This is a genomic window from Streptomyces sp. NPDC029296 (assembly GCF_055569255.1).
On sequence record NZ_JBVHXT010000004.1, the window covers coordinates 95,943 to 153,613 of the forward strand.

Annotated in this window: 47 protein-coding genes (1 of these 47 only partly in view); 25 read left to right on the forward strand and 22 right to left on the reverse strand. The window is 71.9% G+C overall.

Translation table 11 applies throughout. From position 1 onward, the window contains the following. Window positions 1-538: 538 nt before the first annotated feature. The 5 genes from ACZ4W9_RS04895 to ACZ4W9_RS04915 all read left to right on the forward strand — a co-directional run bounded on the left by ACZ4W9_RS04895 (window position 539) and on the right by ACZ4W9_RS04915 (window position 7,252). Window positions 539-1,324 (forward strand): class I SAM-dependent methyltransferase, encoded by a 786-nt coding sequence (locus tag ACZ4W9_RS04895; protein WP_467933225.1) that lies wholly within the window; start codon window positions 539-541, stop codon window positions 1,322-1,324. 714 nt (window positions 1,325-2,038) lie between these two features. Beyond that, window positions 2,039-2,812 carry an isoprenyl transferase gene (locus ACZ4W9_RS04900; protein WP_467933226.1) on the forward strand — a complete coding sequence of 258 codons (774 nt, stop codon included), beginning with the start codon at window positions 2,039-2,041 and terminating at the stop codon, window positions 2,810-2,812. A 349-nt stretch (window positions 2,813-3,161) separates the two neighbouring features. After that, the gene (locus ACZ4W9_RS04905) at window positions 3,162-4,487 is read left to right on the forward strand and encodes a PhoH family protein (RefSeq protein WP_467933227.1); all 1,326 of its coding nucleotides are present in this window, start codon (window positions 3,162-3,164) and stop codon (window positions 4,485-4,487) included. 399 nt (window positions 4,488-4,886) lie between these two features. Then, window positions 4,887-5,612: an aggregation-promoting factor C-terminal-like domain-containing protein gene (locus ACZ4W9_RS04910; protein WP_467933229.1), complete on the forward strand. Its 726-nt coding sequence runs from the start codon at window positions 4,887-4,889 to the stop codon at window positions 5,610-5,612. Window positions 5,613-5,764: 152 nt separating this feature from the next. After that, window positions 5,765-7,252, forward strand: coding sequence for an AI-2E family transporter (locus ACZ4W9_RS04915; RefSeq protein WP_467933230.1), 1,488 nt, complete (start codon window positions 5,765-5,767; stop codon window positions 7,250-7,252). A gap of 21 nt (window positions 7,253-7,273) precedes the next feature. Here the strand turns inward: ACZ4W9_RS04915 and ACZ4W9_RS04920 are convergent, their stop codons facing one another. Next, window positions 7,274-7,807, reverse strand: coding sequence for an alkyl hydroperoxide reductase (locus tag ACZ4W9_RS04920; protein ID WP_030616493.1), 534 nt, complete (start codon window positions 7,805-7,807; stop codon window positions 7,274-7,276). Window positions 7,808-7,810: 3 nt separating this feature from the next. Then, on the reverse strand, window positions 7,811-8,365 hold the full coding sequence (locus ACZ4W9_RS04925; protein ID WP_467933232.1) for a peroxiredoxin: 555 nt from the start codon (window positions 8,363-8,365) through the stop codon (window positions 7,811-7,813). Window positions 8,366-8,497: 132 nt separating this feature from the next. On the opposite strand from ACZ4W9_RS04925, the gene ACZ4W9_RS04930 reads away from it, so the two are divergent. Next, window positions 8,498-9,451, forward strand: a complete 954-nt coding sequence (locus ACZ4W9_RS04930) for a LysR substrate-binding domain-containing protein (protein ID WP_467933233.1) — start codon at window positions 8,498-8,500, stop codon at window positions 9,449-9,451. Window positions 9,452-9,519: 68 nt separating this feature from the next. Here ACZ4W9_RS04930 and ACZ4W9_RS04935 read toward each other — a convergent pair whose 3' ends face one another. From ACZ4W9_RS04935 to ACZ4W9_RS04955, 5 genes are all read right to left on the reverse strand, one after another. After that, complete coding sequence (locus ACZ4W9_RS04935; RefSeq protein WP_467933234.1) at window positions 9,520-11,853, reverse strand: ABC transporter permease; 2,334 nt, start codon at window positions 11,851-11,853, stop codon at window positions 9,520-9,522. Then, the gene (locus ACZ4W9_RS04940) at window positions 11,850-12,539 is read right to left on the reverse strand and encodes an ABC transporter ATP-binding protein (RefSeq protein WP_467933236.1); all 690 of its coding nucleotides are present in this window, start codon (window positions 12,537-12,539) and stop codon (window positions 11,850-11,852) included. The genes ACZ4W9_RS04935 and ACZ4W9_RS04940 overlap by 4 nt, the downstream gene beginning before the upstream one ends. After that, a complete protein-coding gene (locus tag ACZ4W9_RS04945; RefSeq protein WP_362197401.1) occupies window positions 12,536-13,060 on the reverse strand; it encodes a PadR family transcriptional regulator in 525 nt (174 codons plus the stop codon). The genes ACZ4W9_RS04940 and ACZ4W9_RS04945 overlap by 4 nt, the downstream gene beginning before the upstream one ends. Window positions 13,061-13,219: 159 nt before the next feature. Next, window positions 13,220-13,483 (reverse strand): type II toxin-antitoxin system antitoxin, encoded by a 264-nt coding sequence (locus ACZ4W9_RS04950; protein ID WP_467933237.1) that lies wholly within the window; start codon window positions 13,481-13,483, stop codon window positions 13,220-13,222. Then, complete coding sequence (locus tag ACZ4W9_RS04955; protein WP_467933238.1) at window positions 13,480-14,391, reverse strand: SPFH domain-containing protein; 912 nt, start codon at window positions 14,389-14,391, stop codon at window positions 13,480-13,482. The genes ACZ4W9_RS04950 and ACZ4W9_RS04955 overlap by 4 nt, the downstream gene beginning before the upstream one ends. Window positions 14,392-14,607: 216 nt before the next feature. Between ACZ4W9_RS04955 and ACZ4W9_RS04960 the strand changes: the two genes are divergently transcribed. After that, on the forward strand, window positions 14,608-16,938 hold the full coding sequence (locus tag ACZ4W9_RS04960) for a transglycosylase domain-containing protein (protein ID WP_467933240.1): 2,331 nt from the start codon (window positions 14,608-14,610) through the stop codon (window positions 16,936-16,938). 75 nt (window positions 16,939-17,013) lie between these two features. On the opposite strand, the gene ACZ4W9_RS04965 is transcribed toward ACZ4W9_RS04960, so the two are convergent. The 3 genes from ACZ4W9_RS04965 to ACZ4W9_RS04975 all read right to left on the reverse strand — a co-directional run bounded on the left by ACZ4W9_RS04965 (window position 17,014) and on the right by ACZ4W9_RS04975 (window position 21,556). Continuing rightward, on the reverse strand, window positions 17,014-19,116 hold the full coding sequence (locus ACZ4W9_RS04965) for a SpoIIE family protein phosphatase (RefSeq protein WP_467933241.1): 2,103 nt from the start codon (window positions 19,114-19,116) through the stop codon (window positions 17,014-17,016). A gap of 268 nt (window positions 19,117-19,384) precedes the next feature. Further along, complete coding sequence (gene fomD, locus ACZ4W9_RS04970; protein ID WP_467933242.1) at window positions 19,385-20,074, reverse strand: cytidylyl-2-hydroxypropylphosphonate hydrolase; 690 nt, start codon at window positions 20,072-20,074, stop codon at window positions 19,385-19,387. An 84-nt stretch (window positions 20,075-20,158) separates the two neighbouring features. Then, the gene (locus ACZ4W9_RS04975) at window positions 20,159-21,556 is read right to left on the reverse strand and encodes a class II fumarate hydratase (RefSeq protein WP_467933244.1); all 1,398 of its coding nucleotides are present in this window, start codon (window positions 21,554-21,556) and stop codon (window positions 20,159-20,161) included. An 89-nt stretch (window positions 21,557-21,645) separates the two neighbouring features. Between ACZ4W9_RS04975 and ACZ4W9_RS04980 the strand changes: the two genes are divergently transcribed. After that, window positions 21,646-22,149 carry an RICIN domain-containing protein gene (locus ACZ4W9_RS04980; RefSeq protein WP_467933245.1) on the forward strand — a complete coding sequence of 168 codons (504 nt, stop codon included), beginning with the start codon at window positions 21,646-21,648 and terminating at the stop codon, window positions 22,147-22,149. Here ACZ4W9_RS04980 and ACZ4W9_RS04985 read toward each other — a convergent pair. Further along, window positions 22,112-23,782: a fumarate hydratase gene (locus ACZ4W9_RS04985; RefSeq protein ID WP_467933247.1), complete on the reverse strand. Its 1,671-nt coding sequence runs from the start codon at window positions 23,780-23,782 to the stop codon at window positions 22,112-22,114. The genes ACZ4W9_RS04980 and ACZ4W9_RS04985 overlap by 38 nt on opposite strands. A 212-nt stretch (window positions 23,783-23,994) precedes the next feature. On the opposite strand from ACZ4W9_RS04985, the gene ACZ4W9_RS04990 reads away from it, so the two are divergent. Continuing rightward, on the forward strand, window positions 23,995-24,684 hold the full coding sequence (locus ACZ4W9_RS04990; protein WP_467933248.1) for a DUF1707 SHOCT-like domain-containing protein: 690 nt from the start codon (window positions 23,995-23,997) through the stop codon (window positions 24,682-24,684). 174 nt (window positions 24,685-24,858) lie between these two features. Beyond that, on the forward strand, window positions 24,859-25,233 hold the full coding sequence (locus ACZ4W9_RS04995; protein ID WP_189751127.1) for a WhiB family transcriptional regulator: 375 nt from the start codon (window positions 24,859-24,861) through the stop codon (window positions 25,231-25,233). 84 nt (window positions 25,234-25,317) lie between these two features. On the opposite strand, the gene glpX is transcribed toward ACZ4W9_RS04995, so the two are convergent. After that, entirely contained in the window at window positions 25,318-26,352 is a 1,035-nt protein-coding gene (gene glpX / locus ACZ4W9_RS05000; protein ID WP_467933250.1) for a class II fructose-bisphosphatase, read from the reverse strand. A 127-nt stretch (window positions 26,353-26,479) separates the two neighbouring features. Between glpX and ACZ4W9_RS05005 the strand changes: the two genes are divergently transcribed. Next, window positions 26,480-27,010 (forward strand): DUF4245 domain-containing protein, encoded by a 531-nt coding sequence (locus ACZ4W9_RS05005; protein ID WP_467933251.1) that lies wholly within the window; start codon window positions 26,480-26,482, stop codon window positions 27,008-27,010. A 73-nt stretch (window positions 27,011-27,083) separates the two neighbouring features. Here the strand turns inward: ACZ4W9_RS05005 and ACZ4W9_RS05010 are convergent, their stop codons facing one another. The 4 genes from ACZ4W9_RS05010 to ACZ4W9_RS05025 all read right to left on the reverse strand — a co-directional run bounded on the left by ACZ4W9_RS05010 (window position 27,084) and on the right by ACZ4W9_RS05025 (window position 30,796). Beyond that, complete coding sequence (locus ACZ4W9_RS05010) at window positions 27,084-27,674, reverse strand: malonic semialdehyde reductase (protein ID WP_318201644.1); 591 nt, start codon at window positions 27,672-27,674, stop codon at window positions 27,084-27,086. A 141-nt stretch (window positions 27,675-27,815) separates the two neighbouring features. Further along, window positions 27,816-28,043 (reverse strand): exodeoxyribonuclease VII small subunit, encoded by a 228-nt coding sequence (locus ACZ4W9_RS05015; protein WP_467933252.1) that lies wholly within the window; start codon window positions 28,041-28,043, stop codon window positions 27,816-27,818. Then, window positions 28,040-29,248, reverse strand: coding sequence for an exodeoxyribonuclease VII large subunit (gene xseA / locus ACZ4W9_RS05020; protein WP_467933254.1), 1,209 nt, complete (start codon window positions 29,246-29,248; stop codon window positions 28,040-28,042). The genes ACZ4W9_RS05015 and xseA overlap by 4 nt, the downstream gene beginning before the upstream one ends. A 189-nt stretch (window positions 29,249-29,437) precedes the next feature. Then, the gene (locus tag ACZ4W9_RS05025) at window positions 29,438-30,796 is read right to left on the reverse strand and encodes an APC family permease (RefSeq protein ID WP_467933255.1); all 1,359 of its coding nucleotides are present in this window, start codon (window positions 30,794-30,796) and stop codon (window positions 29,438-29,440) included. Window positions 30,797-30,860: 64 nt separating this feature from the next. Here ACZ4W9_RS05025 and ACZ4W9_RS05030 point away from each other — a divergent pair, with 64 nt between their 5' ends. Together ACZ4W9_RS05030 and ppgK are read left to right on the forward strand one after the other, a co-directional pair. Further along, a complete protein-coding gene (locus ACZ4W9_RS05030; protein WP_467933256.1) occupies window positions 30,861-31,877 on the forward strand; it encodes a 4-hydroxy-3-methylbut-2-enyl diphosphate reductase in 1,017 nt (338 codons plus the stop codon). A 29-nt stretch (window positions 31,878-31,906) separates the two neighbouring features. Next, window positions 31,907-32,653 (forward strand): polyphosphate--glucose phosphotransferase, encoded by a 747-nt coding sequence (ppgK, locus tag ACZ4W9_RS05035; RefSeq protein ID WP_467933258.1) that lies wholly within the window; start codon window positions 31,907-31,909, stop codon window positions 32,651-32,653. Window positions 32,654-33,060: 407 nt separating this feature from the next. Here the strand turns inward: ppgK and ACZ4W9_RS05040 are convergent, their stop codons facing one another. Then, entirely contained in the window at window positions 33,061-33,477 is a 417-nt protein-coding gene (locus ACZ4W9_RS05040) for a DUF6542 domain-containing protein (protein WP_467933259.1), read from the reverse strand. A gap of 494 nt (window positions 33,478-33,971) precedes the next feature. On the opposite strand from ACZ4W9_RS05040, the gene ychF reads away from it, so the two are divergent. Further along, window positions 33,972-35,060, forward strand: a complete 1,089-nt coding sequence (gene ychF, locus ACZ4W9_RS05045; RefSeq protein WP_467933260.1) for a redox-regulated ATPase YchF — start codon at window positions 33,972-33,974, stop codon at window positions 35,058-35,060. Window positions 35,061-35,362: 302 nt separating this feature from the next. On the opposite strand, the gene ACZ4W9_RS05050 is transcribed toward ychF, so the two are convergent. The 4 genes from ACZ4W9_RS05050 to ACZ4W9_RS05065 all read right to left on the reverse strand — a co-directional run bounded on the left by ACZ4W9_RS05050 (window position 35,363) and on the right by ACZ4W9_RS05065 (window position 37,975). Continuing rightward, complete coding sequence (locus ACZ4W9_RS05050; RefSeq protein ID WP_467933262.1) at window positions 35,363-35,809, reverse strand: hypothetical protein; 447 nt, start codon at window positions 35,807-35,809, stop codon at window positions 35,363-35,365. A 74-nt stretch (window positions 35,810-35,883) separates the two neighbouring features. Next, on the reverse strand, window positions 35,884-36,291 hold the full coding sequence (locus tag ACZ4W9_RS05055) for a PIN domain-containing protein (protein ID WP_467933263.1): 408 nt from the start codon (window positions 36,289-36,291) through the stop codon (window positions 35,884-35,886). Beyond that, a complete protein-coding gene (locus ACZ4W9_RS05060; RefSeq protein ID WP_467933264.1) occupies window positions 36,288-36,563 on the reverse strand; it encodes a hypothetical protein in 276 nt (91 codons plus the stop codon). The genes ACZ4W9_RS05055 and ACZ4W9_RS05060 overlap by 4 nt, the downstream gene beginning before the upstream one ends. Before the next feature lie 368 nt (window positions 36,564-36,931). Next, the gene (locus ACZ4W9_RS05065) at window positions 36,932-37,975 is read right to left on the reverse strand and encodes a LuxR C-terminal-related transcriptional regulator (protein ID WP_467933266.1); all 1,044 of its coding nucleotides are present in this window, start codon (window positions 37,973-37,975) and stop codon (window positions 36,932-36,934) included. A gap of 149 nt (window positions 37,976-38,124) precedes the next feature. Between ACZ4W9_RS05065 and ACZ4W9_RS05070 the strand changes: the two genes are divergently transcribed. The 10 genes from ACZ4W9_RS05070 to ACZ4W9_RS05115 all read left to right on the forward strand — a co-directional run bounded on the left by ACZ4W9_RS05070 (window position 38,125) and on the right by ACZ4W9_RS05115 (window position 55,847). After that, window positions 38,125-38,874, forward strand: coding sequence for a thioesterase II family protein (locus ACZ4W9_RS05070; protein ID WP_467933267.1), 750 nt, complete (start codon window positions 38,125-38,127; stop codon window positions 38,872-38,874). 103 nt (window positions 38,875-38,977) lie between these two features. Then, complete coding sequence (locus ACZ4W9_RS05075; protein ID WP_467933268.1) at window positions 38,978-39,691, forward strand: thioesterase II family protein; 714 nt, start codon at window positions 38,978-38,980, stop codon at window positions 39,689-39,691. After that, on the forward strand, window positions 39,688-40,518 hold the full coding sequence (locus tag ACZ4W9_RS05080) for a mycofactocin-coupled SDR family oxidoreductase (RefSeq protein WP_467933270.1): 831 nt from the start codon (window positions 39,688-39,690) through the stop codon (window positions 40,516-40,518). Before ACZ4W9_RS05075 ends, ACZ4W9_RS05080 begins: the two co-directional genes overlap by 4 nt. 362 nt (window positions 40,519-40,880) lie before the next feature. Further along, the gene (locus tag ACZ4W9_RS05085) at window positions 40,881-43,796 is read left to right on the forward strand and encodes an amino acid adenylation domain-containing protein (protein ID WP_467933272.1); all 2,916 of its coding nucleotides are present in this window, start codon (window positions 40,881-40,883) and stop codon (window positions 43,794-43,796) included. 34 nt (window positions 43,797-43,830) lie between these two features. After that, window positions 43,831-47,610, forward strand: coding sequence for an amino acid adenylation domain-containing protein (locus ACZ4W9_RS05090; protein WP_467933273.1), 3,780 nt, complete (start codon window positions 43,831-43,833; stop codon window positions 47,608-47,610). 28 nt (window positions 47,611-47,638) lie between these two features. Next, a complete protein-coding gene (locus ACZ4W9_RS05095) occupies window positions 47,639-52,930 on the forward strand; it encodes an amino acid adenylation domain-containing protein (protein ID WP_467933274.1) in 5,292 nt (1,763 codons plus the stop codon). A gap of 90 nt (window positions 52,931-53,020) precedes the next feature. Beyond that, complete coding sequence (locus ACZ4W9_RS05100; RefSeq protein ID WP_467933275.1) at window positions 53,021-53,911, forward strand: AzlC family ABC transporter permease; 891 nt, start codon at window positions 53,021-53,023, stop codon at window positions 53,909-53,911. Beyond that, complete coding sequence (locus tag ACZ4W9_RS05105; RefSeq protein ID WP_467933277.1) at window positions 53,908-54,228, forward strand: AzlD domain-containing protein; 321 nt, start codon at window positions 53,908-53,910, stop codon at window positions 54,226-54,228. The genes ACZ4W9_RS05100 and ACZ4W9_RS05105 overlap by 4 nt, the downstream gene beginning before the upstream one ends. 42 nt (window positions 54,229-54,270) lie before the next feature. Next, window positions 54,271-55,116: a carbon-nitrogen hydrolase family protein gene (locus tag ACZ4W9_RS05110; protein ID WP_467933278.1), complete on the forward strand. Its 846-nt coding sequence runs from the start codon at window positions 54,271-54,273 to the stop codon at window positions 55,114-55,116. Window positions 55,117-55,304: 188 nt separating this feature from the next. Beyond that, complete coding sequence (locus ACZ4W9_RS05115; RefSeq protein WP_467933279.1) at window positions 55,305-55,847, forward strand: 4'-phosphopantetheinyl transferase family protein; 543 nt, start codon at window positions 55,305-55,307, stop codon at window positions 55,845-55,847. A 67-nt stretch (window positions 55,848-55,914) separates the two neighbouring features. On the opposite strand, the gene ACZ4W9_RS05120 is transcribed toward ACZ4W9_RS05115, so the two are convergent. Further along, window positions 55,915-56,484 (reverse strand): hypothetical protein, encoded by a 570-nt coding sequence (locus ACZ4W9_RS05120; protein ID WP_467933281.1) that lies wholly within the window; start codon window positions 56,482-56,484, stop codon window positions 55,915-55,917. Between the two features lie 480 nt (window positions 56,485-56,964). On the opposite strand from ACZ4W9_RS05120, the gene ACZ4W9_RS05125 reads away from it, so the two are divergent. Continuing rightward, window positions 56,965-57,671 carry the 5' portion of an NADH oxidase gene (locus tag ACZ4W9_RS05125; RefSeq protein ID WP_467933282.1) on the forward strand. 154 nt of this gene lie beyond the right edge of the window, so the window shows 707 of its 861 coding nt (coding positions 1-707); it begins with the start codon at window positions 56,965-56,967; its stop codon lies beyond the right edge, outside the window.

A 57,671-nucleotide genomic window follows, 5' to 3' on the forward strand; every position in this document is an offset into this window, starting at 1 on the left:
GCCGTCGCCCGGTCGCGGGGGCAGCCGGTCGGAGCGGCACTCTTCGCCCCGGAGGGGCCTGTCGTCCGGTCGCGGGGGCAGCCGGCCCGTCGGAGCTGCTTCCTCCACCCCGGAGGGACCCGTCGCCCGGTCGCGGGGGCAGCCGGTCGGAGCGGCACTCTTCGCCCCGGAGGGGCCCGTCGTCCGGTCGCGGGGGCAGCCGGCCCGTCGGCGCCGCTTCCTCCACCCCGGAGGGACCCGTCGCCCGGTCGCGCGGGCAGCCGGCCCGTCCGAGCCGCTTCCCCTACCCCGGAGGGCCCGTCGCTCGGTCGCGCGGGCAGTCGGCCCGTCGGAGTGGCACTCCTCGTCCCGGCAGGACCCGTCGCCCGGGAGGCTCGGTGCCGGTCGGCCGCCGGCTTCCCCGGCGCCCCGGCCGCCCGGGCGGCCCGCAGCCCGTTCGCCGTGTCCCCGTGATCACGGGCGGCCCGGTCCCCGGCCGAGGCAGCCCGTCACGGGAAAACCGCGGGCCCCCGTGTCGCTCCGCTGGGAGCATGGCCGTATGAGTGCCGAGCGTTCCTTCGAAGATCTCGTGGCCGAGGGCGTCGCCGTGCCCACCGAGGGGTGGGACTTCTCGTGGTTCGAGGGGCGGGCCAGCGAGGCGCGGCCGTCGTGGGGGTACGCCCGGTCGGCCGGGGAGCGGCTGACCCGGGCCGGGGCCGCGCTCGACGTCCAGACCGGCGGCGGGGAGGTGCTGGACTTCGCGCTGGGGCGGGCGGAGCCGGCCCGGCCGCCGCTCGTGGCGGCGACCGAGGGCTGGCCGCCGAACGCGGCCAAGGCCACCGCCCTGCTGCGGCCACGCGGCGTCGTCGTGGTCGCCGCCCCGGACGACGCGCCGCTGCCCTTCGCGGACGAGGCGTTCGACCTGGTGCTCAGCCGGCATCCGGTCCGCCCCCACTGGACGGAGATCGCCCGGGTGCTGCGGCCCGGCGGGACGTACTTCGCCCAGCACGTGGGGCCCGCCAGCGCCTTCGAGCTGGTCGAGTACTTCCTCGGGCCCCAGCCGGAGGAGGCGCGCCGCGCCCGCGACCCCGAGCGGGAGCGCGCCGACGCCGAGGCGGCGGGGCTGGAGGTGGCCGGCCTGCGTGCCCAGCGGCTGCGGATGGAGTTCCACGACATCGCCGCCGTCGTCCATTTCCTGCGCAAGGTCGTCTGGATGGTCCCGGGCTTCACGGTCGAGGCGTACGAGCCACGGCTCCGCGCGCTGCACGAGCGCATCGGGAAGGAGGGGCCGTTCGTCGCGCACAGCGCCCGGCACCTCTTCGACGTACGCAAGCCGGAACGCTGACGACACCGGGTTTCCGCATTGTTATCGACCCTGGGTTCACAGGGGCCCCACCGGTCACATAGGTTCAGACCAAGGTAAATCGCGTCGGCAAAGCCGCGCGGTCGGTGGCGCGCGGTGGAGGGGGCCGCGCGGTGCCGTGGAACCGTCCGGGGCTTTCGCCGGGACGCGGCCGGACCCCGGCCGGGACGCCGTAGCGGAGCGGTCAAGTCCACCGTTCGCCGGCGGGGTCGCCCATCGGGGGGATCCGGGACACCCGCCGGATGATTCCCCCAAGACGGCGTAATCCTTGCGAATCCCTTCGCATTCGACACGATTCTCCTGGGATTCCACTGTGAATCGCCCCGGCAACACCCCTGAATCCCGCATTCCGTCGTCCCCACGGCGTCGCCGGGTGATTCCGGAGAGTAGTTGTGGCACGCCGATGCACCCACCATCCCTTACGAAGGGTTATGGTGGAAACCCCCCCTCGGGCCGGTCCGTCTCCCCCCCACGGACCGGCCCGTTTTTTTCGTGCGGGAGGACGGCGGGGTTCCGGAACCGCCCGGCCCCGGCCCGGCGTCTCCCCGAAGGGGCGTGGCCCCCGGCGGCGCGCACCGCCGCCGCGTGGCCAAACCCCGGGCCGGACCGAGCCCCCGGCAGCGGTAGGCTCGACGGCTCCGGCACCCCCAAGGCTCCGGCACCCCCCTACCCCGCGCCCAACCCCCGGAGGGTCACGTGAACCTGCGCGACAAGCTGCGCGGTCTGCTCGTCAGGCTCTACGCACGCCGGGTGGAAGGTCACCTGGATCACGCTCAGGTGCCCAAGCACATCGGCGTCATCATGGACGGCAACCGCCGCTGGGCGAAGGCGTCCGGCTCCAGCACCGTCCACGGGCACCGGGCCGGTGCCGAGAAGATCGAGGAGTTCCTCGGCTGGTGCTCCGAGACCGACGTCGAGGTAGTCACGCTGTGGCTGCTGTCCACCGACAACTTCGACCGCCCGCAGGAGGAACTGGTCCCCCTGCTCGGCATCATCGAGGACGTCGTGCGCACCCTCGCCGCCGACGGCCGCTGGCGGGTGCACCACGTCGGCACGATGGACCTGCTGCCCGCGGGCATGCAGCGCACCCTGAAGGAAGCCGAGGAGAGCACCGCCCACACCGACGGCATACTCGTCAACGTGGCCATCGGCTACGGCGGCCGGCAGGAGATCGCCGACGCCGTGCGCTCCATGCTGCACGAGGCGCACGACCGGGGCCTGTCGATGGAGGACCTCGCCGAGTCCGTCGACGTCGACATGATCGGCCGTCACCTCTACACAGGCGCCCAGCCCGACCCGGACCTGGTGATCCGCACCAGCGGCGAACAGCGGCTGTCCGGATTCATGCTCTGGCAGACCGCTCACTCCGAGTACTACTTCTGCGAAGTCTTCTGGCCGGCCTTCCGGAAGGTCGACTTCCTGCGCGCCCTGCGCGACTATGCCGCACGTCACCGTCGCTACGGCGGCTGACCGCCCCCGTCCCGCCCCGCCGCCGCCCGGTGACGGGGCGTCGTCGTGCCCCCCGATTGGCACGGACGTCACAAGGAGTTCACCAGCGCGCCGGTGGCCGCATTCGCATGGCGCCGCCCGTTCGAGGGCATAAACCCAACAGGTCGACACCCGAACCACGGGCGTCGTATCTCAGCGGGCGGCTCGGGGCCGTCCGCCCGGGAGGCCCTTTGCACCAGCCCGACCGTGCGGTCACGGCACGGCATCAGCCGCGGAGGGCCGGTTCACGGCCCGCCGCGCGCGGGGGCCAGACACCGGTCCAGCAACTCCTCGTCGCTCCCCGACCACATCCGAGGGGGTACGTCCTTCCGTGGTGACCAGCACACAGCGCCACAAGCCCGACCGGCGCACGTATGTTCTCGACACCAGCGTCCTGCTGGCCGACCCGAACGCCCTGACCCGCTTCGACGAGCACGAGGTCGTGCTCCCCATCGTGGTGGTCACGGAGTTGGAGGCCAAGCGGCACCATCCCGAACTCGGCTACTTCGCCCGGCAGGCCCTGCGCCTGCTCGACGACTACCGGGTCCGGCACGGCCGCCTCGACGCCCCGATTCCGACCGGGGACCTCGGCGGAACGCTCCGGGTCGAGCTCAACCACTCGGACCCCAGCGTGCTGCCCACGGGCTACCGACTGGGCGACAACGACTCCCGCATCCTCGCGGTGGCCCGCAACCTCCAGGCGGAGGGATACGACGTCACCGTCGTGTCGAAGGACCTCCCGCTGAGGATCAAGGCGTCCTCCGTCGGTCTCCTCGCCGAGGAGTACCGGGCCGAACTCGCCATCACGGAGAACTCCGGCTGGACCGGGATGTCGGAACTCACCCTGCCCGGCGAACAGGTGGACATCCTCTTCGAGGAAGGACACGTGTACGTCCCGGAGGCGTCCGGCCTGCCCGTGCACACCGGTCTGACCATCCAGTCCGAACGCGGCAGGGCCCTCGGCCGGGTCACCGCCGAGGGCAACGTCCGCCTGGTGCGCGGCGACCGGGAGGCGTTCGGCATCAAGGGCCGCAGCGCCGAACAGCGCATCGCGCTCGACCTGCTCCTCGACCCGGACATCGGGATCGTCTCGATGGGCGGCCGGGCCGGCACCGGCAAGTCGGCGCTGGCGCTGTGCGCGGGCCTGGAAGCCGTCCTGGAACGCCGCCAGCACCAGAAGGTGATGGTCTTCCGGCCGCTGTACGCGGTCGGCGGGCAGGAGCTCGGCTATCTGCCGGGCACCGAGGCGGAGAAGATGAGCCCCTGGGCGCAAGCCGTCTTCGACACCCTCTCGGCGGTCACCAGCCGCGAGGTCATCGAGGAGGTCACCGCGCGCGGGATGCTGGAGGTCCTCCCGCTGACCCACATCCGCGGCCGCTCGCTGCACGACGCCTTCGTGATCGTGGACGAGGCCCAGTCGCTGGAGAAGAACGTCCTGCTGACGGTGTTGTCCCGGATCGGGGCGGGCTCCCGGGTGGTCCTCACCCATGACGTGGCCCAGCGGGACAACCTGCGGGTGGGGCGGTACGACGGAGTGGTCGCCGTGGTGGAGAAGCTGAAGGGGCATCCGCTCTTCGCCCACGTCACGCTGACCCGGTCCGAGAGATCCCAGATTGCCGCACTTGTGACCGAGATGCTGGAGGACGGTCACATCTGACACACCCCGCCCAGCGGCTGGCGCCGCCCGGCAAAGGCAAAGAGCCTAGCCGGGCGGCGCCGTCGTGCGTGGAGCTTTCCTGAAATCCCCAGGGCCAAACGGGATGTGAGCTTTCACACGCAACACAGAATTGCCACGCGGCGTCCGGTTACGGCAGAGTCTCGTTCCTGTCAGGCCCCGCATACGACACAGTCGTACCCCCAGCGGTACGGCGCCCCGCAGGCCCCGCCAACTCCATACAGATCGTCGTATGCCGCCCGCGCACCACGCGGCGCTCCCCTTCGGGGAGTTGCCCACCGGGCCCGTGCCTCCCGTGACCCCGCAGTTGGGAGGCCTGTGCCAGGGGCACGATCGCGTCCGCCAGGGTCACCGAAGCGGGCGATGCTGGAAGGAAACCGTGTGAGCCGGATTTCGGTCCGGGGACTCGCAGTGGCCTCGGCCACCGCGGTCACCGCTGTCGGAAGCGTCGTCGGCGTTGCCTCGGGCAGCACCGCGCAGGCCAACGACGCCGCCGAGGCGACGGCAGCCGACACCACGCTCCTCGCGGACATACCCGCGGGTCAGCAGGCGCAGGTGCAGACCGCGTCCCTCACGCAGCAGGCCGACGCCCAGGCCATCGCGGCGGACGCGACCGCCAAGAAGGACGCCGAGGAGGCGGCCCGCATGGCGGCCGCCGAGACCGCGATCGCGAAGAAGGCGGCCGCCGAGAAGAAGGCGGCCGAGGCCGCCAAGGCGGCCAAGGAGGCCAAGGAGCGGCTGGAGGCCAAGGCCGAGGCCAGCCGCGGTGGCACCGACGTCCGCGACTCCTCCAGCTTCCCGGCCCAGGGCAGCTACAGCGTGGGGCAGATCCAGGCGATGGCGCGCCAGATGGTGGCCGGCAACCAGTTCCAGTGCTTCAGCAACATCGTGGACCACGAGTCCAGCTGGAACTACCAGGCGGTCAACGCCTCCTCCGGTGCCTACGGTCTCTTCCAGGCCCTGCCCGCCGGCAAGTACGCCTCGGCCGGCGCCGACTGGCGGACCAACCCGGCGACCCAGATCAAGTGGGGCCTCAACTACATGAACGAGCGGTACGGCAGCCCCTGCGAGGCCTGGACGTTCTGGCAGGGCAACCACTGGTACTAGGCCGCCCGCCGGCCCGTCCGGCCGCAGCTCACCCTCGCGCAGCCCTTCCCCCGTCCTCAGGGGAGGGGCTTTCGCCCTGTACGGTCTTACGCGGACGACTCCTCGGGGGAGTGGTGGCGAGGACGCGGAGACGCGGGGGAAGAGGACGGAGCATGGCGCGAGTGCCACGGTGGCTGGGCCGGCTCGGACGCGGTCTGGCCGAGATGAGCGAGCGGCTCGACGAGCGCCGCGCGGAGGTGGAGAAGGAGCAGGACGAACCCGTCGGCCCCGGGTCCGGGGCCGGGACGTCCGGCGCCGAGGCGGCCCCGGCCGCCCGCGCGAGCGCGCCGGGACCCGCCCGCCGCGCCGCCGCGCCGTCCGGGCGCCGGCCCGACCCCGCCGAGGCCGTGCCCTGGGGTGTCCGGGTCGCCGCCGAGGCGGGCTGGCGGCTGCTGGTGCTGGCCGGCACCCTGTGGGTGCTGATGCGGGTCATCAGCGCGGTGCAGCTGGTGGTGTTCGCCTTCGTCATCGCCCTGCTGGTCACCGCCCTGCTCCAGCCGACGGTCGCCCGGCTCACCCGCCGGGGGGTGCCGCGCGGCCCGGCCACCGCGCTCACCGCCATCAGCGGCTTCGTCGTCATCGGCCTCATGGGCTGGTTCGTGACCTGGCAGGTCATGGAGAACATCGACACGCTCTCCAACCAGATCCAGTCCGGCATCGACGACCTGCGCAACTGGCTGCTGAAGAGCCCCTTCCACGTCACCGACAAGCAGATCAACCAGATCGCCAAGAACCTGCGCGAGGCGATCGGCGCCAACGCCGACCAGATAACGTCCGCGGGCCTGGAGGGCGTCCAGGTCATCGTGGAGGCGCTGACCGGCATCCTGCTGGTGTTCTTCTCGACGCTCTTCCTGCTCTACGACGGCAAGCGGATCTGGGAGTGGTTCCTGAAGCTGGTGCCCGCCGCCGCCCGCCCGGGCGTGGCCGGCGCCGGTCCGCGGGCCTGGCGCACCCTGACCGCGTACGTGCGCGGCACGGTGCTGGTCGCCCTCATCGACGCGATCTTCATCGGCATCGGCATCTACTTCCTGGACGTGCCGATGGCCGTCCCGCTGGCCGTGTTCATCTTCCTGTTCTCGTTCATCCCGCTGGTCGGCGCCGTCGCCTCCGGCGCGCTCGCGGTGATCGTCGCGCTGGTCACCCAGGGCGTGTTCACGGCGGTGATGACCCTGGTGGTGGTGCTCGCGGTCCAGCAGATCGAGGGCCATGTGCTCCAGCCGTTCATCCTCGGCCGCGCGGTCCGGGTGCACCCGCTGGCGGTGGTCCTGACCGTGGCCGCCGGCGGCATGGTGGCCGGCATCGGCGGCGCGGTGGTGGCCGTACCGCTGGTCGCCGTGACGAACACGGTGGTGGGGTACCTGCGGACGTACGCGCGGCAGCAGGCCGGGGAGGGCGAGGACGACGAACCCGCCGGGGGCGAGGCGGGCGCCGCGGCCCCCGGCGAGGGCGGCGAGGAGGCTTCCGGCGAGGGCGGCGAGAAAGCCCCCGAGAGCACGGAGGCCGCCGGTGCCGGCACCGGGGAGAAGGCCCCCGCCGGGAACGCGGGGAACGCTCCCCGCGAGGGGGCGAAGGACGACGAAAACCCCGCTCACACGGAGTGAGCGGGGCCTTCGGGACGAGTCCTACTCGGCCAGGACGGCCTCGGCGTCCACGGTGACGGCGATCGCCTGCACCACGGAGGCGATCTTGAACGCCTCCTGGACGGTCTCGCGCTCCACGCCGGCCTTGCGCAGCACCTGCTCGTGCGAGTCCAGGCACATGCCACAGCCGTTGATCGCGGAGACCGCGAACGACCACAGCTCGAAGTCGACCTTCTCCACGCCCGGGTTGCCGATGACGTTCATCCGCAGGCCCGCGCGCAGGGTGCCGTACTCGTGGTCGGACAGCAGGTGCCGGGTGCGGTAGAAGACGTTGTTCATCGCCATGATGGCGGCGGCCGACTTGGCGGCCTGGTACGCCTCCGGCGACAGGTTCGCCTTCGCTTCCGGCTCCAGCTCACGCAGCACGATCGGGGAGCGGGAGGCGATCGCGGTCGCCAGCACCGTGCCCCACAGCTGCTGCGCCGGCAGCTCCGAGTTGCCGATGACCGAGCCCAGGTTGAGCTTCAGGTCCTTGGCGTAGTCCGGGATCCGGGACTTCAGGGAGTCGAGGGACACGGGTCACTCACCAGCCAGCAGCGCGACCGGGTCGAGGGTCTCCTCGCCCTTGGACCAGTTGCAGGGGCACAGCTCGTCGGTCTGCAGGGCGTCCAGCACCCGCAGGACCTCCTTGGGGTTGCGGCCCACGGAACCGGCGGTGACCATCGTGAACTGGATCTCGTGGTTCGGGTCGACGACGAAGACGGCGCGCTGGGCGTAGCCGTCCTCACCCTCGATGCCGAGGTCGCGCATCAGCTCGTGCTTGGGGTCCGCCATCATCGGGAACGGCAGGTCGGTCAGGTCCGGGTGGTCCTTGCGCCAGGCGTGGTGCACGAACTCGGAGTCACCGGAGAAGCCGAGGATCTGGGCGTCGCGGTCGGCGAACTCGTCGTTCAGCTTCCCGAACGCGGCGATCTCGGTCGGGCACACGAACGTGAAGTCCTTGGGCCAGGCGAAGACCACGAGCCACTTGCCCTCGTAGGACTTGTGGTTGATCTGCTGGAACTCCTTGCCCTTCTCCAGTGAGACGCAGGCGGTCAGATCGAACTCGGGGAACTTGTCACCGACAGTGAGCACGGACTCTCCTTGCAGCGAAGAAACTTCCCTTTTGGGGTGTTTCCCAGGGGTTGGACTCTGACGATGGTGGCACAGGGTGCATTGATTAGGGAAATAGCTACACTCGGTCGTGTTGATTGGAGGCGGTTATCAGTGACGACCGGCAACGGGAAGCGACGGCAGCCCACGCTGTCGCAGCTGCGGGCATTCGTCGCCGTGGCCGAGCACCTGCACTTCCGGGACGCGGCGGCGGCCATCGGGATGAGCCAGCCCGCCCTGTCCGGTGCCGTCTCCGCGCTGGAGGAGACCCTCGGGGTGACCCTCCTCGAGCGTACGACGCGCAAGGTACTGCTCTCGTCGGCGGGGGAGCGGCTGGCCGTGCGGGCCAGGGCGGTGCTGGACGAGGTCGGCGCGCTGCTGGAGGAGGCCGAGGCGGTCCGGGCGCCGTTCACGGGCGCGCTGCGCCTCGGGGTGATCCCGACCGTCGCGCCCTATCTGCTGCCGGCCGTGCTCCGGCTGGTCCACGAGCGCTATCCGCAGCTCGACCTCCAGGTGCACGAGGAGCAGACCGCCAGCCTGCTGGACGGCCTGCTCTCCGGCCGGCTCGACCTGCTGTTGCTGGCGGTGCCGCTCGGTGTGCCCGGCGTGGTCGAACTCCCGCTGTTCGACGAGGACTTCGTGCTGGTCACCCCGCTCGACCACTGGCTCGGCGGCCGGGAGGGCATACCCCGCGAGGCGCTGAAGGAGCTGCATCTGCTGCTCCTGGACGAGGGCCACTGCCTGCGTGACCAGGCCCTCGACATCTGCCGGGAGGCGGGCCGCGAGGACGCGCCGGTCACCACCACGGCCGCCGGACTGTCCACGCTGGTCCAGCTGGTGGCGGGCGGCCTCGGCTGCACGCTGCTGCCGCGCACCGCGCTGAAGCTGGAGACCTCCCGCAGCAGCCAGTTGCTCACCGGCGCCTTCGCCGACCCCGCCCCGAGCCGCCGCGTCGCCTTCGCCATGCGCGCGGGCGCGGCCCGCGCGGCGGAGTACGAGGAACTGGCGGCGGCGCTGCGAGGCGCGCTGCGGGCGATGCCGGTACGCGTGCTGGACGGCGCCGGCTAGCGCTCCGGGGGAGGGCGGTCGTGCGGTGCGCGGTTCCCCGCGCCCCTTCGGGCACGGGGGTGGTCCGCCTACTCCGTCCGCAGCCCCTCCGGCCGCATCATGCGCAGCAGCGGCGGCAGGCTCAGCAGCGTGACCACCAGGACGACTCCCGCGCCCGCGCCGGCCATCGACAGCACGCTCGCCCACTCCACGGACACCGTCGTGTCCGTCATCTTCAGCAGCACCGCGCCGAGGGCCAGGCCCACCGCCGAGGCCAGCAGCAGGCCGAGCGTGATCGGCACCGCCGTCTGCCACAGCACCGACAGCCCCAGCGTGCGGCGCCGGGTGCCGAAGGCGACCAGCGACGACAGCAGCTTGCGCCGCTCGCGCAACTGCTCCAGCTGGGAGACCAGCAGGCTCGCCCCGATCAGCGCCAGCACACAGACCGCGCCGAGGAACAGGCCGGTGCGCAGGGAGGTGTACTTGCGGGACTGGGTGGTCGCCGCCCAGTGCCAGACGCTCGAGAGCCGGTCCACCCGTGCCGCCGTGTTCCGCACGTACTGGTCCGCTTCCGGCACCGACAGGTCCAGGCGGACGTAGACCTGGTGGTACAGGGTCGGCGCGGCCTCGGCGGGCAGCGCGGACGGGGTGAGCAGCAGTCCGTTGACGTTCGACTGGAGCGCGTCCTCGCGCGCGGTGGCCCGGCGCAGTCCGGCCGGCACCGTCCAGGGGATCTCGCGCCCGCGTACGCCCTCCGAGTAGGTGGCGTCGATGAAGCCCTCACGGCCCGGCCGCAGGGAGGCCCGGGCCGCGGCGCTGTCGTTCGGGTCCGGGACGACGAACACGTCACCGTCCCGGCAGGACGGCAGGTGGGCCAGCTCGCGCAGCGCGGCACAGTCGCCGACGGTGATGCCCGTCGTGATGTCCGGGTCGCTGCGCCGGTCGCCCATCGAGCCGGAGGAGATCGCCACCGCCGCCCGGACGCCCTTGGTGCGCGGGAACTCGCGGGCCGCCGCCGGCAGCGCGGTCCCGTTCGAGAGGTCGATCTGCACCGACGCCCGCTCCGGGTCCTGGCCGGTCTCCTTGGTGTACTGGCTCTCCACCCCCGCGAACAGCATCTGCAGCGCGATCGCCCCGGCCACGGCGACGGCGATGCCGTTGACCATGCGGGCCGCCGTGCCGCTGCTCAGCTGCAGCCGCCGTACGGCCAGCTGCCAGGAGACCGGTCCCGCGCCGAGCCGGGCCACGGCCGCCTCCACCAGCCAGGGCAGCAGCGCGCTGACGCCGACCAGGAGCAGCAGGACGCCGCCGACGACCAGGTACTCGTTGAAGTCGCCGTGGGAGCGGCCGTTGCCGATCATGGGGACCAGCATCGCCAGGCCCGCCACCGGCGGCAGCAGCCGCCACCACAGGCGCCGCCGGGCCTGCTTGGCCGTGCGCACCACACCGAGCGGTTCGACGGCCACCCCGCGCATCGCGAACAGCGTCACTCCCACCGCGGCGGCCGGAACCGCCACCGCGACCAGGACGACCAGCACCGGGGAGGGGTTCAGATAGCTGGGGAAGAAGCTCTCCCCCAGCACCTCGACCGAGCCCGCCGCCTGCCGTCCGATCAGGAAGAACACCGTCCCGACGGCCAGGCCGAGCAGTGCTCCGGCCAGTGCCTCGCCCGCCGCGATCCGGCGGGTCATCCGGCGGTCGGAGCCCACCAGCCGCAGCGCGGCCAGCCGGCGGTCGCGCCGTTCGCCGCCGAACCGCACGGCCGCCGCGATGAACACGGCGACCGGTGTGAGCAGGACGACGAACACCACCAGCGTCATCATGATGAGCACCGGGTCGGCCCGCTCGGTCGTCGGACGCCGGTCGCCGAACGCGGTCAGCCGCACCACGCGCGAGCTGTTCTCCTTCACCGTCAGGTCGTCGGCGCCCGCGTAGAAGGCCAGTTCGTGCGAGCCGATCAGCCCGGGCTCGCCGATCGTGCCGGTGATCCGTTCCGGCAGCCGTTCGCGCAGCAGCCGGCCCCCGTCGGAGGAGAGCAGCTTCTCCAGCTCGGGCGAGACCACCATCTCGCCCGGCGCGGGGAAGCGGTCCACGCCCGGCGGCAGCGGTGCCCGCGCGCCTTCGGGCTCCAGGAAGCGGCCCCGGACGTCCTCGTCGTGCCACTTGGTGTCGCCCATGGCGACCAGCACGGTGTTCTCGCCCTTCGGCGGCACCTTCGCGCTGTAGGTGAGGTCCGTGCGGGCCTCCTCGCGCTGGTGCCGTGCCGTCAGCACGTTCGGCAGCGCGGTCGTCAGCAGCAGCAGCGCCACGCCGAGGCCCACGCCGACCGCCGTCAGCACCATCCGGACCCAGCCCTCGCGCCCGCCGGTGACCGCGAACCGGACGCCCATGCCCAGGTCCCTGGTCCACTGCCGGATGTTCATATGGCGCGCTCCATGTCCCGGGACCTGCCGTCGCGCACGACGATCTCCCGGTCGGAGTAGGCGGCCACCCGGGCCTCGTGGGTGACCAGCACCACGGCCGTGTTGGCGGAGCGGGCCGCGTCGGTCAGCAGCTCCATCACCCGCTCGCCGTTGAGGGAGTCGAGCGCGCCGGTCGGTTCGTCGGCGAAGATCACCCGGGGGCCGGTGACCAGGGCGCGGGCCACCGCGACCCGCTGGCCCTGGCCGCCGGAGACCTCGCCGGGCCGCTTGTCCCGGAGGTCGTCCACCTCCAGGCGTTCCATCCAGGTGAGCGCGGCCCGTTCGGCCTCCTTGCGGGGGCGGCCGTTCAGCCGCAGCGGCAGGGCCACGTTCTCCACACAGGTCAGCTCCGGGACCAGCTGGCCGAACTGGAAGACGAAGCCGAAGTCGCGGCGGCGCAGCGCGCTGCGTTCGGTGTCGCCCAGGCCGGCGAGTTCGCGGCCGTCGTAGGTGATGGAGCCGGAGTCGGGCGGCACGATGCCGGCCAGGCAGTGCAGCAGCGTCGACTTGCCGGAGCCGGAGGGGCCCATCACGGCGACGACCTCGCCGGGGTGGATGGAGAAGCCGGCGCCGTCGAGGGCGACGGTGGGGCCGTAGGACTTGCGCAGGTCCTCGGCGGCGAGCAGGGAGCCGGGGGGAGGGGTCACCGGGTCACCGCCGCACGGAGCTTGTCGAGGCGCGCGGCGGTGAGTTCCAGCCAGCGCAGGTCCGCCTCCAGGTGGAACAGGGCGTGGTCGCAGATCAGCTGGTCGGCGAGGTCGCCCTTGCGCTTGCGGTCGGTGAGGATGCGCATGCTGCGCAGGTGCTCGGACCGCTGGGTGTCGAGGATGTCGGCGGCGTCGCGGTGGGTGAGGAGGGCGAGGACGACCTTGGTGTAGAGGGTCGACTGGAGGTACTCCTCCGGCTTCTCCGGGGTGGCGAGCCAGCGCTCGACGTCGGTGACGCCTGCGTCGGTGATGGCGTACCGCTTGCGCTCGGGGCCGCCGCCGGCCTCGATCCCGTCGACCTCCACGAGACCGTTCTTCAGCAGCCGGGACATCGTGGAGTAGACCTGGCCGTAGTGCAGCGGCCGGTCGTGACCGAACTTCTCGTCGAAGGCCCGCTTGAGGTCGTAGCCGTGGCGCGGGCCGGACTCCAGGAGCCCGAGGAGGGTGTGACCGATGGACATGGAAGCACTCTACACACCGTGTATACGCTCGATGTATACACACCGTGCAGAGGGCCGGTGCGAGGGTCCGTCGGCGCAGGTGGGACGCCTTTGTCAGGGTTCCGTAACAGCCGGACCCCGGTACGGCGAAGGCCGGGCCCCTTGAGGGAGGGGTCCGGCTCAGGGCGGTGGCGGCGGGGTGCCGGGGGCGGGGCCGGGGTCGCCGGGCGGCCGGCCCCGGCGCGGCAGCGGGCCGGCGTCCCGGGGCAGCCGCCCGGCCTCCGCGAGGGCGCGCCGCAGCAGGAACTCGATCTGCGCGTTCGCCGACCGCAGCTCGTCCCCGGCCCAGCGGACCAGTGCCTCGTACACCGACGGGTCCAGCCGCAGCAGCACCTGCTTGCGCTGCCGCGGCCGGACCTTCGGCGGCTCCGACGGATCGGTCACTGGTAGAGGGTTCCGGTGTTCAGGACCGGCTGGGGGGCGCGGTCCCCGCACAGCACCACCATCAGGTTCGACACCATCGCCGCCTTCCTCTCGTCGTCCAGCTCCACGATGTCCGCCTCCGCTATCCGGGCCAGCGCCGCCTCCACCATGCCCACGGCGCCGTCCACGATCTGCCGCCGGGCCGCGACGACCGCGCCCGCCTGCTGCCGCTGGAGCATCGCCGAGGCGATCTCGGGAGCGTACGCGAGATGCGTGAACCGCGACTCGACGATCTCCACTCCGGCCGCCTCCACCCGCGCCTGGAGCTCGCGGGCCAGCTTCTCGGTGATCTCCTCGGCGTTGCCGCGCAGCGAGAGGCCGTCCTCGTCGTGGGCGTCGTAGGGGTACTCGATGGCGATGTGCCGTACGGCCGTCTCGGTCTGCGTGGCGACGAACTCGGCGAAGTCGTCGACCTCGAAGGTGGCCTGCGCGGTGTCCCGGACCTTCCACACCACGACCGCGGCCAGCTCGATCGGGTTGCCGTAGGCGTCGTTGACCTTCAGTACGGCGGTCTCGTGGTTGCGCACCCGGGTGGAGATCCGGGTCCGGGAGGTGAAGGGGTTCACCCAGCGCAGGCCGTCCTGCCGGATCGTGCCCCGGTAGCGTCCGAAGAGCTGGACGACCCGGGCCTCGCCCGGCGCGACCGTGTTCAGGCCGCGCATCGCGATGAGGGCGGCGAGGAGCACGACGACACCGGCGGCGATGAGCCCGCCCCGCCCGCCGGGCGAGGAGACGGCCCCGGCGGTCGCGAACAGCGCGGCGGCGGCGCCGAGCCCGAGCAGGCCGAGCAGCAGGGCGAGCCCGCCGCCGATGCTGTGCGCCTGGAACTCGCGCACACGCGGAGCGGGCATCTCGGGTATGTCGGACATGGGTGACCCCCCGGTTCGGTGTCTTGTAGCGTCGGTCTAGCTAAGTGATAACACTTTCCTCGGAGCAGGCAACCCTGTACCGCTCCCGAACGTCGGTTCCTTGGGGGCGGGTGCTGATTGTCACGTCCGCAAAAGACCGGATCGGACGCCCTTTGTCATATAGGCGGGTGTTAGCTTTCGGAGCTGACCCCGAGACGGAAGCGAGCGTAGGGACCCATGGGACGAGCGGAAGAGAGACGAGCGCGACAGCGTGGCGGTCACCGCGCGGCGCCCCAGCGCCGCCGCTCCGAACCCACGGCGGCCGGAAAGCCCGCCAAGAGCCTCCTGCGCCGCATGTTCACCTGGAAGAAGATCCTCGGCACCGTCTTCGGGGTGTGCCTGCTGGCCATCCTCGGCTTCGTCGGCCTGTACCTGTACGTCGACATCCCCGAGGGCAACGCCGCCGCCCAGCAGCAGAGCAACGTCTACAAATTCAGCGACGGAACGCTGCTGGCCCGCAACGGCAAGGTCAACCGCGAGATCGTGGACCTGTCCAAGGTGCCCCGCAAGGTCCAGCTGACCTTCGTCGCCGCCGAGAACAAGAGCTTCTACAGCGACTCCGGCGTCGACTTCAAGGGCACCGCCCGCGGCCTGCTCAACACCCTGCGCGGCCGGGGCAAGCAGGGCGGCTCCACGATCACCCAGCAGTACGTCAAGAACTACTACCTCAACCAGGACCAGACCGTCACGCGCAAGCTGAAGGAACTGGTCATCTCGTTGAAGGTGGACCGCGAGAAGTCCAAGGACGACATCCTCGCCGGTTACATCAACACCAGCTACTACGGCCGCAACGCCTACGGCATCCAGGCCGCCGCCCAGGCCTACTTCCGCGTCGACGCCGAGGACCTCACGGTCGAGCAGGGCGCCTATCTTGCCGCGCTGCTCCAGGCGCCGAGCCAGTACGACTGGGCCGTGGCGACCGACACCGGCAAGCGGCTGGTCACCGAGCGCTGGAACTACGTCCTGGACAACATGGCCGAGGAGGGCTGGCTCCCCAAGGCCACGCGCTCCGCCATGCGCTTTCCCGTGATCAAGGAGCCCAAGGGCGCCCCCGGCCTCGACGGGCAGAAGGGCTACCTGGTCGAACTCGCCAACCAGCAGCTCGAGCAGCGGCTCATGGAGCAGGAGGGCCTGACCCAGTCGCAGGCGGAGAACGCGGTCATGGAGAAGGGCTGGACCATCACCCTCAACATCGACCGCAAGAAGCAGGCCGCGCTGGAGAAGGCCGTCCGCAACGAGCTGACCGGCAAGCTCAACAAGACCAAGCGCAAGGTCGACGGCGACATCCAGCCCGGCGCGGTCTCCGTGGACCCGGAGACCGGCAAGATCGTCGCGCTCTACGGCGGCCAGAACTACTACGAGCACTACTACAGCAACGCCACTCGCAGGGACTACCAGCCCGCCTCCACCTTCAAGCCGGTCATCCTCGCCGCCGCGCTGGAGCGCGAGGCCACCACGCAGGACGGCAAGCCCATCACCGCCGACACCGTCTACGACGGCAGCAACCGGCGCCCGGTGCTGGACCACGGCCGCCCGGTCGGTTTCGCCCCGCCCAACGAGGACGACGTCGACTACGGCCCGATCACCGTCCAGCAGGCGATGAACAAGTCCGTCAACTCCGTCTTCGCGCAGATGGGCGTGGACGTCGGCATGGACAAGGTCATGAGCACCGCGGGCACCCTCGGCATGAACACCAAGGGCATGCAGGCGGTGCCCGCCCAGACGCTCGGCTCGATGGGCGCGAGCCCCCTGGAGATGGCCGGCATCTACGCCACCTTCGCCAACCACGGCCACAAGGTGACCCCGACCATCATCAAGTCCGCGGAGAACCGGGGCCGCACGGTGGACCTGCCGGACCCGGTCGGCGGCTCGGTGATCAGCCGCACGGCCGCCGACACGGTCACCTCGGTGCTCACCGGCGTGGTGGACGACGGCACGGCCAGCCGGTCCGTGGCCGCCAACCCGCTGCGCGACGGCCAGCAGGTGGCGGGAAAGACCGGCACCTCCGACGAGAACAAGTCCGCCTGGTTCACCGGCTACACCCCCGACCTGGTCACCTCCGTCGGCCTGTTCGGCGAGGACCCGAAGAGCCACAAGCACGTCTCCATGACGGGCGCGACCGGACTGCTGCCGGCGCCCGGCCGGATCAACGGCGGCGGCTACCCGGCGGAGATATGGGCCGCCTACACCTTCGGCGTGACCGACCGGTCCGCGTTCGAACTGGACACCACCCAGGGCGCCGCCGTCGCACCGACGAAGACGCCGACCAGCGAGCCGCCGACCCCCTCCCGGACGCCGACGCACACGCCGACCAGCGAGCCGCCGACCTCCTCCGCGCCGCCGTCGCAGACGCCGTCCGAGACGCCGAGCCACACCCAGTCGCCGTCCCACTCGCCGTCGCAGACGCCGCCGTCCCAGACGCCCACCACCGAGCCGCCGTCCCAGACCCCCACCGGGGACCCGTTCGACCCGGACGAGGACCTCGGGCAGGACTGGCACACCGGCTGACGCGCGCACGGCCCACGCGAAAGGGGCGCCCGGACAATCTCCGGGCGCCCCTTCGCATGAGCCGTGCGCGACGGCTCAGCGGTTCAGCTCGAACCAGACCACCTTGCCGGTGCTCAGCCGGGTCGCGCCCCAGCGCCGGGCCAGTTTGTTGACCAGGTACAGGCCGCGCCCGCCCTCGTCGGTGGCCCGGGCCTGCCTGAGGCGCGGCAGCTGCGGCACGTCGTCGCCGACCTCGCAGCGCAGCACGTCCGTGCGCAGCAGCCGCAGCGTCACCGGCCGCGACGCGTACCGCACCGCGTTCGTCACGACCTCGCTGACCAGCAGCTCCACCGAATCCGACAGGTCCTCCAGGTCCCAGCGGGCGAGCGCCCGGCGGGCCAGCCGGCGGGCCTGGCCGGGGGCCGTGCGTTCCGGCTCCAGCGTCCAGTACGCGACATCGCTCGGCGCGATCCCGTCGAACCGGGCGGCGAGCAGCGCGATGTCGTCGTCCCGGTCGCCCGGGCCGAGCATGTCCAGCACCTCGTCGCACAGCGCTTCCAGCGGCGGCGGATGGTCCGGCCCCGTCAGCCGGGCGGTCGCGGCCAGCCGCTCGCGCAGCTGCTCTATGCCGGTCCACACGTCCCGCAGCCGGGACTCCACCAGCCCGTCGGTGTACAGCAGCAGGGTCGCCCCGGCGGGCGCGTCCAGCTCCACCGCCTCGAAGTCCACCCCGCCGACGCCGATCGGCGCGCCCGGCGGCACCCGCAGCACCTCCGCCCGGCCGCCCAGGTGCAGCAGCACGGGCGGCGGATGGCCGGCGTTGGCGATCGTGATGCGGTGCGTCACCGGGTCGTAGACCGCGTACAGACAGGTCGCCATGCGGTCGGTGCCCAGGCGCTGCGCCTGCTCGTCGAGGTGGTGCAGCACCTCCTGCGGCGGCAGGTCGAGCCCGGCCAGCGTCTGCGCGGTGGTGCGCAGCTGGCCCATGATCGCCGCCGAGGTCATCGAGTGGCCCATCACATCGCCGACGACCAGGGCGACCCGGCTGCCCGGCAGCGGGATCGCGTCGTACCAGTCGCCGCCGACCCGCGCCGTCTCCGCCGCCGGCAGATACCGCGAGGCCAGCCGGACACCGGTGGGCCGGGGCAGGGTCTCGGGCAGCATGGTGCGCTGCAACTCGTCGGCGATGTACGCCTCCCGGCCGTACAGCACCGCCTTGTCGATGCCGAGCGCGCTGTGCGTGGCCAGCTGGGCGGCCACCAGCAGGTCGTCCGCCTCGAACGCCGGCTGGTCCGGGCGGCGCAGGAACAGCGCCGCACCGATCACCCGGCGCCGGCCGCGCAGCGGCGCGAGGATCGCGTGCTGCCCGCCCGGTACGACCTCCTCGCCGCTCTCGCCGAGCAGTTCGGGCAGCGCGGCCCGGGCGGCGGGCGCGTCGGCGAACACCGGACGCACCCCGCGCAGCACCTCGTTCAGCGCGCCGCCCGGCCGCACCTCGCACAGCTCGGTGGTCAGCGCCGACAGGTCCGCCAGCACGGACGGCTCCGGCTCCGGCTCGAACGCCGACGGCAGCAGCACCCCGTCGGTGTCCCGCTCGTCCGGTATCCGGTCGGTGCGGCGCAGCCGCAGCACCACCGGGCCGGTGGGCCGTTCGTCGCCGACCGGCAGCGGGTCGCGCAGATAGACCAGGATCGCGTCCGAGAACGTCGGCACGGTGGCCCGGCACAGACCCATCACGATCTCGTCCAGGTCGAGCCCGCGGGCGATGCGCCGGGTGGCCGCGCCCACGAACCTGAGCCGGTCCCCGTCGCGCCGCATGGGCATCGGCCGCCCCGAGGGCACGACCCGCCCGGCACGGCGCTCCGGACCCTCCGGCGCACGCTCCTGGCCGGCCCCGGGCTGCGCCGGGATGCCGTCCGGCGCGGGGCGCGGGCGCAGCGCGCCGGGTTCGGTGATGGCGGGCTGGGAGTGTTCGGGGCCGCCCACCGGGTGCTCCTTCCCCATGCCGTCCTTTCCCTTGCCACGGGACGCGGCCGTGCCCGGCCCGGCGGGCGTGGTGTCGGTACGGGCCTGTGCGGGTAAGGCCGGGTCGCCGAGCGGCCGCGCGGACTGCTCCGGGGTACGCGGGGGCGCCCCGCGGGCCTCCGCGGGGTCGGCGCCCGGCTGGGGGCGCTCGATGGAGGTGGGCTGCTCCGTCACGCGTGTCGCATCCGTCCGTCCGGGGCTGCGCGCCGGATGCGCCGGGCGCGCAGTTGGTCCCGCCGAAGTCCCGATACCCGCAATACGTGCCCAGGGAACGGAATTCCCGCGGGGCCGGCTTTCGTGGTGGTGCCCTGGTACCCCTCGCTCACGTCCTGCCGTCCCTCGGTGACGATCGGTCAGCCCCGGCGCATGCTCCGGTAGTTGCGTTCACGCGCCCTTGCGGAGGACGATCCTACGTTTCCCGTCCGGGGGCGCATCAAGGGTCTCATGAGGACACATGCGCGGGCGTGCGGTCCCAGTCCTCGGGTAGAGAAGGTACCGCCCAGGAGGGGTCCGGGCGCCAGTCCTGCCAGCCGTCCGGGAACGGCGGGCCCCACGCCCGGATCACCTCCACGGCCTCCCGGCCCGCCGCCCGCACCCGTTCGGCGGTCGCCGGGTCCATCAGGCCGTCCCGCTGGGCCTGGGCGAACTCGTCCTCGTCCCGCCAGTGCCACCTGCGGTCGGGGCCGACGGTGATGTCCAGGAAGTGGTCCTCGGAGTCCACCCCGCCCGCCCAACGCGCGAGCGGCTGCTCCAGGTTGACGTACCAGTTCTTGAAGCGCCAGCCCGGCTCCCAGAACAGCCACACCGACCAGGGCCGGCCGGGCTGGGCCAGCTTCAGCACGCCCGTGCCGAACCAGCGGTCCCGCTGGACCGTGCGCGGCTTGGTGTAGCGGGACTCCAGCGGCTCCAGGTGCACGGGCGTGCCGTCGGCCAGGACCGGTTTCACGCACTCGGTACCGGGGGCCAGCCACACGGCCAGCAGGTCGGCGTCGTCGCGTACGACGGTGACGGGCCGGGCGATGTGGAACTGCTCGCCCCCGTTCTCCCGGTAGCGCCACAGGATGTGCGTTCCCGGGGCCCAGTGCGTCACCGCTCCCGCCGTCACTCGTGCCCTCGCTCCGTCGTCCGTCATGGACAGATTTTAGGTGCCCCCGGCATACGACGCTGCGGTGCGCGTCACGGCCGTCCCGGGTGGCCGGAAACGTTCGTTAGCGGGCTACGGGCGCGTCATCCGCAGGACGTCCAGCGCCTCGTCGAGCTGGGCGAGCGTCAGGTCCCCGCGCTCCACGTACCCGCTGTCCAGGACGACTTCGCGGATCGTCCTGCGTTCGGCGAGGGACTTCTTGGCGACCTTCGCGGCCTCCTCGTAACCGATGTACTTGTTCAGCGGGGTGACCACGGACGGGGACGACTCGGCGTACTCGCGGGCGCGTTCGCGGTCGGCGGTGATGCCGTCGATCGTCCGGTCGGCCAGCAGCCGGGAGGCGTTGGCGAGCAGCCGGATGGACTCCAGGACGTTCTTGGCGAGGACCGGGAGCATCACGTTCAGCTCGAAGTTGCCCGCGGCGCCGGCCGTGGTGATGGTGGCGTCGTTGCCGATGACCTGCGCGGCGACCATCAGCACGGCCTCGGGGACGACCGGGTTGACCTTGCCCGGCATGATCGAGGAGCCGGGCTGGAGGTCGGGCAGCCGAATCTCGGCGAGGCCGGTGCGCGGGCCGGACGACATCCAGCGCAGATCGTTGGCGATCTTCGTCAGGCCGACCGCGATGGTCCGCAGCTGCCCGCTGGTCTCCACGATGCCGTCGCGGGCGCCCTGGGCCTCGAAGTGGTCGCGGGCCTCGGTGAGCGGCAGCCCGGTGACCCGGGCGACCTCCTTGATGACGGCGGCGGAGAACCCGGGCGGGGTGTTGATGCCGGTGCCCACCGCCGTGCCGCCCAGCGGCAGCTCGGCCAGGCGCGGCAGGGATGCCTCCAGCCGCTCGACGCCGTGGCGGACCTGTGCCGCGTACCCGCCGAACTCCTGGCCGAGGGTCACGGGGGTGGCGTCCATCAGGTGGGTGCGCCCGGACTTCACGACGTCGGCGAACTCGGCGGACTTGCGCTCCAGGGCCGCGGCCAGGTGCTCCAGGGCCGGGATCAGGTCGTGGGTGACGGCCGCGGTGGCCGCGATGTGGATCGAGGACGGGAAGACGTCGTTGGACGACTGCGAGGCGTTGACGTGGTCGTTGGGGTGCACGTCACGGCCGAGCCGCTCGGTGGCGAGCGTCGCGATGACCTCGTTGGTGTTCATGTTGGACGAGGTGCCGGAGCCGGTCTGGAACACGTCCACCGGGAAGTGCTCGTCCCAGGTGCCGGCGGCGACCTCCCCGGCCGCCTCCCGGATCGCCCGCGCGATGTCCCCGTCCAGCACTCCCAGTTCGGCGTTCACCTTGGCCGCGGCCGCCTTGATGCGGGCCAGGGCCTCGATGTGGGCGCGTTCGAGGCGCTGTCCGGAGACGGGGAAGTTCTCGACGGCGCGCTGGGTCTGCGCACGCCACTTGGCATGGGCCGGGACCCGGACCTCGCCCATCGAGTCGTGCTCGATCCGGTACTGCGGCTCTTCGGTCGTCATCGTCGTACCTCCGAAAACATGAGCACGTGTCGCGTCACACGTATTCCCCGACTGACTACCCGCCAGTGAATACCGGGGGTGACACCTGCTTGGGGGAGGCGCCATGCAACGCCTGGGACGACGCGTTCCGCCCGCTGACCGGCCAGGCCACCGGCGCCTGCCTCGACGCCTCGGGCGGATCGAGCGCCGACGGCACCGAGGTGGTCGGCTGGGACCGCCGCGGGGGCCGCAACGAGGGCTGGTGGTACGACGCCGGGCGGGGCGCGCTGTACGTGGAGCTGACCCACGACCGGTGCCTGGACGTGCCGGACGGCTCCTGCGCCGCCGGGACGGGCCTGGTCCTGTGGAACTGCCACGGCGGCGCCGACCAGCGGTTCGTCCGCCAGGCGGGCACGATCCGCCCGGCGGCGGCGCCGGGCCTGTGCCCGACCCTGACGGCGGCGAAGGAGCGGGTCGGGCTCCGGACCCGCGACGGCTCGGCGGCCCGGCGCTTCAGCCGACGGGGAACCGGGGCGGGCGCCTTTCGTCCGGTGCCCGCCCCGGCCCGCGTGCTGCCTAGGCCAGCCCGGGGCCCCGCACCGGAATGGTGGTGAACGTCGGCTGGGGAGCGGGGTCCTGGAAGAAGTCGTTGCCCTTGTCGTCCACGACGATGAACGCCGGGAAGTCCTCGACCTCGATCTTCCAGACGGCCTCCATGCCCAGCTCCTCGTACTCCAGGACCTCCACCTTCTTGATGCAGTCCTGGGCCAGGCGGGCGGCCGGGCCGCCGATGGAGCCGAGGTAGAAGCCGCCGTGCGCCGCGCAGGCGTCGGTGACCTGCTTGCTGCGGTTGCCCTTGGCGAGCATCACCTTCGAGCCGCCCGCCGCCTGGAACCGCTCCACGTAGGAGTCCATGCGGCCGGCCGTGGTCGGGCCGAAGGAACCGGAGGCGTAGCCCTCGGGGGTCTTGGCCGGGCCGGCGTAGTACACCGGGTGGTCCTTCAGGTACTGCGGCATCTCCTCGCCCGCGTCCAGCCGCTCCTTGATCTTGGCGTGCGCGATGTCCCGCGCCACGACCAGCGGACCGGTCAGCGACAGCCGCGTCTTGACCGGGTACTTGGTCAGCTCGGCGAGGATCGTGTCCATCGGCTGGTTCAGGTCGATCCGCACCACGTCGGAGGACTCGTCCAGGTGCTCGTCCGTGGTCTCGGGCAGGAACCGCGCCGGGTCGGTCTCCAGCTGCTCCAGGAAGACGCCCTCGGGCGTGATCTTCGCGAGCGCCTGGCGGTCGGCCGAGCAGGAGACGGCGATGGCGACCGGGCAGGACGCGCCGTGCCGGGGCAGCCGGACCACGCGGACGTCGTGGCAGAAGTACTTGCCGCCGAACTGCGCGCCGATGCCGATCCTCTGCGTCAGTTCGAAGACCTTCTCCTCCAGCTCCTTGTCCCGGAAGCCGTGGCCGAGCGGCGAGCCCTCGGCCGGCATGTTGTCCAGGTAGTGCGCGGAGGCGTACTTGGCGGTCTTCAGCGCGAACTCGGCGCTGGTGCCGCCGACGACGATCGCCAGGTGGTACGGCGGGCAGGCGGCCGTACCGAGCGAACGGATCTTCTCCTCCAGGAACTTCATCATGGAGGACTCGTTCAGGACGGCCTTCGTCTCCTGGTACAGGAAGGACTTGTTGGCCGAGCCGCCGCCCTTGGCCATGAAGAGGAACTTGTAGGCGCCGCCGTCGGTCGCGTACAGCTCGATCTGGGCCGGCAGGTTGGAGCCGGTGTTCTTCTCCTCCCACATGGTGAGCGGAGCCATCTGCGAGTAGCGCAGGTTCAGCTTGGTGTAGGCGTCGAAGATGCCGTGCGAGAGGTGCTTCTCGTCCTCGCCCGCCGTCAGCACGTGCTGCCCGCGCTTGCCCATGACGATCGCGGTGCCGGTGTCCTGGCACATGGGCAGCACGCCGGCCGCCGCGATGTTCGCGTTCTTCAGCAGGTCCAGCGCCACGAACTTGTCGTTCGCCGACGCCTCCGGGTCGTCGATGATCCGGCGCAGCTGCGCCAGGTGGGCCGGGCGCAGATAGTGCTGGATGTCGTGGATGGCCTCCTCGGCCAGCTTGCGCAGCGCCTCCGGCTCCACCTTGAGGAACGTCCGGCCGTCCGGTCCCTCGACGGTGGACACGCCCTCGGAGGTCACCAGCCGGTACGGGGTGGTGTCCTCGCCCTGGGGGAGCAGATCGGTGTACGCGAACTCAGGCATCTCAGCCCATTCCTCACTCTGACGGACGACCGCCCGCCGACGCTGGCGAGCCTCCCCAGCGTAGAACCTGCCGCCGGCGGCGAACCTGTGAGGTAAGGCTCAGTCGGCGGTGCCCCGGGTGGGCGGCGCCCCGGGCGGGGATGCTCCGGGGGGCGCGGGGGCGCTCCCGGCCGGGACTGTCGCGATCTATCGTGTTTCGGTACGCTGCGGCCGTGGACCTTCACCAGCAGACCGCACCCACACCCGCGACCGAGCTGCGCGCCTCGGACGCCGACCGCGACCGGGTCGCCGACATCCTCCGCGAGGCCCTGGCCGAGGGCCGGCTGACCGCCGACGAGCACGCCGAGCGCGTGGACGGGGTCCTGAACGCCAAGACGGTGGGCGAGCTGGAAACCTTCATCCGGGACCTGCCCGCCGCCTACGCACGCCCGGCCGCCCCCGCCTACACCCCCGTCCCGCCCCGCCCCGAGCCGGGCGCGATCCCCGCGGAGGCCGACGCGAACGTGGTGGCGGTGTTCAGCAGCGCGATGCGCCGGGGCCGCTGGCGCGCCGGGCGCCGGCTGCACGCGTACGCGGTCTTCGGCAGCGTGGAGATCGACCTCAGCGAGGCGATCTTCGAGTACCAGCAGGTGGTCGTCAAGGCGGTCGCGGTCTTCGGCGAGGTCCAGATCCGGGTCCCGGAGAACATCTCCCTGCGCGGCACCGGGGGCGGGGTGCTCGGCAAGTTCGAGGTGAGCCCGCTGGACTCGGTCGACTCCGGCGCGCCGGTGGTCTACGTCGACGGCTGGGCGGTCCTCGGCAGCGTGGAGGCGCGGCCCCGGCGCGGCCGGACCGTCTCGGACATCCTGGAGCGCGTCCAGGACAAGGTCGACCGGAAACTGCGCCGGCACCTCGGCCGGTGACGGTCGTGAATCCGCCGGTGACCGGAACGCTCCGGTGCGCCGGCGGCGCCGGCCCGGGGGCATGAACGAGCCGCCGCGTGCTCGCCGGTGCCAACGCTGTGCATAGGCGCACGCACAGCGGGTAGGCCTTGCTGCATCGTCTCTCGCTCGCGAAGCCGTCGTCAGGAGTAGACCGTGCTGCAACCGCCGCATTCGTCCCTGCAGGTAGCTGGCGTTCCGGCCCAGCGGGTGCCAGCGCGAGACAGGGACCAAGACGCACCCTGGCACACCGAGGCGGTGTGCCGGCGCGACGAGGCCGGCCTGTTCTTCGCCCCGTCGAAGGAGCCCACCGCCGCCCGGCTCTCCCGCGAGGAGGCGGCCAAGCGGGTCTGTGCCCGCTGCCCGGTCATGGTCGAGTGCCGCGAGCACGCCCTGCTCCAGCCCGAGCCCTACGGCGTCTGGGGCGGCCTGACGGCGGCCGAGCGCCGGGTGGTGCTGGCCCGGCGCCGCCGCCGGGAAGTGGAGCTGAAGAAGGCGGCGCGGGCGGCGGCGAACCGCATGGCGGGCTGAGACGGACACCGCGGAAAGGGGCACCCTCCGCACGGAGGGTGCCCCTTCTCTCGGGTTCTCCCGGGCCGTCCCGGGCGCCGGGTCCTACTTCGCCCGGTCGAAGTCGATCGCGCTGTAGGCCCGCAGCTTCCTCAGCCGGTGCTCGGAGTCGATCCGGCGGACCGTCCCCGACTTCGACCGCATCACGATGGACTCGGTCAGCGCCGTCTCCGAGCGGTACCGGACCCCGCGCAGCAGCTCCCCGTCGGTGATCCCGGTCGCGACGAAGAAGACGTTCTCCCCGGAGACCAGGTCGTCGGTGGTGAGCACCCGGTCCAGGTCGTGGCCGGCGTCGATCGCCCGCTGCCGCTCCTCGTCGTCCTTCGGCCACAGCTTGCCCTGGATGGTCCCGCCCAGGCACTTCACGGCGCAGGCCGAGATGATGCCCTCGGGGGTGCCGCCGATGCCGAGCAGCAGGTCGACACCGGTGCCCTCGCGCAGCGCGTACACCGAGCCGGCGACATCGCCGTCCGAGATCAGCTTGATGCGTGCGCCGGCCTCCCGGACCTCCCGGATCAGCCCTTCGTGGCGCGGCCGGTCGAGGATGACGACGGTGACGTCCTCCGGCGTGGACCGCTTGGCCTTGGCGATCCGGCGGATGTTCACGGCGACGGGCGCGTTGATGTCGACGAAGTCCGCCGCCTCGGGACCGGTGACCAGCTTGTCCATGTAGAACACCGCGGACGGGTCGAACATGGCGCCGCGCTCGGCGGCGGCGAGGACGGCGATCGCGTTCGGCATGCCCTTGGCGGTCAGCGTGGTGCCGTCGATCGGGTCGACGGCGATGTCCACCTCGGGGCCGGTGCCGTCGCCCACGTGCTCCCCGTTGAAGAGCATCGGGGCCTCGTCCTTCTCGCCCTCGCCGATGACGACCACGCCGTTCATCGACACGGTGGAGACGAGGGTCCGCATGGCGCGCACCGCGGCACCGTCGGCGCCGTTCTTGTCGCCGCGCCCCACCCAGCGGCCCGCGGCCATCGCGGCGGCCTCGGTCACCCGGACGAGTTCCAGGGCGAGGTTGCGGTCGGGGGCCTCCGAGGGAACATCGAGCTCGGACGGCAGGTGATGGTGTTCGGTCATCGGAGCGCACCTTTCTGATACGACGACGGCCGGATGAGGGTCTTGGACCCGACTCTATCGTTAGGCATACAAAATGAGCAGGGGACCCCACGGATGAGCGCCCGGGACACCTGCGACGATAGGGGACGTGGCAGGTTCGAACCGCAAGCAGAAGACGGCCCGGGACATGGTGCTCTCCCTGGCCCTGATCGTCGTCGCGTCGCTGGTCGTGTACTTCTTCACCATCCCGCACGACGATCGCGCTCCCGACCTCAAGCGGGTCGACTACCAGGTCGAACTGCTCACGGCCCGCCGGGCGGCGAGCTACCCGGTGGCCGCGCCCGAGGGCCTGCCGAGTACCTGGAAAGCCACCTCCGTACGCTTCAAGGGCGCGGACGGCGACCGCTGGCACCTCGGCTTCGAGACCCCGGACGGCCAGTACGCGCAGGTCGAGCAGTCGACCACGCACAAGCGCGCCGAGTTCCTCGAGGACGCGACCCAGGGCGGCTCGGCCGGCAGGCACACCGAGCGGATCGACGGCCGTACCTGGACCCGCTACACCGGCGGCCGGTACGACGCCCTGGTCCTCGAGGACGCGCCCGGCGCCACGACGGTGGTGGCCGGCACCGCCCCCCTGAAGGACCTGACGACGCTGGCGGCGGCGCTGAAGACGGAGTGAGCGCGCACCCGCTCCCGTACGCGTGAAGAGGCCCCCGGCGATGCCGGGGGCCTCTTCACGCGTACGGGGGCCGTCAGACGGTGGTGACGACGTCCTCGTAGGCCAGGCGCGGGGAGCGCGGGAACCAGGCGTCCGGGCCCGGCTTGCCGATGTTGACGACCATCAGCGGGGTGTGGTCGTCGTCCAGGAACTCCTTGCGGACGCCCTCGAAGTCGAGGCCGGTCATCGGGCCGGCGGCCAGGCCCGCGGCGCGGACGCCGATGATGAAGTACGCGGCCTGGAGGGTGGCGTTCATCGCGGCGGCGCCCTCCCGGACCGGACGCTCGCCGAAGAACACGTCCTTGGCCTGCGGGAAGTGCGGGAAGAGGGCCGGCAGCTCCTCGTGGAACTCGTTGTCCGCGGAGAGGATCGCGACCAGCGGGGCGGCGGCGGTCTTGGCCTGGTTGCCCTCGGCCATGAGCCCGACCAGGCGCTCGCGGGCCTCGGCGGAGCGGACCAGGGTGATGCGCAGCGGGCTCTGGTTGAAGGCGGTGGGGCCGTACTTGACCAGGTCGTAGATCGCCTGCACCTGCTCCTCGGTCACCGGCTCGTCGGTGAAGGTGTTGGCGGTACGGGCCTCGCGGAACAGCAGGTCCTGGGCGGCGGGGTCAAGAACGAGAGACATGCGTGTACTTCCTGGGGTGCGCGTCCGGTCCGACGGGAGGCCGGACCGGCTGACGCGGACGACCCTACGCCAGTGAAGTTCAACGTTCAACTAAGACGGAGGTGCGGTGAGCCGCCTCACAGCCCGGGTGGCCCGTGGCGCCTACTCGCCGTCCCCCTCGGCGCCCTCCTCCTCGGCCAGCGCCGCGTCCAGCCGGGCCCGCGCCCCCTCCAGCCAGCGCCGGCACACCTTGGCCAGCTCCTCGCCGCGCTCCCACAGCGCCAGGGACTCCTCCAGCGAGGTGCCGCCCGCCTCCAGCCGCCGTACGACCTCGATCAGCTCGTCCCGGGCCTGCTCGTAGGAGAGCGCCTCGTCCACCTTGCTCGTCATCCGTCCACCTTCACCGTCAGTTCACCGTCGGCGACGCGGGCCCGCAGTGCCTCGCCCGCCGTCACCTCGGCCGGATCGCGCACCACGTGCCCGTCCGCCCGTTGCAGCACCGCGTAACCGCGCCGCAGCGTCGCCGCGGGGGAGAGGGCCACCACGCGCGCGTGCGTGTGTGTCAGCTCCGAGTCCGCGCGGTCCAGCAGATGCCCGAGGGTCCGCCGGCCGCGCTCCAGCAGGGCGAGCACGTGGTCGGCGCGCTCGTCCAGCATCCGGTGCGGATCCTGTATCACCGGCCGGGCCAGCGCGTGTGCCAGACCGCGTTCCTCCCGCTCCACGAACGCGGACGCGCAGCGCCGCGCCCGGTCCCGCAGCATCCGCACCCGCTCCAGCTCCTCGCCCACGTCGGGCACGACCTTCTTGGCCGCGTCCGTCGGCGTGGAGGCCCGCAGGTCGGCGACGTGGTCCAGCAGCGGATTGTCCGGCTCGTGCCCGATCGCGGACACCACGGGCGTACGGCACCCGGCCACCGCGCGCACCAGCTGCTCGTCGGAGAAGGGCAGCAGATCCTCCACGCTGCCGCCGCCGCGCGCCACGATGATCACGTCGACCTCGTCCATCGCGTCCAGGTCCTCGACCGCCTGGACGACCCGCGGGACGGCGTGCACGCCCTGCACGGGGACGTTGCGCACCTCGAAGCGGACGGCGGGCCAGCGGTGCCGGGCGTTCTCCAGCACGTCCCGCTCCGCGGCGGAGGCCCGGCCGCACACCAGCCCGATCAGCTGCGGCAGGAACGGCAGCGGCTTCTTGCGCTCCGGCGCGAAGAGCCCCTCCGCCGCCAGGGACTTCTTCAGCTGCTCCAGCCGGGCCAGCAGCTCACCGACGCCGACGGGCCTGATCTCGGCGGCGCGCAGGGACAGCTGCCCGCGCGGCGCGTACCACTCCGGCTTCGCCAGGACGACGACCCGCGCGCCCTCGCCGACGACGTCCGCCACCGTGTCGAAGACCTGGCGGTAGCAGGTCACGCTGACGGAGATGTCGTACGACGGGTCGCGCAGCGTGAGGAACACGACCCCCGCGCCGGGGCGGCGCGACAACTGCGTGATCTGCCCTTCCACCCACACCGCGCCGAGCCGGTCGATCCAGCCCCCGATCAGCCGCGACACCTCGCCTACGGGCAGCGGGGACTCCGGGGACGTGTTCACAGCCATGCGGTCGAGGGTAACGGCCGGTACTGACAGGGGATGGCCGTGCGGTTCCGCGTGGCCGGGGGTGGGGGCGGGCGCGGCCGCGGGGGCGCGGGGCGTGCGGCTGGGCGCCGTGGGAGGCGGCGCGCCGGGTGCGGGAGCCTCGTGGCCGCTGGCGCGGTTACCCGCGCCCCTCAGGGACGCCCGGGCCGGTCACCGGGGAACCCGCACCCGCTGCCCCACCAGCACCCCCAGACCGATCACCAGCCACACCGCCCCCACCACCTGGGCCACCCCGGACGCCGCCACGATGACGGCCACCGTGATCCCCGCCCCCGCCACCGGCACCAGCACGTGCCGCCACCGGCTCAGCTCCCCCCGGCGCCGTACGAAATACCCGACCACGCTCGCGTGCAGCAGCGTGAACGCCGACAGCGCGCCGATGTCGACCACCGAGACCAGCCTGTCCAGCCCGTCGTCCCGCCGCGCCGCCCACCCCGCCGCGACCAGCGTGACCACCGCCGCGCACAGCAGCGCGACCCGCGGCACGCCCCCGTCCGTCCGGGACAGCCCGCGCGGCAGCCGCCCGTCGCGGCCCATCGCGAACAGCAGCCGCCCGGCCGCCGCCTGCCCCGCCAGCGCCGCGAACGCCGCCCCGACCGCCTTGCTCGCCGCCACCAGATCCCGCAGCCACGGACCGGCCGCGGAGTCCACCGCGTCGTAGAAGGCCGAACCCTGCGATGCCGGATCGCGCGCCAGCCGCGCCGACGACACCGGCTCCAGCAGCGCCACCAGATACGTCTGCGCCACGAACAGCACCCCCGCCAGCGCCAGGCAGGACAACAGCGCCCGCGCCACCCGCGCCGACCCTCCGGTGACCTCCTCGGCGAAGGTCGCGATCGCGTCGAAACCCAGGTACGACAGGACCGCCACGGACACCGCGCCCAGCACCGCGGCCGGCGCGAACCCGCCCTGCGTGCCGTCCCCCGTCAGCGGCGTCAGCAGCCCCCGCTCCGCCCCGTCCCGCGCCAGCACCACGACCGCCGAGACCGCGAACACCAGCAGCACCGCGACCTCCAGGGCCAGCACGACGAAGCCCACGCGCGCGGCGGCCCGTACCCCCCACAGGTTCAGCAGGGTGGTGAGCACCACGGCCAGCGCCGTCCACACCCACCGGGACACCTCCGGAACCAGCGCGTTCATCGCGATCCCGGAGAAGAGATAGGCCACCGCGGGGATCAGGACGTAGTCCAGCGCCGCCATCCAGCCGGCGACGAACCCGGCGCCCTCGCCGAGCCCCGCACGCGCGTAGGCGAACACCGACCCCGCCCGCGGTACGACCCGCACCATCTGCGCGTAGCTGAACGCGGTGAACCCCATGGCCGCCGTCGCCACCGCGTACACCAGCGCCACCGCGCCGTGCGACCTGGCGTCCAGCGCCCCGAACACCCCGACCGGCGCCATCGGGGCGATGAACAGCAGCCCGTAGACCACGAGGTCCCGCAGGCCCAGACCGCCCCGGAGACGAGGGCCCGCGTCGGTCCCGGAGGACGTCGTTCCGGTGTTGGACATACACACAAGTCTTCCCCGCGGAGTGTGGGGAAGCGATCTCTGCGCTTTCGGACGCGGCCTTACGATGGGTCGCATGACCGCTTCGTCTGGCCGCCGTGTCCTGCTCGCCGCCCCCCGGGGCTACTGCGCCGGTGTGGACCGCGCCGTGATCGCCGTCGAGAAAGCCCTGGAACAGTACGGGGCTCCGATCTACGTCCGGCACGAGATCGTCCACAACAAGTACGTGGTGCAGACCCTGGAGAAGAAGGGCGCCGTCTTCGTGGAGCGCACGGAGGAAGTGCCGCCCGGCAACATCGTCATGTTCTCGGCGCACGGCGTCGCGCCCGTGGTCCACGAGGAGGCCCGCCAGGGCCGGCTCGCCACCATCGACGCCACCTGCCCCCTGGTCACCAAGGTCCACAAGGAGGCCGTCCGGTACGCCGGTGAGGACTACGACATCCTCCTGATCGGGCACGAGGGCCACGAGGAGGTCATCGGCACCTCCGGCGAGGCCCCCGACCACATCCAGCTGGTCGACGGCCCCGAGGACGTCGACAAGGTCGAGGTCCGCGACCCGTCGAAGGTCGTCTGGCTCTCCCAGACCACCCTCTCCGTCGACGAGACCATGGAGACCGTCGACGCCCTGAAGACGAAGTTCCCCGGCCTCGTCTCCCCGCCCAGCGACGACATCTGCTACGCCACCCAGAACCGCCAGCTCGCGGTGAAGCAGATGGGTGCCGAGGCCGACCTGGTCATCGTCGTCGGCTCGCGCAACTCCTCCAACTCCAAGCGGCTGGTCGAGGTCGCCAAGCTGGCCGGCGCCCGCGACGCCCACCTGGTCGACTTCGCCGACGAGATCGACGAGTCCTGGCTGGAGGGCGTGACCACCGTCGGCGTCACCTCCGGCGCCTCCGTGCCCGACGTGCTGGTCGAGCAGGTCCTCGCCTGGCTCGCCGAGCGCGGCTACGGCGACGTGGAACTCGTCAGGGCGGCCGAGGAGACCATCACCTTCTCGCTGCCCAAGGAACTCCGCCGCGACCTGCGCGAGGAGGCGGCGGCGCTGGTGGCCGAGCGCGGCGGAAGCGGCACACCCGCGGCGTGACCGTCAGTGGTCCGTCGTAACGTGGAGCCATGCAGATCTTCGGCGTGGACATCGGCGGATCCGGGATCAAGGGCGCCCCTGTGGATCTCGACCGGGGCGACCTGGCCCAGGAGCGCCACAAGGTGCTCACCCCGCACCCGGCGACACCCGACGCGGTCGCCGACGGGGTCAAGCAGGTGGTGGACCACTTCGGCTGGACCGGGCCGGTCGGCCTGACCTTCCCCGGAGTGGTCACCGGCGGCGCCACGGTCCGTACGGCCGCGAACGTGGACAAGGGCTGGATCGACACGGACGCGCGCGCGTTGTTCGCCGAGCGGCTCGGCGGACTGCCGGTGACGGTGGTCAACGACGCGGACGCGGCGGGCGTCGCCGAGATGGAGTTCGGCGCCGGCCGCGGACGCCGGGGCACGGTCGTCCTGCTCACCTTCGGCACGGGCATCGGCAGCGCCGTCTTCGTGGACGGCGTCCTGCTCCCGAACACGGAACTCGGCCATCTGGAGCTGAACGGCCACGAGGCCGAGAAGCGCGCCTCCAGCAAGGCCAAGGAGGACGGCGACCTCAGCTGGGAGCGCTGGGCGCACCGCGTCCAGCGGTATCTCCAGCACGTGGAGATGCTGTTCTCGCCGGAGCTGTTCATCATCGGCGGCGGGGTCAGCCGCAAGGCCGACAAGTTCCTGCACCTCATCGAGGACGTCAAGGCCGAGATCGTCCCCGCGCAGCTGCAGAACAACGCGGGGATCGTGGGGGCGGCGATGCGGGCGGCACAGTCCGGGTGACGGGTGACGGGGGACGTGTGCGTGTGCGTGTGACGGGCGGCGAATGGCGGGTGGCGGCTCCCTCGCACCGGCCAGCGCACAGCGGCTGACGGGTCCGCCGGCCCGGGAAGCAGGACCCCCGCCCGGTCGAGTGACGCGCCCTGTCAGGAGGCCTGCCGCGTCGCGCTACCCGGTCGGCCCGCCTGCGGGGATGCCTGCGCCCGGCGTCTGTCGGCGTGGGCGCCCGGGTGGTGCCCGTACCGGTGCTTGTCGGGGCGAGGCGCCGGCCGGTGTGGGTGCCGGGGGTTGGCAGCCGGTGTATGCCGGTGTGGGTGCCGGGTGCCGGGTGCCGGGTGCCGGGTGCCGGGTGCCGCGTGCCGGGCCGGGTGCCGTCGGCCGGTGTCTGCCGGCGCGGGCGTTGGGTGCCGTCAGCCGTTGTGGTGCTGTCGGCCCCGTACCCACCGCACCCGGCGGACCAGCACGACGGCCGCGGCGAGCAGCGTCCCCCCGTACAGCCACCCGGCCTGGGTGGCGAGTCCGGTGACCAGACCCATCATCCGGCCGAGCAGCCCCCCGCCGCCCTCCGCGACGGGCAGCAGCCCCACCGCGAACGCGATCGGGACGACCACGGGCGCGCTCAGCACGTCGCCGCCCCGCACCCACAGCGCGGTCAGCGCGCACACCGGCAGGAACAGCACGCCGTAGACCGTCGGGGACGCGCCGAACAGCAGCTGGTCCAGGCAGCCGAGCAGGAACATGGCGACGGCGCAGAACAGACCGCTGCCGAGCCCGGTGAGCCGGGGATTCGGCAGCCGGGGCCCCGCGGACGCGCCCGGCGCCGCCACCCGGGTCCGCCGCCCGGAGCGCAGGGAACCCGACGCACCCCCGCTGCCGCCACCGCTCCCACGGACGCCCCCCGGGCGCCGCCGGCCCTGGGAGGGCATCGGGGCGGGCGAAGCCGGGGGAGCGTCCGAGGCCCGGGGCCCTTGCGACGCCCGGGGACTCTGGGACGCCCTGGGGTCCTGCGACGCCCTGGGGTCGTGCGACGCCCTGGGGTCCTGCGACGGCGGGGGCTGCCGGGCGCCCCTGGGGCGCTGTGGCGGCATGCCGCGTCGCGGTCCGTCGTTCGGGGGTCGCTGCCTGTGTTGCTCCACAGGGACCAACCTAGGTCTGTTTATGTGCTGAATCAGCCCTCAGACACGCCGGGTGCGGGAGCTTGGCCGGACGTCCGGCACTCTCGCGAGGCGGACGCCCGGGACGCCGTAAACTGGTGGATCGGCCAGTGTCGGTCTCTGGCCCCTGGCAGCCCCTGGCCCACTCAACTACGGGAAGTCGCAACGTGTCGCTCACGATCGGAATCGTCGGCCTGCCCAACGTCGGCAAGTCGACCCTGTTCAACGCCCTGACCAAGAACGACGTGCTGGCGGCCAACTACCCGTTCGCCACGATCGAGCCGAACGTCGGCGTGGTCGGCGTGCCCGACGCCCGCCTCGCGCAGCTCGCCTCGATCTTCAAGTCGGAGCGCATCCTTCCGGCCACGGTGGACTTCGTGGACATCGCCGGCATCGTGCGCGGTGCCTCCGAGGGCGAGGGCCTGGGCAACAAGTTCCTGGCGAACATCCGCGAGTCGGACGCGATCTGCCAGGTGATCCGTGCCTTCAAGGACGAGAACGTCGTCCACGTCGACGGCAAGGTCTCGCCGAAGGACGACATCGAGACGATCAACACCGAGCTGATCCTCGCCGACCTCCAGACCATCGAGAAGGTCCTGCCGCGCCTCCAGAAGGAGTCGCGGATCAAGAAGGACGTCGCGCCCAAGGTCAAGGCCGTCGAGGAGGCCAAGGAGATCCTGGAGAAGGGCGAGACGCTCTTCGCCCACGGCATCGTCCAGGGCAGCGAGCGCGCCGAGCTGCTGCACGACCTGCACCTGCTCACCACCAAGCCGTTCCTCTACGTCTTCAACGTCGACGAGGACGAGCTGACGGAGGAGGAATTCAAGAACGAGCAGCGCGCCCTGGTCGCCCCCGCCGAGGCGATCTTCCTCAACGCCAAGCTGGAGGCGGACCTCGCCGAGCTGGACGAGGAGGAGGCCCTGGAACTCCTCCAGTCCGTCGGCCAGGACGAGCCCGGCCTCGCCACTCTGGCCCGCGTCGGCTTCGACACGCTCGGCCTGCAGACGTACCTGACGGCCGGCCCCAAGGAGTCCCGCGCCTGGACGATCAAGAAGGGCGCCACGGCCCCCGAGGCGGCCGGCGTCATCCACACCGACTTCCAGAAGGGCTTCATCAAGGCCGAGGTCATCTCCTTCGCCGACCTCGTCGAAGCCGGCTCGGTCACCGAGGCCCGCTCCAAGGGCAAGGCCCGCATGGAGGGCAAGGACTATGTGATGCAGGACGGGGATGTGGTGGAGTTCCGGTTCAATGTGTAGTGGACTGAATGCCACCACATCGCTGATCTAGCAAACATGCAGTTCAGGAGGGGTTCGACTCTCTGGAGTCGGGCCCCTTGGTTTTCCCCGTGCTGGGATGGTGCTGGGATGTGGATGAGCTGCCGGTGCTGGGTTCCGCTCTGGTGAGTCCCCGCGACCACGATTCGATCGCCGCGGGGAACATCGGCTGCCAAACCCGGTACCCACCCAGGCCAACAGGTATAGAGACAGGTCGGGGGCAGGGCTGAACCATGGGACGGTGGCTGCTGTCTCTGGCAGAGTGATCGGCCCAGATAAGTGCGCTATCCGTCCCCGTGCCACCAGCCCAAGAGCAGCGGGCCATCGCCGACTATCTCGGCCGTGAGACGGCCCGCATCGACACGCTCATCGAGGAGCAGCAGCGCCTGGTCGAGATGCTCCGCGAACGGCGTGCCGCTGCAATCGCGAGCACCCTGGCCAACCTGAGCGGCGCCATGACCAGGCTGAAGCACGTCTCGACGATCCAGACGGGGGTGACATTGAGCGGTGAGGGCGACTCCGCTGACCCAGAGTGGCCCTACCTGCGCGTTGCGAATGTTCAGGTTGGATATGTGGATCTCGGTGAGATCAAGACGGTCCGCGTTCCTTCTGAGCGCGCAGCCCGCTCCATGCTCCAGCCTGGGGATGTCCTGATGACCGAGGGCGGGGACATCGACAAGTTGGGGCGAGGGGCGCTGTGGCGCGGTGACCTGCCCAAAATGCTGCATCAAAACCACATCTTCGCAGTCAGACCGGAAAGCAGCAGTCGATCAACGGGTGGAGTCAAGCTGAGTAGATGCCGAGGTCAGATGTCCTTAATCTGTACGCGGTCGCCGCACAGTTTCGACCAGTCGTCGCGGTCCGAGGTAAGCACGAGGACGGGTGCCGGGGAGCGGAGCGCCATCGCGGCGACGAGGGCGTCGATGGCGTACTTGTAGCCGTGTAGGCCGCCGGCGTCGCTCAGCAGCTGCACCGCGGTGAGACTGTCCGCCTGGGTGACGTCTTGGACCTGAAGGCGGGAGAGCAGCCAGCGCAGCCGGGCGGTATCCGTCTTCGTGTATACGGCCTCCACCACCGTCAAGGCCGACACGAGGACGGGCACGCCTACGCGTCGAGCGGCCTCGATCCGGGTGATCATCTGCCGATCGTTGCGCAGCAACAGCGACAGCGCCTCGGAGTCGAGCACTAGGGACCTGGCCGAGGGCTCCTTCATGCGGCGCTATCGTTCGACGCGTAGGGCGCCGGTGCGTCACCAAACAGTTCGCTCTGCGCGGCCTGGACTTCGGCCTCGCCCAGCGGCTCGTGCTCGGCTTCGTAGGCGGCCACGATCTCGGCGAGGCCGTCCATGGCGAGCTGATGCCGGACCGCCGCCGTCACGTACGCGGACACGCCGCGCTTACCGGTACGGGTGCGCAGAGCACCGAGGAGTTCCGAGGGCATCGAGACGGAGATATTCTCCGTGCCGCCGGGGCGAGGTGACTTCATGGTCGCAAGTCTAGTACAGAAACTATTACAGCGCCGAGGTTCTGTACGGCTGCATCCTTGGCGCATACTCCCGACGTTCTGGATCTTCTTGTACTCTGCCGAGAACCCCGTGCTGGGATGGTGCTGGGATGCGCCCAGATAACCGCAGGTCAGAGTGGTTGTGATGGAGCTCCGGTTCAACGTGTGACCGGAGAGTCGCTGTGCGTTGACGTGATGCGTGGATCCGGGGCCGAGCCCTCTCGGGGGCTCGGCCCCTTCCGTGTCCTTGGGCGAGCGACGCCCTTCGAATCGCGTGCACCGGAGGCGACGGTCGGGGGGCGGGCGACGGTGACCCCCAGGGAGCGAGGCCGAGGGTCGCCGTGGTCGTGTCAGGAGGCGGCGGTGTCCCGAGGAGGGGCGGGAAGCGGTCGGTTGAGCAGGTCGTGCTGGGAGATGAGGTAGCCGGCGTGGAGCCGGTTCCGGGCGCCGATACGCTTCATGATCTGCGCCACGTGGCGCTGGCACGAGCGCAGTGACAGCCCGAGGCGTGCGGCAATGCGCCGGTCCTCTTCGCCGGTGACCAGGAGGCGCATGATGCTGTGCCTGACGTCCTCGGAGGCTTCGCGGACCTCCCGGCGGTCGTAGGCGATGCGAAACGGAGTCGCGGCGACCCAGGCGCGTTCGAACGCGACCGTGGCGAAGTCGACGATGCTGGGGTCGCTGACCAGCGCCGCGCCGTCGGACCGGTCGTGCAGGGGCACGAGCACAGTGCGCCGGTCGAAGATCATCAGCTGTGGGAACCCGTCGGCCAGGGTGCGGAACTGGGTGCCCAGAGCGGTGAAGTGCTCGACGTAGGCGGTCGTGCCGGCGTCGAAGTGGGCGCTGTGCTGGTAGAGGGTGCGGATGGCGACGCCGCGCTCCAGCAGATCACGCGATCGGGCGACCGATTCGTGGAGCACTTCCTGCGGCCTTGGTCCCCCCGGGTGGGACGTGAGCACCTCGGTGGTCGACGAGGCAGCCAGGCCGTTGATGATGCGCCGGACGTCGCCGCGGTTCAGAATCATCTCGATGCCCGCTCGCCGCGACCGTTCGGCCGCGGCTGTCTCGTAGACGTGCACGAAGCCGTCGTACGCGGTGCGCATCGTCTCGGTCCGTGCCTGCAGGCGCTGTAGTTCGCCGAGCAACGGCGCAAGGCGCTGGAGCTTCGCGCTCTCCGGTGACACGGCGACGAACCGGCCGTCCCCATCCTCCGTTTCGCGCACCAGATGCAGGGCACGGAGGTTCTGGACGGCCGCTCGGATCTCGTTCTGCGGCGCTGCGGTCTCCGCCTCGATATCACTCAAGGTGACGAGTCCAGCTTCGCAGGCGCGGGCGTAGATCCGTTTCTCTAGGTCACGCAGGACGGTGGCCGAATCGCTGGGTGCTGCTGTCACGTAGGGTGAGTTTAGTCGCTTCTGTTCTGCCGTCGTATTCGCGCCAACGAGGAAACGACACCTCGACGATCTTGGCGGCCCGTTCCCGTTCCGGATAGCTTGATCACGCCTCACAAAGGCTCAGTTCGTTCAGCGTGGAATGTGGTTCCGTGATTCATGTCACCTGGCTCAGCCCCCTGCGGCGGGCGTCTCCCTGCCCCGAGGCACGGATCGTGGTCATCCCGCATTCCGGTGCCGGCCCCAACGCCCTGCTGCCGCTGGTGAAGCACCTCCCGGCGGCGTTCGAAGTCGTCGGAGTGACGCTTCCCGGGCGCGAGCGGCGGTTCGTCGAAGAGCCCGAGATCTCGCCGGACGACCTCCTGGAAGGCATAGCCCGTGAGCTGGCGGCGTTGCCTGCCCTTCCCACCGTGCTGTTCGGGCACAGTCTCGGCGGATCCATCGCCTTCGCCCTGTCCGTGACGCGTCCGGGCATCTGCTCGGCGCTGGTCATCAGTGCCCAACTGCCGTGCGGATCACAGATCGAGCGGCCGACGCAGTGGGACGACGACGCGCTGACACGCGTACTCCAGCGAGGCGGCGGAACCCCCGCCGAGATGCTTGAAGATCCGGCCTGGCGTGACCACACGCTGCGCCTCCTGCGAGCCGACCTCACCCTGGGGGGACAGCTCGCACTGCGCAACGCGCGGGTGAGAGTGGCCCACCCGCTCACCGTGCTCGGCGGCGAGCAGGATCTCCTGGTCCCCGCGGAACGGCTACGCGCCTGGGCCGAGCGGGCGGACGGCGCGGTGGCGTCCCGCGTACTTCCCGGCGGCCACTTCTATCTCCTCGACGATGCGAACGCCGAGGCTGTGGCCGGGGCCATCGCGGACTCCGCGAGGGCGGCCACGGCCGCCCGCTGACGTCCGATGTGCGGGACGGCGTGACGCGCGCCCGTCCGCACACCCCGGGGCCCGCTCCGCTTTCTGTTCACTTCTCAACCGTCCGTATAGAGGGAATGTGGTCATGCCCATGACTCATCTCATTTGCCTGCCTTTCGCAGGCTCCGGTGCGTCGTTCTTCAAGGAATGGCAATCGGTCGCTCCGGAAGGGCTCCGGATCGTCCCCGTTCAGCTTCCCGGCCGTGAGGAACGCTTCATCGAGGCTCCGCATACCGAGGTCGCCCGGGCGGTGGAGGAGATCCACACCAGCGTGCTCGACCAGCTGGCCGACGCCGAACGCGTGGCCGTCTTCGGGCACAGCCTGGGCGCCGTGCTGGCCTACGAGCTGACGCACAAGCTCTGCGCATCCCGGCCCGCGCCGCCGAGCCGGCTGTTCGTCAGTGGCTCGCCGGGCCCGTGGAACGGCCGCGAGCACCGGGCCACCGGTCTGGACGACGAGGCGTTCCTGACACAGGTCCGCGCGTTCGCCGGCTACGACCACCCCGCGCTCGCGCACCCCGAGATGCGCGCGCTTCTGCTGCCCATGCTGCGGGCCGACGTCCAGATGCACGAGAACTACCGCCCGACCTCCGACAAGCCCCTGGAGGTGGCGGTCACCGCCCTGCGCGGCCGCGAGGACGAACTGGTCGACGCGGAGCAGATCGCCCAGTGGCGTGAGGCGACGACGGCCGGCTTCCGCACGGCGGAGCTGGACGGCGGCCACATGTACCTGGCCGACGAGGCCGAGGCACTGCTGCGGCTCATCGCCGCCGAGCTCGGGCCGGTGGACGCCCGATGACCCCGCGACTGTCCGGCAAGACCGCTGTCATCACCGGCGCCGCCCGCGGTCTGGGACGCGCCACCGCGGTGGCGTTCGCCCGCGAAGGTGCCGATCTGATGCTGCTCGACCTGGCGGAGGACCTGCCGGGCGTCCCCTACCCGCTGGGCTCCGAGAGCCAGCTGGCCCACACCGCCGAGCTGTGCCGCGAGTACGGCGTCGCCGCCTCGACGGCCCGGCTGGACGTGCGTGACCTCGACGCGGTGGAGGCCGCGATGGCCACCACTCGCGAGCGGTTCGGACGGATCGACGTGCTCGTCAACAACGCCGGGATCGCCGCTCCTTCAGGCAAGGCCGCCCATGAGATCGACGAACGTGAGTGGCAGCTGATGATCGACGTCGACCTCTCCGGAGCCTGGCGGGCCATCCGAGCGGTGGGCGGTCACATGGCCGAGCAGCGCTCGGGCAGCATCATCAACATCGCCTCCACCGCGGGCGTCGTGGGTTACCGCCACTTCGCCGGCTACGTGGCCGCCAAGCACGGCCTGGTCGGTCTGACCAAAGCCGTGGCACTCGACTACGCACCGCTCAAGGTGCGGGTGAACGCCCTCTGCCCCGGCTCCGTCCGGGATGACTCGCAGGTCGAGGGCCGGATGCTGTCCGAAATCGCCCGTTGCCTGGACGTGCCGGTGGCCGAGCACGAGGAGACCTTCGTGCAGGCCCAGCCGATGAACGCCCTGATCGAGCCCGAGGACATCGCATCGGCGGCCGTGTGGCTGGCCTCCGACGAGTCCCGCCAGGTCACCGGCAGTGTCCTCACCGTGGACGGCGGCTTCACCGCCCGTTAGACCCTGTCCCCGGACCCCTCACCCAACCGGGCGAGGCCATGCACGCCTCCCACTGCCTCCACGGAGCCGGAGGTGCCTCACCCGTCACACCGGTCCCGGGCCTACGTACATCCGGTACCAGGACCGGGACCCGGCACATCGAGAGCCCGCGCCCGACACCGCGCGGCCCGACCCCGGCGGACAACAGGATTCCGGCGACCGGACCCGGGGCCGTCCGGTCGAATCCGCTGCCGGTCCGAGGTCGCCCGGTCGCCCGACACCGGCCCGACGTCCCGCCGGCCGCTCCCCCCGGGCCGGGCCGTACGCACCGCTGCCCGTGGCGGCTCGCCCATGTCACTGATCATCGTCCCGGAGAGTCACCCATGCCGCCTACGCTCCTCCACACCCACCTGATCCCGGCCGACTGCCCACCGTCGGGCCACACCCATGCCTGGCGGGTCCGGCTGCCCGAAGGCGCCGACACCGACCGCCTCCGCCACCTGCTCGACACCGCGGTCGACCGGTGGTGGCCCGAGGTCACCGCACGGCCGAGGCTTTGGAGCGAACCCGTCCCGGCGGCGGCCCGCTCCACCACCGCGGACCGCCGTCTGCGGGCCGAGTTGAACCGCCCGCTGGGCACCGGTCAGGCGCCGCTGCGCGTGGTGCTCCTCGCCTACGCGGACGGCCAGGCCGACCTCCTTCTGGTCGCCCACCGGGGTTTCCTGGACGCGGCCTCGCTGCGCCGTGTCGCCGACGTACTGCTCGACCGCGCGCCGGCCGCGCGGTACGCCTCGTCGGTGAGCACGCGGCTCGCGCCGGTCGACGCGGAAGCGCGCAAGGCGTGGAGCGTGGCGGAGTTCGCCGGCCGGGTCGAATGGGCGGCGGGCGACAGGCCGGCGGGGGACCGCACCGGAGTGGTGCGGATGCCCCTGCCCGAGGCGGCCGCCGACCCGACGGGGGACGCGCTCGCGGTCGCGACCGCACTGGTCCTCGGGCGGTACGAGAACCAGGACACCCCAGTCGTCGGCGCCCTGACCGGCCAGCCGGGCCGGCCGGCCGACGCCCTCGGGGCGGACGCGGGCACCCTCCTGGCCCCGGACCTGTCCGGCGCGCGCTCGACCGCCGAGCTGCTGCGCGAGGCCGCGCACACGCTGACGGGCACGTGGTGCGACCGGCAGACCTACGCCGACCTGGCGGCCGAGTCGGGCGGCCGCGTACTGGCGGGCGTGCTCGACCCGGCCGCGCACCCGGCGGACGGCGCCACCGAGACCTATCTCCCGTGCCAGACCGCCCCCTTCCCCCTCACCGTGATGATCCGACGAGGCGCGGACGCGCAGCCCGAGCTGGAGATCCACCATCGTCTCGCCGACATCGACGAGGCGGCGGCCCGGCAGTTCGCCCGGCACCTCGCGCGGACCTTGGAACAGGTGGGGGCCGGCACTGAGGAGACGGCCCCCGGGGACATCGACCTCCTGGACGACGAGGAGCGGAACGCGTTGGTGGCCCTCGGCCGTCCGGCGCGACCGCTCGACTGGCAGCCCCGGCGCATCGACGAACTCTTCGCGCACCGCGCCGCCGAGCGCCCCGAGGCGATCGCTCTCCGCTTCGAGAACCACTCGTTGACGTACGCGGAGCTGAACGAACGGGCCGACCGTTTCGCGGGAGCGCTGCACGACCTCGGTGTCCGGCCCGGCGAACGGGTGGGCATCTGCCTGGACCGCTCCCTGGACCTGGTCGTCACGATGTTGGCCGTACTCAAGGCCGACGCCGTCTACGTGCCGATGGATCCGGCCTACCCGGCCGACCGGCTCTCCTACACCACCGAGGACGCGGGACTGCGCTTCGTCGTCACCGCGCTGGAGGACTTCCCCGCCGGACAGGCCCGCACGATCCACCCGGAGGAGCTGGCGGCGGGCGGCGCCACGGCCGCGCCCGCACCCGGCCGCGGCAACGAGCAGGCCGCGTACATCATCTATACGTCGGGCTCGACCGGTCGCCCCAAGGGTGTCGTAGTCCCGCACCGCAACGTGGTCGCCCTGCTTTCGGCCACCCGTGAGGACTTCGGCCTCCGCCCGGACGACACCTGGACGCTGTTCCACTCCGCCGCCTTCGACTTCTCGGTCTGGGAAATCTGGGGCCCGCTCCTCACCGGTGCCCGGCTCGTCGTCGTGCCGTACTGGGTTTCCCGCTCACCGCAGGAGTTCCGTGCGTTGCTGAGGGACGAGCGGGTCACGGTGCTCAACCAGACGCCCTCCGCGTTCGCCCAACTGGTGGAAGCCGACCGGCAGCACGAGCCCGACCTGGCGCTGCGCCTGGTGATCTTCGGCGGCGAGCCGCTGGACGCCCGCGGCCTGCGCGGCTGGTTCGACCGGTACCCGGAGCGCCGCTGCCGCCTGGTGAACATGTTCGGCATCACCGAGACCACCGTCCACGTCACCGCGCAGACGGTCGGCCGCAAGGAGGCCCTGGCCGGTTCCCGGTCCGTCGGCCCGGCGCTGCCGGGCTGGTACCTCTATGTGCTCGACGAGCGGCAGCGGCCCGTCCCCCTCAACGTCCCCGGCGAGATCTACGTCGGTGGCGAGGGCGTGGCCCTGGAGTACCTCGGGCGCCCCGGGCTGACCGCCGAGCGCTTCATCACCGATCCGTTCACCGGCGGCCGGATCTACCGCAGCGGTGACAAGGGCCGGCTGCGGCCTGACGGCCGGCTCGAGCACCTGGGCCGGCTGGACACCCAGGTCAAGCTGCGCGGCTTCCGCATCGAGCTGGACGAGATCCGCAACGTCCTGCTGGACGATCCCACGGTGACCGCGGCCGCCGTGGTTCTCGGCGGTGCCGACGCCGGGGACGCGGCCGCGGCGCGCTTGGACGCCTACGTGGTCCTCGACGGCGGTGACACCGCCGCGGTGCGCCAGCGAGCGGCCAAGGTGCTGCCCGAGTACATGCTGCCGGCCACCGTCACGGCTCTGTCCGCGCTGCCGCTGACCGCGAACGGAAAGCTGGACGCTCGCCGGCTGCCCGCTCCGGCGGCCGCTCCGTCCGCGCAGCCGTCCCCGGACTCCGACGAGATCAAGGGTGGAGGACTGGCCGCCGCGCTGGCCGAGGTCTGGCAGGACGTTCTCGGCGTGCCGGTCGGCCCGGACGACAACTTCTTCGAGCTGGGCGGCAACTCCCTGTACGCGGTGCGCCTCGCCGCCGCGATGAACGAGCGGAACCTGCCCGCGATGCCGATGCGGGAGCTCTACCTGAACCCGACCGTCAACCGCCTCGCCGCGGTCCTCGCACCGGGAGACCAGGCATGAGCGAGCGTTTCCTCCCCCTGCGCGAGGTGACCGCATGAGCGCGCCCGTCGACACCTTCGCGTCCGCGCCCGGCGGCGAGCCGATGGCCTGGCTGCCCACACCGGCCGATCCGGCGGCAAGCGGTGCGTACGCCCCCGAGGAGGCGGCCGGGACGGAGTCGGGTGCCGTGGTGACCACCGCCCGGCCGGCGCCCGCCCGGGTGCTCGCGGCGTGGGCCGCGCTCCTTCACCACCACACCGGCCGGGTCGACCTCGAGTTCGGCTACCGCGCCGCCGCGGCGGCGCCACCGGTGACGGTACGGCTGCGGGTCGAGCCGGCCGCATCGCTCGGGGCGCTGGAGGAAGCCGCCGCGCGGGCGCTGCGCTCGCCGTCGCCCGGCGCGCCGGCCGCCGCCGCACCGTGGCTGGTCCGCCGCGCGGACGCCGGACGGGCCGGGCCCACGGGTGAGCTGGTGGCGGAACTGGACGAGTCCGCCGCCGGTGGCGTCCTGCGGCTGTGGCACGACCCTGCCGCGCACCGCGCCGACGCGGTGGCCCGGCACGCCGTCCACCTGCGCGGCGCGCTGACCGCCCTGGCGGACAACCCGGCGCTGCCGGTGCGCGAACTGGATCCGCTGACCCCCGCCGAACGCACCCGGCTGCTGACGGACTTCAACCGGACAGCGATCGCCTATCCGCGCGACAGCCGGGTCGAGGAACTGTTCGTCGAGCGGGCCCGTACCGCACCCGGACACCCGGCCGTCGTCCACGGCGACACCGTCCTGAGCTACGCCGAACTCGACCGCAGGTCGAAGCTGCTCGCGGCCCGCCTGCGCGCGGAGGGGCTGCCGCCGGGCGAACCGGTCGCCCTGCTCCTGCGGCGCGAGCCCGCCCTGGTGGTCGCCGCGCTCGCCGTCCTGCGGGCCGGCGGCGTCTACCTGCCCATCGACCCCGACTATCCCGCCGAGCGGGTGGCGTACCTCCTGGCGGACAGCGGTGCCCGCCGGGTGCTGAGCACCGGCGACCTGGCCGGGGGACTCGCGGCGGTCCACGACCGGCCGGACGGGGACCTCACGGTCATCACTCTCGACACCTGGGACTGGCGGCAGACCCCCGGCGCCGTCCCACCCGCGCCGGCCGGCCCGCCGCTGGGCGCCGGCGACGCGGCCTACCTGATGTACACCTCCGGTACGACGGGCAAGCCCAAGGGAGTACTGGTCCCGCACCGGGGCATCACCCGTCTGGTCAGCGGGGCCGACTACGTACGGCTGGACCCGACGACCAGGATGGCGCAGATCGGCACTACCGGTTTCGACGCCTCCGTGTGGGAGATGTGGGGGGCGCTGCTCGGCGGCGGCACCCTGTGCATCCTGGACCGCGACACGCTGCTCGACACCGACGCGCTCGGCCGGGCCCTGCGCGACCAGGGCATCACCACCGCCCTGTTCACCTCCGCGCTGTTCAGCCGGCTCGCCGACGAGGACCCGCGACTGTTCCGTCCGCTGCGCGACCTGCTGGTGGGCGGCGACGTCCTCTCCGCCCGGCACGCCCGCGAGGTGATGGCCGCCAACCCCGGCCTGCGGCTGGTCAACGCCTACGGGCCGACCGAGAACGCCGTGATCTCCACCTGCCAGGTCGTGGGCGAAACCGTCGGCGCCCGGGTGCCGATCGGCCGTCCGGTGCCCAACGCGACCGCGTTCGTCCTCAACCAGGACGGACTGCCGCTGCCCACCGGTGTGCCCGGCGAACTCTACGTGGGCGGTGACGGCCTGGCCCTCGGGTACCACGGCCGTCCCGACCTCACCGAACGGGCGTTCGTGCCACACCCCTTCGCGCCCGGACAGAAGCTGTACCGGACGGGCGACCGGGTGCGGCTGCTGCCGGACGGCGCGCTCGACTTCGTCGGCCGGGCCGACCACCAGGTCAAGGTGCGGGGCTTCCGCGTGGAACCGGGCGAGATCGAGGCCACCCTGGCCGCGCTGCCCGGTGTGCGGGCCGCCGTCGTCCTGGCCCGGAAGCTGCCCGGCTCCTCCGACAGCTACCTCTGCGGCTACGTCGCGGGAGACCCGGACCTGGACACCGGCCGGCTGCGTTCGGCCGCCGCCGAGTCCCTGCCCGCGCACATGGTCCCCGCCCACCTGATGGTGCTGCCCGAGCTGCCGCTGACCGTCAACGGCAAGGTGGACCGCGCCGCGCTGCCCGAGCCCGCCGCCGCGACCGGCACCGCACTCGGCGGCCGCCCGCCGCGCGACGAACTGGAGCGGGCGCTCGTCGGACTGTGGGAGGAGGCCCTCGGCATCCGGGGCATCGGCGTCGACGACCTGCTGAGCGCCTACGGCGCCGGCTCGCTGACCGCCACCCGGCTGTCCGCCCGGATCCGTCGCACCCTGCACCTGGCCTGCCCCGTCTCGCTGGTGCTGACCGCCCCGACGGTGGCCGCGCTCGCCGAGCGCCTGCGCGAAGCCGGACCGTCCGGCCACGGCCCGCTGCCGTCGGACGCCCGCGCGGACGGCCCCCGGGAACCGGTCCCGCTGTCACCACAGCAGCACGGGATCTACGTCGAGCAGATCAAGGACCCCACCGGGACCGAGTACAACCTGCCGCTCGTGGTGGACCTGCCCGGGGTCCTGCCGGCCGAGCGCCTGCGTACCGCGCTGGCCGCGCTCGTGGCCCGGCACGAGGTGCTGCGCACCGACATCACCCTGGACACGGACGGCCACCCCCACCAGCGCGTGCACGCGGAACTGCCGGTGTCGATCGAGGAGGTGGACCTACCGGATGACACCGACCTCGACGGATGGACCGGACGGTGGATCAGGGCCTTCGACCCGCACCGGGCGCCCTTGTGGCGCGTGGCGCTGCTGCGTCGGGCGGGCCGGGCCCGGATCGTCATGGACATCCACCACCTGATCACCGATGGCTACTCCCTCACCCTGCTGGCCACCGAGTGGGCGCAGCTGCTCAGCGGAGCCGAACCCGCGCGCCCGGATGTCGGCTATGCCGATTACGCCCGCTGGGCGGCCGGGCCGGCGGGGCGCCAACACGCCCTCGCCCAGGGAGAGTTCTGGCGCCGCACCTACGACACCCCGGTACGGCCGCTGGACCTGCCCACCGATCTGCCCCGCCCCCCGGTGCGCCGGACCGAGGGCGCCTACCTGTCGTTCACGCTCGGTGCGGACCTCAGCCAGGCGATCCGCCGGCTGGCGCGTACGGAGGGGGTGACCCCCTTCCACGTCCTGCTCGCCGGTTACACGGCGCTCCTCGGGCGGATGAGCGGCAGCGACGACGTCACCGTGGGCACACCCGTGTCCGGGCGCCACCTGCCCGGAGTGGAGCGCACCCAGGGCATGTTCGTCAACACCTTGTGCCTTCGGCTCGCCCCGCGACCGGAGCTCTCGTTCCGCGCCTACCTGCGTGCGGTGGCCGAACACGCGATGGCCGCTTCCGACCACCAGGACTTCCCGTTCGGGGAGCTCGTGGCCGCCGCGGGCAAGCGGGACTACAGCCGCCACCCCATGTTCGACACGCTCTTCGCGGTCCAGGACACCGGACTGCACCAAGTCGACTTCCTCGGGGGCCGGCCGCGCTGGTCGCCGGAAGCCACCGGACGCACTCTCTTCGATCTCAACCTGCAGATCGACGACGCGCCGGAGGGCTTCACCGCCCAGTGGGCCTACAGCACGCACCTGTTCCTGCCACAGACCGTCGAGCTGTTCCGCGACGAACTGCTCGCCCTGTTCGACACGGCCGTCACCGCGCCCGACACGCCGCTGCACAGCGTGAACCGGGTGACGACCGCCACGCAGTCCGTGCCGGACTTCGACTTCGACTTCTGATCTCGCACTCTCGTTCCTGGAAGGTACCGTGCAATCCCTGGAAACCCTCGGACAGCTCAAGGTCGCCGCGGCGCAACGTCCTCGTGAGGGAGCGTTTTGGCGCGCGGCCCTCGCCGCCCTGCCCGAGCGCACCGGCTTCCCCGCCGACGCCCCGGGCCGTCCCGCCGGGACGGGCCCGCACGCCACGACCGTGCTGCCCCTCGGCGCCGACCTGACCGCCGGGCTGAACAGCCTGACCCGTGGCCGGCCGATGGCCCTGCACACCGTGCTCGTCGCCGCCGTCGGCACACTGCTGCAGCGCTACACCGGCGGTGAGGAGGCCGTCGTCGCCGTCCCCGCCGACGCCACGGCCCTCGCGGACGGCCTCGTCCTGCGCCTGCCGTTCACGCCCGAATCGACGTTCCGCGCGGTGCTCGCCGATGCCAAGACCCGGCTGCTCGCCGCGCTGGAGCACCAGGACTACCCCGTCGAGATCCTTGCCGGGGAGTTCGGCGCCGTCGCCGGTCCCGGCACGCACCCCTTCGCGGACGTCATGGTCGACGTCGTGCGCGACGAGCACGACGCACCCGCCGACCGGCCGAGGTTTGCGATGGTGTTCGCCTTCCTCCGGGACGGCGAGGGCCTGCGCCTGGAGCTACGCCACCGTGCCGGGCAGCACGGCGCCGACACCGCCGAGCGGCTGCTCGCGCACACGGCGGTGCTGCTGGCCGAGGCGATTGCCGCCCCGGACGGGGCGCTGTCCGCGCTCGACCTGCGAGCGGACGCCGACCGCGCCGTGATCGAGCGGGCCAACGACACCGACGCCGTGTTCGAGGACACCGTCCGCCTCGACGAACTGTTCGCCCGTCAGGTGCGGCTGACCCCGGACGCAACCGCCGTGACCGGCAACGGCTTCCGGCTCACCTACGCCGAGCTCGACACCCGTGCCAACCGGCTGGCGCGGACCCTGCGCGACCGGGGCGTGGGCCGCGACGACCTCGTCGCGGTGCTGGCCGATCGCTCGCCGCAGATGCTCGTCGCCGTCTACGCGGTCCTCAAGGCCGGTGGCGCCTATCTGCCGGTGGACCCCGGCTACCCCGCCGAGCGCATCCGCTACGTCCTGGACGACAGCGCCGCTCGTCTCGTCCTCACCACACCCCGCTACCGCGACCTGGTCCACGAGGGCCGCGAGGTGCTCGACCTGACCGACGAGTCCGCGTACGCCGAGGACGGCACGGCACCCGAGGTCATCGGCGACGCCCGGGACCTGGCGTACGTCATCTACACCTCGGGCTCGACCGGCAATCCCAAGGGCGTCCAGATCGAGCACCGCTCGGTGGTCAACCGCGTCCACTGGATGCAGCGCGCCTACCCCGTCACGTCCGCCGACGTGATCATGCAGAAGACGCCCACCTCCTTCGACGTGTCCGTCTGGGAGCTGTTCTGGTGGATGTTCGAGGGCGCCGCGGTCTGCCTGCCCGATCCCGGCGCGGAGCGGGACCCGGAGGCCCTGGTCGCTGCCATCGAGCAGCACGGCGTGACCACCATGCACTTCGTGCCCTCCATGCTGGGCGCCTTCCTCGACTTCGTCGCGGGAGCGGGCGTACAGGCCAGGCTGGCGTCACTGCGACAGGTCTTCGCCAGCGGTGAGGCGCTCACGCCGCACCATGTCCGGCGCTTCGGCGAGGTCGCCGCCGCCACCACGGGCCCGGCCCCCCGACTGATCAACCTGTACGGCCCCACCGAGGCCACCGTCGACGTGACCCACCACGCCTGCGGACCCGACGACGTCGACCGGGTCCCGATCGGCCGGCCGATCGACAACACCCGCATCCTCGTCCTCGACTCCGCGTTGCGACCCCAGCCGGTCGGTGTGCCCGGCGAGTTGTGCATCGCCGGTGTCGGTCTGGCCCGCGGCTACCTGGGCCGGCCGGAACTGACCGCCGAGCGGTTCGTCGCCGCCCCGGCGGCCGGTGAGGAGCGCGTCTACCGCACGGGCGACCTGGCCCGGTGGCTGCCCGACGGCAGCATCGACTACCTGGGCCGTATCGACCACCAGGTCAAGGTGCGCGGCTACCGCATCGAGCTCGGCGAGATCGAGGAGACGCTGCGCCGCCACCCCCGGGTCAAGGACGCCGTGGTGCTCGCCCGCAAGGCCGGGGACGGCCAGACCCACCTGTGCGGCTACGTCCAGTCGGTGGACGCCCTCACGGAAGAGGACCTCAAGCGGCACCTCGGCCTGACCCTGCCCGACTACATGGTCCCGGCACGTCTCCTCGTCCTGGAGACCTTCCCGCTCTCACCGAACGGCAAGCTGGACCGGCGTGCCCTGCCCGAGCCCGGCCCGGCGGAGCCCGAGACCGCCGCCTACGTGGCCCCCGGCACGCCGCAGGAGGCCGAGCTGGCCCGCATCTGGGGCGAGGTACTCGGCCACGAGCGCATAGGGGTGGACGACAACTTCTTCGCGCTCGGCGGCAACTCGATCCACTTCGTCACCGTCCTGGCGAAAGCCCGGGCGGCGGGGCTGGACTTCACGTTCCAGCAGTTCTTCCAGAACCCCACGGTGGCGCGGCTGGCCCGCAGCCTGGCGGAATCCGGGCCGGACGAGCAGCCGACCACGCCGCGTCCTTTCGAACTGCTGAAGCCCGAGGACCGCGCGCGTATCCCGGCCGGTGTCGAGGACGCGTACCCGATGACGCAGCTGCAGGCCGGGCTGGTCTTCCAGAGCGAGCTGTCACACGGGACCGCCGAGTACCACGACATCCTCAGCTACATGATCCAGAGCTCCTTCGACGCCGCGTGCTTCGAGGAAGCGGCACGCATCCTGGTCCGGCGCAATCCGATCTTCCGCACCAGCTACCACCTGACGGGTTACAGCGAGTACCTCCAGCTGGTGCACGAGGACGCCCCGCTGCCGCTGTACATCGCCGACCTGCGCGGGATGAGCGAGACCGAACAGGACGAGTGGTACCGCGACTGGGCCGCGAAGGAGAAGGCCCACCAGTTCGTCTGGACCGAGCCGGGCCTGGTACGGCTGCATGTGCACGTGCTCTCGGACGACCTGTTCCGTTACAGCCTGAGCCAGCACAACTCCGCGCTGGACGGCTGGAGCATCACCTTGGTGCACACCACGCTGTTCGACCTGTTCCACCGGCTGCGTGACGGCCGGGAACTGCCGGACGCCACCGTGGTCAACCACGCACGCACCTACGTCGCGCTGGAGCGCCGCTCGCTGGCCGACGACGAGCACCGCGCCTTCTGGGCGGACCTGCTGGAGGGCAGCACCTTCACGCGACTGCCGCGGACCCGGCAGGAGGCCGAGGCGGACGTCTTCCCCGTGTTGTTCCACGAGGTGGAGTTCGCCCCGGGCCTGTCCGACCGCATCGTGTCACTCGCCAACCAGTTGTCCGTGCCGGTCAAGAACGTGCTGATGGCCGCCCACGCGAAGGTGCTCTCGCTCGTCTCGGGCGAACGCGACGTGATGACCGGTTACGAGCACAGCGGCCGCCCCGAGGTGGAGGACGCCACCCGTGCCGTCGGCCTCTTCCTCAACACCGTGCCCTTCCGGGTGCACGCCTTCGAGGGGACCTGGGAGGAGCTGATCCGGCAGGTCTACCGCTCCGAGATCGATCTGCTGCCCGCTCGCCGCTACCCCATGGCGCAGATGAAGCGAGACCTCGGCACGCAGAAGGAGCTGTTCGAAACCGCCTTCAACTTCACGCACTTCTACCTGCTCAAGCAGCTGGAGGCCCAGGACGGCTTCTCCCTGCTGGACGTGCGGGCCAACTCCGAGACGGAGTTCGTGCTGCGCGCGGAGTTCTCCCGGCACTTCGTCACCGACGAGGTCCGCCTGAGCCTGCACTACCACGCCCATCTCTTCGAGCCCTGGCAGATCGACCGGATGGGTGCCTACTACGCCGCCGCCTTCGAGCAGATGACGGGCGATCCGCGTGCCGCGCACCACCTGGCGAACCTGCTGGCCGGGGACGAGCTGGCCGAGCTGGAGCAGGCGGAGCGGGCCGACGCCCTCCCCACGGAGCTGGCGGCCTTCGTCCCGTCGTCCGGTGCCGAGGTCCGGGCCCGCGTGGTCGACGAGCACGGTCTCGCGGTGCCCTTCGCCACCGTCGGCCGGGTCGTGCTGGTCTCCGACGGCCGGGAGCCGGTCGAGACCGGTCTGTACGGGCGCCGGGACCGCGACGGTCTGAGTCTGCTCGGCGAGGAGCGGGAGCGGCACACCTTCCACGCCTCCCAGGCCGAGACAGCCGAGACCGCCTCGGAGCCGGAGCAGCCCGCCGACCGGCGTCCCGTCGACGCGGTGGACCGGCGCATCGCGCAGGTGTGGGCCACGGTGCTGGACACCCCGCTGGAGGAGATCTCCCTCGACGACAACTTCTTCCTGCTCGGCGGTGCCTCGCTCGCCGCGATGCGGGTGGTCATGGAGCTGGACGGACTGGTCTCGCTCACCGACCTGATGCGCAACTCCACCCTGGCGGCGCTGGGCGAGGTCGCCCGCACCCACCTCGCCGCCGCGGCCGGGGCCGGACAGGACCCGCATGAGCTGCTGCTGCCGCTGTCCGCCGAACCCGGCGACGCCGAGTCCGCGCTGATCTGCTTCCCGTACGCGGGAGGCAATGCGATCAACTTCGAGCCGCTGGCCCAGGCGCTGGACGCCGCGGGTGGCGCGGTGGCCGTGTACGGCGTGGAACTGCCCGGGCACGATGCGGGCCGTCCGGACGAGCCGTTCTGGTCACTGGAGGACACCGCTCGGCGCGTGGTGGAGGAGATCCGCGACAAGGCGGGCGACCGGCCACTGATGCTCTGGGGCCACTGCGTCGGTTCCGCTCTCGCCGTGGAGACGGCGCGGTTGCTGGAAGCCGAGGGCACGACCGTGGCGGAGGTCTTCGTCGGCGGCAAGCTGCTGCACGACGCCGCGACCACGCGGCAGGGCATCGAGCAGGCGGCGGCGATGGCCGACGAGGACATCGTGCGCTGGCTCGTCGACGAGACCGGTTTCGCCGAGTTCGACAGTCTGCGGCCCGAGCAGGCCGCGTTCGTGGCGGGGGTCTTCCGCCACGACGCCGGCTCCGCCAACGGCTATCTGCTCGCGGCCGACGAGCACGGCCCGAAGGCGCGGCTGTCTGCTCCGCTGACCACGGTGTTCGCGGCGGACGACCCCCTCACCCCCGGGCACGCCGAGCGCTACACCGCGTGGTCGCTCTTCGCCGATCAGCCCCGACTGGTCGAGCTGGCCGGCGGCGGCCACTACTTCTGCCGCACCGCGGCCGCTGCGGTCGCCGACCTGGTCCTGGGCCGCCGGCAGGCGGCCTCCGGACGCAGGTGACCCGTTGCCGGCGGGCCGGGCGGACACTCGTCCGGCCCGCCGGCCCCGCCCGCCGGCTTTCCCTCAGGCACGAACGAGGTGCGATGACACATGAGTAACCCGCAGGTCCCGCGAGAAGCGGTGCGCCCCGGCCCCGGATCCCCGTTGCGCGCCGGGGCGATGAGCATGATGCCGTTCCTCGCGTCGGCCATCCCCATGGGCGTGGCCGGAGGCATCCTGGGGCCCGCCAACGGACTGTCCGGATGGGCCACGCTGGGACTGGCGATGGCCGTCAACTCGGGCACCGCCCAGTTCATCGGGTTCGCCCTGATCGCGGAGCACTCGGGCGCACTGACCATCCTGCTGACGACCCTGATCCTCGGGCTCAGGATGCTGATCTACTCGACCATCCTGGTTCCCCATGTGCGGGAGGTTCCGCAGCGCTGGCGGGTGCTGCTCGGCTTCGGGCTGATCGACGCCGTCTTCTTCGTCGCCGTCGAGCGTCTCAAGAAGGGAGAGCTCACGGAGCGCAAGCACCTGTTCTTCCTCGGGGCATCCGGGGCGATGTACGTCACCTGGATGCTGTCCACCCTGGTGGGCATGGCGCTGGGCAGCGCCGTGCCGGACCTGGCGGACCTCGGTCTCGACTTCCCGATGACCGCCATGTTCGTCGCCATGCTGGCCGGATCGCTCACCAATTGGCGTGTGGGCGCAGCCATCGTGACCGCCGGCCTGACCGTCGTGCTCGCCCGTGACCTCCCGTACAACCTCGGCGTGGTGCTCGCCACCGCTGTCGGAGCCACGGCGGGCACCGTGTGCGAGTACCTGGAGAAGCGCCGGAACCCGCAGGGTTCCGCCACCGAGGCGTCCGAAGAGCCCGCATCGGACGAGGGCGCCCCGACGAGCGGGGAGAAGACAGCGGACGACGGCGCGCTCCCCGTCGGGGACAGAGCGGCGAACGCGGTCGACGTGGCCAAGAAGGACGAGGAGAACGTGGCATGACGATGGCGCTGTTGATTCTGGGCATGGGCCTGTGCAGCTTCCTGCCACGCTATCTGCCCCTCGTTCTCCTCGCCGACCGGGAGATGCCCCCGGTGGCCAAGTCCCTGCTGGGCTACACCCCGGCGGCGGTGCTGGCCGCGCTGGTCGTCCCTGAGATGCTGATGCCCGGCGGACACGGCATGCACCTGAGTGTCTCGAATCCCTACCTCATCGGTGGTGGCGTGACCTTCGTCGCCGGTCTCTGCTCGAAGAAGTTCCTGCTGGTCACCGCGATCGGCATCGCCGCCTTCTACCTGAGCCGCTGGCTGCTCGGCTGACCGAGCCCTCCGCAACGACCACGTTCATCTGGAGTCGAATAAATGATCAACACCGGAACGACCTCGCGTGCCCCGCTGCGGGTGGCGGTCGCGCAGACGCTCGCCCGCCCGGGTGACACCCTGCACAACGCGACCGAGGCGGCGGCGACCATCGTCCGCGCGGCGGACGCCGGGGCCAGGGTCATCCAGTTCCCCGAACTCTCCCTCACGGGATACGAGCCCGGATGGCTCACGTCCCACCTGCCCGCCGGTGCCCTGGCCCCGGACGGTCCGGAACTGACCGTGGTCCGCGAGGCGTGCCGGGCCACCGGCGTGACCGCCATCGTCGGTGCGCCGACCCCCGCGGGCACGAAGTCGGCGATCTCGGCCATCGCCGTCGGAGGAGACGGTGACATCCTGGCCGACTACCGCAAGAGCCGGCTGGAGGTGCACGAGCGACGACTGTTCGTGCCGGGCACCCAGTGCCGCACGCTCGACGTGGATGGCTGGCGGCTGGCTCTGGGCATCTGCTACGACGCGAGTTTTCCCGAGCACGCCCGGGCCGCGGCGCGCTCCGGCGCCGATGCCTATCTGTGCGGCGGGGCGTTCGTGCGGGGCGACTCCGACCACCGCCGTTCGGTGTATTTCCCCGCCCGCGCTCTTGAGAACACCTTCTACGTGATGTTCTCGAACTTCGCCGGGTCCCAGGGGCCGTGGGACTTCTGCGGTCGCAGCGCCATCTACGGGCCGGACGGCCGCACCCTTGCGGAAGCGGGTGCCCGGGAGGCGGAACTCCTCGTGGCCGACCTCGACGACTCCGCACTTGCCGACACCCGCCGCGGCCTGACCATGCTCCGGGACCTGGACCACGCCGGGGAACTCCCGGCGGTGAGTTCGTGTGTCGTGTGACTCCGTTCTCCGTACCGGAGGATCTGAGGAACGCGCCCGCTGTACGGCGACCTGACGCGGGGCGTCCGGTCGTCCGGCTCATCGACGCGGACCGGAGCGCCGAGCTTGCCGCCCGGCACGCACCACGGCTGCTGGGCCCCGACGAGTGGGCCCGCGCCGTCTCCTTCCGCCGTGACTCGGACCGCGAGGTGTACGTCACGGCTCATGTCGGCCTGCGCATTCTGCTCGGGTCCCTGCTGCAACGTCATCCCGGTGACCTGCCGATGGAGAGGGAAGCCTGTCACGGGTGCGGCGCACCTCACGGCCGACCGGTGGTGCGGGACGGACAACTGCGTTTCTCCCTCTCGCACAGCGGACGTCTGATCCTCGTCGCATGCGCCGTCGAACCCGTGGGAGTCGACATCGAGCAGATCGCTTCGAGTCAGGCGGTGGGGGAGGCAAGGGATGCACTGCACCCGGCCGAGCGCCAGGAGCTGGACGCGCTTCCCGAGGAACGGAAACCTCGCGCGTTCACCGAGATATGGACGCGAAAGGAGGCGTATCTGAAGATGCTGGGCACCGGACTCCTGCGGGACACCCGCCTGGATCACGTGGGAACAGGAAGGCCGGAAAGCACCAACGCCATCGAAGCCCACCTGACACCCGTGCCCGTGCCGTCCGGATATGCGGCGGCTTTGTGCGTCTCCGTCTCCCCTGCCCGGGGCTCAAGCGCGGCCCCGGCGGCTTGCTGAACGTCCGGCCGCCGTGAGGGGCGGAGGGAGGCGAGACACAGCGGTTGCGCTGTTCCGGTGCCGATGCCTACTGCGCCATCCGGGGGCCGCGGTTGCGGGTCAGAGGGGTGAGGCCGGCCATTAGGAGGAGGGAGGCCAGGGGGATCAGGTCGAGGTTGACGGTGATCAGGAGGAAGAAGAGGAAGACCAGGGCCGGGCTCCAGGCGGGGAGCTGCCTGGGGCGGGTGGTGACCAGCATGATCAGGAGGGTGAGCAGGCCGAGCTGGAAGGCCAGGGGGCCCGCCAGTTGCAGGGGGGCGGGGAGGGGGGCCGTGTCGGACAGGGCGGGGAACAGGTCGCCCAGGATCACCCACACGAAGCAGGCCGCGCCGAACAGTCCGGCGGCTGTGGCGGCACGCACCGCGGTTCTCATCCGGGCGCCGGCCGCGGGGACCAGGCCGCGTAGCTCCCTCACCAAGGTGCCCAGCAGGAGGAACGCGGCCAGGAAGCACAAGTGGCCGAGGTCCCAGGCCATCCCCGGGCCGTGGGTGCCGTCCATGCCGTCGATCAGGCGCAGCAGGCCGTACGACAGCAGCAGGAGGGGGATGAGGACGCAGCACAGTCGGGAGAGGCGGGTCGCGGGGGGCGTCGAGGTCATGGTCCTACGGTCGCGGTCCGGGGCGTGTACGGGGTATCGGGACCATCCCCCAGCGGTCCCGGGCAGTTCCCCTAGGGGTTGGGTGGGCCGGGGAGCGGGAATCTCGGGGGCGCTCGGCGCGGGGACGGTACGCGCCCCTCGCCGGTCGTCGGGGGCCGGTGGGCGCCTTCGCCGGTCGTCGGGGTCGGTGCGCGCCGTCCCCGCGCCGGTCGTCGGAAGGTGGTGGGCGCCCCATCGGTCGTCGGGGGCCGGTGCGCGTCTCCCCTCGGTCGTCGGGGTCGGTGGGTGCCTCCGACGGTCGTCGGGGACGTCGCGGGGGCTGCGCGCCGGTCCTTCCGCCTGCGTCGCGCCCGCGTGAAATCTTCACGCGGAGGCTGTGACGGGCTAGGTGTCCGCCGCACCCGGTGCCGACCCACAATCAGGTGCCCGGTGAACGCGGCCGGGCGTTCCCGCGAGAAGGCGCCCACGAGGAGGTTTGTCATGCCGGACGAGGCCGGCGGGCCCACGGTCGACCTCTGGTCGCTCGCCGAGGACGTGATGGTCGAGCCCGGGGACCTCGAGGGCGAGCTGGTGCTCACCGGTCGCTGGGGCACCGAGCGGGTCACCGCGCCGCATCCGGTGGTCGCGGAGGCGCTGCGCCGCATGGAGCTGGGGCCGGTCCTGCTGGCCAACCTGGAACCCGGGGCGGGGGACGCGGCGGGGCAGGACGTCTGGTACTGCCTGCTGCTCCACCTGGAACGGCTCTCCCACCTGATCGTCCGCACGCTGGGCATCGACGACTTAGCCGGCCCGCTGTTGTCGGCCACGCCCGTGTCGCCGATCGCGCACTTCGCCCTCGCGAAGCTGCCCGGCCGGCGACCCGTGCGGCTGCCCAGCGGGGTCTCGCTCACCGTCGGCGGCGATGGCGTCACCGTGCAGTCGCCCGGTTCCTCGTACCGTGTGCTCGTCCACCGTCCCGAGGCCGTCTGGGTGCTGGGCCGGCTGGCCTGGCCGGTCACCCCGGACCAGGTCTCGGCCGCGCTCGCGCTGCCGGCCGGGGTGGCCGAGCGGATCATGGACTATCTCGCCGCGGCGGGCCTGACCGCCGAGGCGGAGGACGATCCGGCGCCTCTCCGCGTCCTCCCCGCGAGCGACCTTGAGTGCGGCCCCGGGGGCAGGACCGGGAACTCCGTCGGGGGCAACCTCCG

Excerpts from the sequence above, each read along its gene's own strand:
- ACZ4W9_RS04975 (WP_467933244.1), bottom strand. The coding sequence starts at position 21,556 with ATGACGACCGAAGAGCCGCAGTACCGGATCGAGCACGACTCGATGGGC.
- ACZ4W9_RS05110 (WP_467933278.1), top strand. The coding sequence starts at position 54,271 with ATGATCAACACCGGAACGACCTCGCGTGCCCCGCTGCGGGTGGCGGTC.
- ACZ4W9_RS05030 (WP_467933256.1), top strand. The coding sequence starts at position 30,861 with ATGGGTCGCATGACCGCTTCGTCTGGCCGCCGTGTCCTGCTCGCCGCC.
- glpX (WP_467933250.1), bottom strand. The coding sequence starts at position 26,352 with ATGACCGAACACCATCACCTGCCGTCCGAGCTCGATGTTCCCTCGGAG.
- ACZ4W9_RS04960 (WP_467933240.1), top strand. The coding sequence starts at position 14,608 with ATGGGACGAGCGGAAGAGAGACGAGCGCGACAGCGTGGCGGTCACCGC.
- ACZ4W9_RS05075 (WP_467933268.1), top strand. The coding sequence starts at position 38,978 with ATGCCCATGACTCATCTCATTTGCCTGCCTTTCGCAGGCTCCGGTGCG.
- ppgK (WP_467933258.1), top strand. The coding sequence starts at position 31,907 with ATGCAGATCTTCGGCGTGGACATCGGCGGATCCGGGATCAAGGGCGCC.
- ACZ4W9_RS05060 (WP_467933264.1), bottom strand. The coding sequence starts at position 36,563 with ATGAAGTCACCTCGCCCCGGCGGCACGGAGAATATCTCCGTCTCGATG.
- ACZ4W9_RS05080 (WP_467933270.1), top strand. The coding sequence starts at position 39,688 with ATGACCCCGCGACTGTCCGGCAAGACCGCTGTCATCACCGGCGCCGCC.
- ACZ4W9_RS05025 (WP_467933255.1), bottom strand. The coding sequence starts at position 30,796 with ATGTCCAACACCGGAACGACGTCCTCCGGGACCGACGCGGGCCCTCGT.
- fomD (WP_467933242.1), bottom strand. The coding sequence starts at position 20,074 with ATGACGGACGACGGAGCGAGGGCACGAGTGACGGCGGGAGCGGTGACG.
- ACZ4W9_RS04935 (WP_467933234.1), bottom strand. The coding sequence starts at position 11,853 with ATGAACATCCGGCAGTGGACCAGGGACCTGGGCATGGGCGTCCGGTTC.
- ACZ4W9_RS04915 (WP_467933230.1), top strand. The coding sequence starts at position 5,765 with ATGGCGCGAGTGCCACGGTGGCTGGGCCGGCTCGGACGCGGTCTGGCC.
- ACZ4W9_RS04955 (WP_467933238.1), bottom strand. The coding sequence starts at position 14,391 with ATGTCCGACATACCCGAGATGCCCGCTCCGCGTGTGCGCGAGTTCCAG.
- ACZ4W9_RS05100 (WP_467933275.1), top strand. The coding sequence starts at position 53,021 with ATGAGTAACCCGCAGGTCCCGCGAGAAGCGGTGCGCCCCGGCCCCGGA.
- ACZ4W9_RS04945 (WP_362197401.1), bottom strand. The coding sequence starts at position 13,060 with ATGTCCATCGGTCACACCCTCCTCGGGCTCCTGGAGTCCGGCCCGCGC.
- ACZ4W9_RS05085 (WP_467933272.1), top strand. The coding sequence starts at position 40,881 with ATGCCGCCTACGCTCCTCCACACCCACCTGATCCCGGCCGACTGCCCA.
- ACZ4W9_RS05090 (WP_467933273.1), top strand. The coding sequence starts at position 43,831 with ATGAGCGCGCCCGTCGACACCTTCGCGTCCGCGCCCGGCGGCGAGCCG.
- ACZ4W9_RS05010 (WP_318201644.1), bottom strand. The coding sequence starts at position 27,674 with ATGTCTCTCGTTCTTGACCCCGCCGCCCAGGACCTGCTGTTCCGCGAG.
- ACZ4W9_RS05105 (WP_467933277.1), top strand. The coding sequence starts at position 53,908 with ATGACGATGGCGCTGTTGATTCTGGGCATGGGCCTGTGCAGCTTCCTG.
- ACZ4W9_RS05055 (WP_467933263.1), bottom strand. The coding sequence starts at position 36,291 with ATGAAGGAGCCCTCGGCCAGGTCCCTAGTGCTCGACTCCGAGGCGCTG.
- ACZ4W9_RS05120 (WP_467933281.1), bottom strand. The coding sequence starts at position 56,484 with ATGACCTCGACGCCCCCCGCGACCCGCCTCTCCCGACTGTGCTGCGTC.
- xseA (WP_467933254.1), bottom strand. The coding sequence starts at position 29,248 with ATGGCTGTGAACACGTCCCCGGAGTCCCCGCTGCCCGTAGGCGAGGTG.
- ACZ4W9_RS04985 (WP_467933247.1), bottom strand. The coding sequence starts at position 23,782 with ATGCCTGAGTTCGCGTACACCGATCTGCTCCCCCAGGGCGAGGACACC.
- ACZ4W9_RS05015 (WP_467933252.1), bottom strand. The coding sequence starts at position 28,043 with ATGACGAGCAAGGTGGACGAGGCGCTCTCCTACGAGCAGGCCCGGGAC.
- ACZ4W9_RS04895 (WP_467933225.1), top strand. The coding sequence starts at position 539 with ATGAGTGCCGAGCGTTCCTTCGAAGATCTCGTGGCCGAGGGCGTCGCC.